This window comes from Halorhabdus sp. SVX81 (assembly GCF_029207715.1).
In the GTDB taxonomy this organism is placed as follows: domain Archaea; phylum Halobacteriota; class Halobacteria; order Halobacteriales; family Haloarculaceae; genus Halorhabdus.
The window spans coordinates 2,812,029-2,868,913 of the sequence record NZ_CP104322.1; the positions used below are offsets into that span (position 1 = coordinate 2,812,029).

Genomic DNA, 56,885 nt, shown 5'->3' on the forward strand with positions numbered 1-56,885 from the left:
CGTACACCGCGTCGCGGAGATCGTGTTCATCGAGTTGGTCTTTGAGTACCCTGTCGAGCCGGTTGACGCTCGTCTGATCGAGGCCGTGGGCCGAAAGCAGCCGCTGGTAGCGGTCGTCATCGGTGATCGAGTCGAGTCGATCGTACAGCGACGCCATCTCGTCGGGGCTCAGCGCGGCGATCCGGTCCGGATCGGTCAACCCTAGCTGGCGCTGGCGTTCCAGATCGACGACGTACTGGATGACGACCAGCGCCACCTTCGAAATGGCACGCTGGCTCCCGAAGGCCGTCAGGTCGATCTCGGTCATGATCCCCAGCGTGCGGTCGCGCTCCCAGGGCGTCACGTCCAGCGCACTGCACAGCGCGTGAGTGATCCGGGCTTTGTCCAGACGGTGCATCCGCTCGGCGTGGCCGGTCATCGCCGGGTGTTGCTCGTCGTGGAGTCGCCGGAGACGCTCGCTCAGATCCGAGTTCGGGTCCTCCGGCCGACCGATCGTCGTGGCGCTCGGCGAAACGATATCGAACTGTCTGATCGTCGCGTCCCGCTTGGCTTGCGCCCGCGAGAGCGTCCCGTCCCCCGGCTTCGTCGAGACTTCCCGCTGCTCGCGCCATTCCCGGCGCTCGCGATCGGCTGGCTCTCTGGCCCGGCCGACGTGGTTCTCTCCCCTGCTGTCCATCACATCTCAGTCGTCGCTACGCACAGTTGAATCCACTGGCTCCGGATGGCCCCGAGGGAGAACCGTCGAAATACAGCTACCAGAAACCCCGTCTATATCTCTACCTTGTAACCAGAGGTACTTAAAGAGACGAGGCAGTGGGTCGCCGGTCAAAAGTCACCCAGTTCGGCCTGGCCACCGTCGCCGACCAGGTCAGCGGCCTGCTGGATCGTGGTTTCGAAGGTTTCGCGCTGACTGCGGTCGTACAGCGTCGCAGCCGGATGGACGCAGACGAGGACGCGCCGGCGCGTGCCCCCGATCTCGATCTCCTCGATCGAACCCGCCTCGCTGGTGACGGCCAGGTCCCGGCCCAGGAGGTGCTCGCCAGGGACTTTGCCGAGCGTGACGATCACCGCGGGATCGACCAGGCCGATCTCCTGATCGAGGTACGGGCGACAGTTCGAGCGCTCCCCGGCAGTCGGATCGCGATTCTCGGGTGGTCGACATCGCACGCAGTTGGTGATCCGGACGTCCGCCCGCGAGAGGCCCGCGTCCCGGAGGGCGTCGTCGAGCACTGTCCCGCTACGGCCGACGAACGGTTCACCCCGGTCGTCCTCCCGCTCGCCCGGGGCTTCGCCGACGAAGAGGAGATCAGCGTCGTCTGGACCGACACCGTCAACGATCCGGGACCGGGAAGCGAGGAGTTCCGAACACCGCTCACAGCCCTCGACCGAGAGGCCGTCCATGTGCTCCATGCCCGAGCCTGCGGGCCGGGCCCGCAAAAACGTCGCTATCGATCGGCGGAATCGAACGCCCCATCGGCCGCCCGCGCTGCCAGCCGCGCGACCCGCAGCGGCTCGGGTCGCCCACCCTCAGGGGTGAACGCCCGGACCACCTCGCGGGCCTCACTCTGGCCACAGCCCACACTCCGGACGAAAACCGTTTCGTCGGTGACCGAAACGCGCTCACGGACCGGTTGGGAACGGTACGTATCGAGTCGCCAGGCGAGCGCCTCCCCGGAAAACTCCTCGCGGAGCGTCGGTTCCAGCCCCTCGCTCTCCTCGAAGGTAACCGAGAGCACCGGCAGTCCGGTCTCCTCGTGGAGACGGTGCAGGTCGAGCACGTTGAACCACGCCGGGGCGATCCCGGCGACGAGCAGGTAGCGAACGTCCGCGCGGTCGAGGCGTTCGACCATCCGGGCGATGGCATCGGTCGCGTCGCGTCCACCGACCGTGCAGGAGCCGAAGACGAAGCCGTCGGTGACGCGACTGGCGCGGACAACTGCGCCGGCAAGCGTACTCGACTCCCCGGTGAACGACTCGGCGATTCCGAGGGCGCGAACCCCCGATTTCACGTTAGGTGTTCTCCTTGATATCCGATAACTGATCGATCAGTTCGTCGTTCGAGGCCGTGAATTCGAACTCAACGTCGCCGTCGTGTGTGTTTTCCGCAGCGTTGACCCCGTCGTCATCATCAAAATCAGCGTCCAGGTCCTGATTCTCCTGTTCGGTTTCGTCGTAGCTCCCAAACCCCATGTCGTGTAAAGGTACGGGATTCGTGGTGAAAAATCACACGCTACTGCCTGGCATGATTACCGCCAGACTCAACCCGCTGCTGGACCCTATCTACGACTATGGATATTCACAACGTGACAGCCGACGCAGAGACGTTCACCGCCAACGTCTATCTGGCAACCGGCGACCGACCGACGCTCGTCGACGCCGGCGCGATGGACGGCGTCGTCGACGTGATCCGGGAGTATACCGACGACCTGGACGCAGTCGTCCTGACCCACCAGCACGGCGACCACGTCGCGCAACTCGATGCGGTCCTCGACGCCTTCGACGCCGAGCTGTACGCCAACGCCGATCACCCCCGGCGGACGAACGAACTCGACGACGGCGACACGATCCAAATGGGCGACGAAACTTTCGAGGTCGTCTACACGCCGGGCCACGCCGACGACCACGTCTCGCTCGTCAGCGAGACCACGCTCTTCTCCGGCGATACCGTGGTCCACGACGACGGGGCCTTCGAGGGCGGGAGTTTCGGCCGGACCGACAATCCTGGCCAATCGCGCGAGCGTCTCATCGAGTCGATCCGCGACATCCTCGATCGGATGCCCGAGACTGTCGAACACATGTACAGCGGCCACGGCGGCGTCTTCCACGGCGACGTTCGGGAGATCGTCGAGACAGCACTGGAACGGGCCGAGAAGCGGGAACCGAAGTACGACTGATCGGGTAGGAGACGAGAGCGGCAGAAAAGAGTTTGCAACCGAACGCTTTTACTGATTCAGTGTAATCTGTAAACAGATAGCTCACGCATGTCACGGACATCAAACCGGGCCGACGGAGCCGTCGTTCGGGATTTCCTCTCGGTCGCGGACCTGCTGGAGGACCCACAGCTGGCCCGGCTGTACGCCGCCCTGGCCCGTTCGGGCGAGGCGACCGTCCAGGAGCTGATGACCGAACTCGATCTGGCCCAGGGGACAGCATACGCCTACGTGAACCGGCTCGTCGACGCCGGCGTCATCGAGACGGTTCGTGACGAACAGCCACGGACGTACGCAGCCTGTGACATCGATCTGACGCTCACCAGCAGTGAGGACGCCCAGGAATACACCATCACGTCCGCGCTCGTCGACGCCGTCGGTCGCCGCGAGACCGACGACGACATCGATACGTACATCGATCGTCACGGGATCGACGGACTCGCGACGGCACTCACCTACGCGGTGGACAGAGAACGCGGGGAAGTGACCCACCGCACGATGGCCGACGATCTGGACATGTCACCGCTTGCGGCCGAGATCATTCTCCAGGCGCTTCGTCCCGTCGTTGTCGAACACTTCGACGGAATATAGCGGACTCATCAACGGGTTTCGGTTCGTCGAGGACCTGCTCGAATGAGTAGGATCGAAGAAGGCGACCAAATCACCGATCGGCCTTTAAGTATCTCTGGTTACAAGGTAGAGATATAGACGGAGTTTCTTCAGGACGCCGACTATCGAGTGACTGCTGTACCCGGCAGCCGGCCAGAGCGATACGGTTTTGAGACGGCACCGAGAAAGGGCGTCCATGTTATCACGCCAGTACGTCCGCGAGCACCCCGGGGAGGTTCGAGAGACCCTCGCCGCTCGCGGCGTCGACGATGTCGATCTCGACGCGATCCTGGAGATCGACGAGGAGTGGCGCGAACTGAAAGCCCGCGGCGACGACCTGCGACACGACCGCAACGAGGTCTCCTCGAAGATCGGCGAGCTCAAGCAGGAAGGTGACGAGGAAGCCGCCCAGGAAGCCATCGAGCGCTCCCAGCAGCTCAAAGACGAGCTCCAGGAGGTCGAGGAACGCGCCGACGAACTCGAGAGGGAGTTAGAAGAGCGGCTGCTGGAAATTCCCAATATCCCCCAGGAGGGCGTTCCCGAGGGCGAGGACGAAAGCGACAACGTCGAAACGCGACGGTGGGGGTTCGACGATCTGCGGGATCTGCCCGAGGACGTCACGCCCCACTACGATCTCGGCGAGGAACTCGACATCCTGGACTTCGAACGCGGCGCGAAAGTCTCGGGGGGCGGCTTCTACTTCCTGAAGGGCGACGCCGCACGCCTCGAACACGCGCTCATCCAGTTCATGCGGGACATCCACCGCGAGCAGGGCTACGAAGAGGTGTTCCCGCCGATCCCGGTCTCCAGTGAGTCGATGACCGGGACGGGCCAACTCCCGAAGTTCGCCGACGACGCCTACAAGCTCGAAGACGAGGATCTCTGGCTGTGCCCGACCGCGGAGGTCCCGGTGACGAACATGTACCGCGACGAAATCCTGCTCGACGACGACCTCCCGCTGAAGCATCAGGCGTACACGCCCAACTTTCGGCAGGAAGCCGGCGAACACGGTACCGAGACCCGCGGAATCGTCCGCGTCCACCAGTTCAACAAGGTCGAGTTGGTCAACTTCGTCGAGCCCGAGGAGAGTGACGACCGACTCGACGGCCTCCTCGACGAGGCCGAGGAGGTCCTCCGGCGGCTCGGTCTCCCGTATCGCGTGCTCGACCTCTGTACCGGCGATCTAACCTTCGCCTCGGCGAAGACCTACGACGTCGAGGTCTGGGCCCCTGGCGACGACATGGACGAGGGGCCGGCGGAAGGTGGGCGATGGCTCGAGGTCTCCTCGGCCTCGAACTTCAAGGACTTCCAGGCCCGGCGGGCTGGCATTCGATATCGGCCTGAGCGCCACGAATCCGCGGAGTACCTCCACACGCTCAACGCCTCTGGAGTCGCACTCCCGCGGGTGCTCGTGGCGATCCTGGAATACTACCAGAACGACGACGGGACGGTAACGGTACCGGAAGCACTCCGCCCGTATCTCGACGGCAAGGAACTGATCGAGGGGCAGGATCCGGTCGGCGAGAGCGCGCTGGGTGCCGGCGAGCGATAATTACCAGTCGACGCTGAGTCGCCCGTCGCCGTGTGGATCGGGCGCGATCTCCTCGTCGGTCCGGCGATCGATGACGTGGATCACGCCGCGGCCCTTCTTCGCCGGGCAACTCTCGGCGGCCCGGACGTGATGATCGAGGTCGTCCTCCCCGACGTAGTAGGTGCTGGGTTTGGCCAGGCCGGTTTCGAGATCCAGCTCCCAGTCCGGTGATTCAGCGGCACACTTCCCGGCACCGAAACACCGGTTGGCCTCGAAGATGATCTTGTACGGCTTGGCCTCGACCGGCGGGCCGTCATCCCCGCCGACGTCGCTTGGCTGGATGACGGCAGTATCGTCGTCCTCACTCATCTCAGAACCCCCGCAGATCCTCGAGGACGGCCGCGGCCGAGCCGTCGTCGATGGCTGTGCGGGCGGCCTCGAGACCCTCATCGAGGGTGTCGGCGTCACCGCCGGCGTAGATTCGGACCGCGGCGTTGAGCGCGACGGCGTCGTGCCAGTGGTCGGTCCGGTCGCCGGTGAGAACTTCGCGGGTGAGCCGCGCGCTGTCTCCAGCCACGTCATCGACGGCGAGATCGTCGGTCTCGAAGTCCATGCCGTAGGCAGCCGTTTCGATCTCGTCGCTTGCGAGGCCCTCGGCCTCGGTCCACTCGGCGAACTTCGTGTAGCCCGGTCGGATGTCGTCGTAGCCCTCCATCCCCTGGAACATGATGACGCGATCGAGGGAGTGGGCTTCGCTGCGCTCGAAGGTCTCGACGATCTTCTTCGCGAAGGAGAGGTGATAAAACGAACCGAGATGGACACTCGCACCGGCCGGGTTGGCGAGCGTCTCGACGGTGTTGATGAACGTCCGGACGCCCATCTGATCCCGGCGGTCGAAGAGATCGTCGATGGCGGGATTGAACGCCGGCTGGTAGTAAAACCCGAAACCAGTCTCCTCGACCATCGCGGCGGATTTGGCGGGCTGAAGTTCGGTCCGGATGCCGAGTTCGTCGAGGACGTGCTTGTACGCATCATTCTTCTGGGTGGGGACGCGGTCGCCCGAGTGGACGACGACGGGCGTCCCAGCGGCGGCAGCGACGACGCCCGCAGCGACACCTAAAATCGCCGTCCGCTCCTTCCCGTCGTAGTTCGCGCCGCAGTCGACCGGGTCGGCGTCGGGGACCCCCGTCTCGACGCGGTCGGCCATCACGTCGACGTACGCGGCGAGTTCCTCGCTCGTGTTGTGCTTCCAGCGGTTGGCGAGCCAGAACGCACCGAGCGTCGTCGGATCGGGGTCGCGATCGAGAATCCGTTCCATCGCCTCGGTCGCCTGCTCGTGGGTCATGTCCTCGGCGGACTTCGTCCCGGAGCCGACCACTTCGGTCATCAGCCGCTTCAGGGGCCACTCGCCGTAGTCGCTCATTGCCGGTTCACCTCCGCGAGTCCGTCGGTCGTGCCGGCCAAAGGGGCCTCGGCCACCGCATCGGCTTCCCCCAGGCAATGTGCGACCGCCTCGCGGACGTCGACGACGTCGCCGACGACGGTCACGGCGGGCGGTTCGATCCCCGCGGCCGCTGCACGCGTCTCGATCGTCTCGACCGTGCCCGTAACGACCCGCTCGTCTTCCAGGGTCGCCCGCTCGACCATCGCGACGGGCGTCTCGGCGTCGACAGCGCCCGCCCGGAGCGCGGCCACGTTGTCGGGCAGCCGACCCACGCCCATCAGGATCACGAGGGTGCCGCCGGCGGCGACGATCCGCGAGAGGGCATCCCAATCGAGCGAGGAGTCGGGCTTGGTCGGGTCCTCGTGGCCGGTGACGACGACCAGCGCCGAGGCGTGATCGCGGTGGGTCGCCGGGATGCCGACTACGCTCGGGCCGGCGATAGCGCTCGTGACACCGGGGACGACCTCGAAGGCGACGCCATGGGCCGCGAGGTGTTCGGCCTCCTCGCCGCCGCGGGCGAACAGCGTCGGATCGCCGCCCTTCAGGCGGACGACGTCCCGGCCGGCCGAGGCCTCACAGACGAGGCGTTCGTTGATCGCCGCCTGCGGTGTCCGCTCGCCGTCGGCGCGCTTGCCGACGTTCTCGACCCGGACCCCATCGGGGATCGAGTCGACGACGCCATCGCCCACGAGGGAATCATGGAGGACGACGTCGGCCTCGTCGAGTAGCCGGCGGGCCTTGACCGTCAGTAACTCGGGGTCGCCTGGGCCCGCGCCGACGAGGTAGACGGTTCCGTTCGTTGTCATGGGGACTCCTGTGAGGAGGGTGTGACTCCCCGTACTTCGCGGTACCGGATCCGGTAGCGATTGCTCGGCTGGCTCAGATCGCCCGGTGGAACGTCGGTTTCGGGCTGATCGAGTGGCTGTTCGTCAAATTCGTCTCCCGAACGCACTTCTCTGGCCGCGGCGATCAGGAACGAACACGGCTCCCGGCAGGGAAGTTCGCTCTCGCCACCGTCGGCTGGCGGCTCGCTCCCTTCCACAGCGTCGGCAGACAGGCGCTCCGCGCCACCCTCGCCGTCCTCGTCCCACGTCCGGCGCTTGGCACAGTTGCCACAGACCGCCGTCGTCAGGTCGTCGAGTTCAGTACTCGAAAGCTCCGAGACGCCGGCGTACATCCCGGTCTGGCGGGCGGCGACGTCCCGGAAGGCCACGGGGTCGGGATCGTCGGCCCACGTCTCGATGCCGGCGGGGTACACCGCCGCGACGGCCCGGAGCAGTCCAGTTGCGTCCAGGTCCGGAAGTACCCACCCCGTCGGGAGCGAGCGCTCGCCGGCGAACGGCCGGAAGCGACCCGCCCCGTCGGTGCGGGCGTACCACCGGAAGGTCTCGGGCTCTTGCTCGGTGAGCGCCGCCGGGGACGCGTCGCGATCGTCGCGATGGCGGAGTTCGTACGCGCCATCCGCGACACTCACAATAAGGTCACCCCACTCCCGCCGGCGGCGGTCGCCGTCGGCAGGGGCGGCGTCGAGCCACGACAGGAACGCCTCGGCCGCGTCTGGCCGCACGGGCTGGTCCTGCTCGACGTCTCGGTCCAGGTCGGCCCCGGCGTCGCCGGCTCGTTCCAGAATGACGTCCGGCACGAGTCGGTCAGTCCCGACGGCCGAGGTATACCAGATCCGACGGCCCGCAACCGTTCCCGGGACCGGATACCCGGACCGGGGGTCGTCGGTGATCCCCAGCAACTCGGGGATCTCGTCGCGTGTGTGAAAGCCGTCGGCGATGAACAGCGGGACGACGGCGATGTCGTCGGCTGTGAATTCATCGAGGATGTCTTCGACCGCCGGGGCCTCGTCCATGAACAGCGCGCCGACCTCGGCGAAGTCCGTCTGCTCGCGGAGCGCCTCGACGTGGTTGTAGACGGCCTTGGCGCTTTTCGGATTCCGCTCGGTGCCGTGGCCGACGACCGCGAGCGCGGCGTCCTCCTCGGGGACGTCGTCGAGGTACCGGCGGGCGCGGGCCGCGACGACGTCGGTCATGGCCGAGTGTGTTCCGACAGGGTCGGTGTAGACCATCTCGGGGGCGGTTGACTCGCCGGCCACGTCGTCGATCCCGAGGTCGAACTCCCGTGGGAGGACCTGATCGACGAAGTAGCCCTGGCTGACGAACAGCGGGACGACGTAGGCCGTCTCGGCATCGATCGTTCGCAGGACGTCACGGAAGCTCGGCGATTCCTTCCAGAAGGCTGTCCGGACCTGGTCGAAACACCCGCGGTCGCGGATGGTCTCGGCGTGGGACAGCGTCGGAAGCGCGGAGTCGGGGTTGCGGTGGGAGCCGTGTGCCGCAACGACGAGTGCCTGTTCGGTCATGGGTCGTCCTCCTCGGTCATGGATCGTCCTCCTCGGTGGCTTCGATACGTTTCGCCGCCCCCTCCAGCTCGGCCGCGAGTTCTCTGGCCTCCGCGGCCGAGAGCGTCACGCGGTCGGCGTGAGCCGGCACCGAGTCGAGTTCGACGTTGTCGAGTTCGAGTTCGAGGGTGACGTCCTCGGGGTCCTCCCGGGCCGTCCGGACGTTCAGCGTGGCGAAGGCCTCCTCCGTGAAGCCGTGTCCCTCCACGCGCCCTTCGAGGAGGTCGAACGTCGTGAAGGCGTTGACCTTCAGCACGCGATCAGCCATATCAATCGTCCGTGGGAATGGGTTCGCCGCTGGCGTTCGTCGGTGCGGGCGAGGCGCTCATCTCCTCGTCCTCGGCGTAGGGATACCACGTCATCTTCGTGTTGCCGAGGTACGGGTCCTCGTAACTCGTCTCTTCGGGCTCGGCGAGCCCCGAGAGTTCGTCCTCCTCGCGGTCGGCGACGAACTCCCGGAAGGACTCCTGACCGTCACGTTCGGCCTCGTAGATTTCCAGCAGGTTGGCGATGTAGCCCGGAATCTCGTCGGCTGGGACGCGCATCTCCACCCAGTCGGCGAACTGTGGGTTCTCGCCGAGGCCACCGCCCAGCCCGACGTCGAAGGCCTCGACGGCCCCGCCGTCCTTGCGGGTCTTCATCCCGCGGAGGCTGATGTCGGCGATCTGGGGCTGGGCACACGAGGCCGTACACCCCGAGAGGTGGATGTGGAAATCCGTGACGCCCTCAGGAACTGGAACGTTCTCTTTGAGCCACCGAGCGTACCGCACCATCCGGTTTTTCGTCTCGACGATCGACAGCGAGCAGTATTCGGTCCCCGTACACGCGATCGAGCCACGCATGAAGGGATGGGGGTCGGGCGAGTAGTTCTCGAGCACCGACTCCGCGAGGAAGTCGTCCAGGTCCTCGTCAGCGATGTCGCCCACGATGACGTTCTGGCGCTGGGTCAGGCCGATCATCTCCGAATCGTATTCCTCGGCGAGGTCGGCGAGTTCGATGACGTCTGCTGCGGCCATCCGGCCGACGAGCACCGAGAGCCCGACGAAATTTTGGCCGTCGGCCTGGTCGTGGACGCCGACGTAGTCGCCCGGCGCGTCCGACCGCCCGGCGTTGTAGTCGTACTCCTCCCGGAGGCCCTGGCCTGCGGTCGGCAACTCGTAATCGACGTACTCCTCCTGGAGCACGGATCGGACCTTCTCCGTTCCCCACTCGTCGACGAGGAACTTCATCCGGGCGTTGAACCGGTCCTCGCGGTCGCCGTAGTCCCGGAAGAGTCCGGAGAGGCCGGCGGCGACCGCGGCAGCGTTCTCGGGCCGGCAGAAGACGTCGATGCTGCGGGCCAGCCGGGGCTCCTTGCGAGCCAAGCCGCCGCCGACGTTGACGTTGAAGCCGGCGATGTCCTCGCCGTCTATCTCCTTGACCGCCGGTTCGAAGGCGAGGTCGTTGATATCGCCCTGGCCGGCACCGCGACGGTCGCCGGTGACGGCGACCTTCCACTTGCGGGGAAGATTCGTGTAAAGATCGTTGCCCTTGAAACGGTCGTGGAGCTCTTCGACGATGGGCCAAACATCGACGAGTTCGTCGGCATCCCGGCCAGCGACCGGCGAGCCGACGATGTTGCGCCAGGAGTCACCACACGCCTGGATCGTCGAGAGACCCGCAGATTCGAGTTCCGCAAAGATGTCAGGAATGTCTTCGATCTTGATCCAGTGGAGCTGGATCGATTGGCGCGTCGTGAAGTCGGCGTAGGCGTCGCCGAACTCGGGGTTCTCAACGGGGCCGGTGGCGTACTCGCGGGCCACCTCGCCGACGGTCCGGAGCTGTTCGGGCGTCATCCGGCCCATCGGCGTCCCGATGCGCATCATGAAGTAACTCTCCTGGCCCTTCCGCTGGTGGTACAGTCCCCACCATTTGAACCGCTCGAACCACGCGTCGTGTTCGTCCTCCGGGATGGCATCGAACCCCTCTTCGGCAAATCGTTCGAGGTGGTCGCGTATCTCCATCCCGTAGGTTTCGTCCTTCCATCGCTCGACCTTCGTGGGCATGTCCATCCAGATGCGACCCGGACGTATACCCACAGCCACCTCGTCAACCTTCCCCGCCTCTCCGGGAGTGCGACAATATTTGCAGGTATATCTGACCCCTCACGCCGTCGGCGAGCGTCGCCGGGACCGAGACGGCCGGTGAACGCTCTCGGGGACGACAGGCCTGAAATCGCCGGTTTCGGGGTCGACCCGGCCGAGCGTGAGCCAGCCGGTCACGCCGCTCGCCCCACACTGGATGCACTGGCCGGCGATGCGCGCCTCGACGTTCCCGCCGTCGACGCCGACCTCGACGAACCCCTCGGCGAGAAAATCCGTGAGTTGACACGAACAGAAATCCCCGCCAGCGAGTCGCCAGAGATCGCTGACGTTCACCTCACGAGTGTCGTTGACACTGACCCAGGCCCCGTCGTCAAGCTGGTGGACGTCCGTCGGCATAGTCCGAGTTATTCCCGGCGGGCGGTAAGCCCGTCGGCACCCGCGGCGATTGCCGCTCGTCACAGTCGTTCCCCGACGGCGAAGCAGCGTGATCGCCATACTCCGGTGCCTCCCGTCGGTAGCTGTCGTTCGACATAACCAGCAATTGTTGCCCCAAAGAAGAAGAACGGGTAGGGATTACGCCGGAACACGGCCTTATGCAGTCGGGCAGACTAGAGGGATTCGATGACCGAGACTTCCGAGACGGCGACAGCAACGACCCCAGGAGACGAACGATCGGAGCAGGACCACCTCGAAGACGTCGAGGTCGGGGCCGGTTGTACGGAGATCTGGGAGCACTTGAGTGAGAACCGTGGCGGCGCTGCCGGCGACTGATCTCGACCACTTCGGGCCGCGACTCGCAGCGTTCGACCGTTGAAACCCTCCATGTACCGGGCTTCGCCGAAACTAAACGCTTACCACACGAACGCTCACCAATGATTCCCCTTCTCCACGACTTCAGCGATTCCCGCGTGCTCGTCTTCGGCGGTGGGCCCGTCGGCGCACGGAAGGCCCGCCGGTTCGACCACGAGGCCGAGGTCGTCGTCGTGGCTCCCCAGTTCGCGGACGCCGACTTCGGCAACGCAACGCTCGAGCGTGCCAGTCCCGATCCGACGGAGGTGGCGGAGTGGCTCGACCGGATCGAGCCGGCGCTCGTCGTCGCAGCCACCGACGATGCGGCCGTCAACGCAGCCGTCGAGCGTGCTGCCGAAGATCGAGGGGTACTGGTCAACCGCGCGGATCACTCCGGGGAACGAGCACCGGGAGCGGTGGTGTTGCCGGCGATCGTCCGCGACGACCCGGTCGTCGTCGGCATCTCGACCCAAGGGGGAGCCCCGGCGGTGAGTGGCGTCCTGCGCGAGGAGATCGAACGGGAGATCGACGGCGCTGGCGCGCTTGCGGGATTCGTCGGCGATCTGCGCGAGGAGTTCGCCGACCAGGGCGTCGACGGCCCGCACCGACGCGACGCGCTCAGAGCGATTGCGAGGTCGGATCGGATCCGTACGCTCGTCGCCGACGGACAGACCGACCAGGCGCGCGAGGTCGCCGAGGAGCTGCTTGGAGAAGTCCGAAACGAGACAGAATCGTAGCCCGCGGCCCTACCGAAGTCGGCCGAGGATCCGGTAGTCCCGATCGGGCGTGTACCGCCGGAACAACAGACTGTTGGTCAGCACGGAGACGCTGGAGAAGGCCATCGCCGCGGCGGCCAGCACGGGCTGGAGCAGCCCGAGCGAGGCCAGCGGGATCATCGCCGTGTTGTATCCCAGCGCCCACAGCAGGTTCTGTTTGATCTTCTGCAGCGTCGCGTCGGAGATCCGGATCGCCTTCACGACGTCCTGTGGATCAGAGCGCATCAGCGTCACGTCCGCGGCTTCGATGGCGACATCTGTGCCGCTCCCGATCGCCGTCCCGACGTGGGCCACGGCGAGGGCCGGCGCGTCGTTGACCCCGTCGCCGACCATCATCGCCTTTCGGCCGTCCGCCTGGATCGTCTCGACGGCATCGGACTTCTCGTCGGGAAGCACCTCCGCGCGGACGTTGTCGGGGTCGATCCCGACGTCCTCGGCGACGGCGCGGGCGGTCCGCTCGTTGTCGCCCGTGATCATCATGACGTCGACGCCACGCTCGCGAAGTGCGGCGACGGCCTCCGTTGCGCCTTCCTTCACCGTATCGGCGTCGGCGACGACGCCCGCAAGTTCGCCGTCGATCGAAACCAGCATCGCCGTCTTGCCCTCGCGTTCGAGACGCTCCATCGTCTCTTCGGCGGGCGCAGGGTCAATCCCCTCGTCTTCGAGGAGTTTTCGGTTCCCAACCAGAACTTCGACTGCTCGCGGGTCGATTCGCTCCCCGCTCGCTCGTTCGGAGCCGCTCCGCGGCTCCCAGCCGTCCACAGTGGCCCGGATTCCGTGCCCGGGGACGTTCTCGAAGTTCTCGGGGTCGGGGACGTCCAGTCCCCGCTGCTCGGCACCGTCGACGATGGCGCGGGCGAGCGGGTGTTCGCTGCCGCTCTCGGCCGCAGCCGCGAACCTGAGAACGTCGTCCTCGGAGTGACGCTCGCGTTCGGTCAATGACCCGCCGTCTGCGGCGGCCTCGCTGTCACCGTTCCCGACCGGGCTCCCCTCCCCGTCGAGGGCGACCACGTCGGTCAGTTCCATCTCGCCCTCCGTGAGCGTGCCCGTCTTGTCGAAGACGACGGTGTCGACGTCTCGCGCGCGTTCGAGGATGTCGCCACCCTTGAACAGGACGCCGTTCTGTGCGCCGATGGTCGTCCCGACCATCGTGGCCGCGGGCGTCGCCAGCCCGAGTGCACAGGGACAGGCGATCAACACCGCCGAAGCGAAGACGATCACGGCGAACTCGAAGACCGAGACGGCCCCACCGGCAATCTCGGGGCCGCCGGCGACCAGCCCCCACAGCGGCAGCGCGTCGACGAACCCGGCCAGCACTTCGGGAAAGGCGAACCAGACGACGCCCCAGAAGACGGCATTCGCGATGACCGCCGGGACGAAGTACGCCGAGATCCGGTCGGCGAGGTTCTGGATCTCGGGCTGGCGGGACTGGGCCTCCTTGACGGTCTGGACGATCTGCTGGAGGGCGGTGTCAGCGCCCACCTTCGTCGCCTTCACCGTCAGCAATCCATTCTCGTTGATCGTCGACCCGACGACCTCGTCGCCCTCGCTCTTCTCGACTGGGACGGACTCCCCGGTCACCATCGACTCGTCGACGGCCGACTGGCCATCCACGACCACGCCGTCGGTCGGGATCTGCTCGCCCGGCCGGACTTTCATCAGATCGCCGGTCTGGACGTCCTCCAACGGGACTTCCCGTTCGGTCCCGTCCGGACCGATCAGCGTCGCCGTCTCGGCCTCCATCTCCAGGAGCTTGCGGAGTGCCTCGCCGGCCTGGCCCTTCGAACGGGCTTCGAGGTAGTTGCCAAGCGTGATGAACACCAAGATCAGCGCGGCGGTGTCGAAGTAAACCTCGCCCGCGACCAGGTTGGCCAGCACGGCGATCGAGTAGAAATACGCTGTCGAGGAGCCAAGCGCGATCAAGACGTCCATGTTGGCCCGGCGATTGTTCACCAACGCGTTGTACGAGTTCTTGTAGAACGGCCACCCAAGCAGCGCCTGGACGGGCGTCGCGAGTGCGAACTCCACCCAGCCCAGTCTGATGCCGACGAGGGACTCGACGCCGGCGACGATCCCGCCACCGAGGACGAGTTTGTCGGCCATGAAGACCAACATCGGGGCCGACAGTAGCGCGCCGAACAGCGTCAGTCGGAGTTGCTTGCGGATCTCCTCGTCCCGTGCCGCGTCGCGCGCGTCCGCCCCGGCGTCCCCGGCGTCGTCGTCCTCACGGACCGGCGAGTAGCCAGCGGCCTCGATGGCATCGTAGAGATCCGCTCGCGAGGCCCCGGCAGGGTTGTAGGTGACCTGGGCCTCGTCGGTCGCGTAGTTCACCTCCGCCTCGATGACGCCCGGCGTGTCCTCGAGGGCGGTCGCGTTGGCCTCCGCACAGTTCGCACACGACATATCGGAAATCGCGACGGTGACAGTCTCGGACACTGCGCCGTAGCCGGCCGATTCGACCGCCTCGTAGATCTCAGACAGCGTCACTACCTCCGGATCGTACTCGACCGTCCCCTCGTCAGTGGCGTAGTTGGCGTTGGCCGTCACCACACCGTCGAGGGACTCGAGGGTGTCTTGGATCGTCCCCGAGCAGTTCGCACAGGACATCCCCGTGATATCGAGATGGGTCGTTCGTGTAGCCATGATATGTATACGTACGGGTTCACGCTTTAGGCCACTTTTCGCTTCGAGAAGTCGGCTCCAGCCCTAGGGATACTTTCGATTCCAAAGCCCGTCTCACGCCCCCTCTTCGAGCCGCCGGTACCGGGTCTCGAAGCGATCCAGACAGGACGGACAACAGAAGTGATAGACATCGCCGTCGATCCGTGCCGTCTCTCCCTCGCTGTCGACCGTGTTCCCACACTCCGCACAGGTGAGTGCGAACTCCAGGCCCTCGATCGACGGTGTCCACTCGACATCGTCGACCAGGGTGACGGCGTAGCCCTCGACGTCGACGTCCGCAAGCAATCCAGCGACCCACGACCGGACGTTCTGGGCCTCGGCGCGCGCGTAAAACCAGACGTCACCCTCCGCAGTGACGAAAACGTGTTCGACCCCATCCGCGTCACGGACACGTTCCCGAACCGTCTCAACAGAGTTCCCGGAGAGTTCGACCTGCACCAATACGGGGACGCCAGCACGAAGTTGCGTCCGATCGACGTCGATCGTGAACCGCTGAATAACGCCCGCTTCCCGTAAGCGCGTGACGCGATCGGAGACTGCCGGTCCGGACAACTCGACTGCTTCACCGATATCGCTGAAGGGCCGACGAGCATCTTCGGCAAGCATCGAGAGGATCTCCAGATCGGTTTCATCGAGATCGTGCATACGCCCGCTTGTCCGCCCGCATACAAGACGGTTGCCCCAACAACTTCGAAATCCTCGGCCCGAAATCGATCTGAAGCAGGAATCCGAAACAGTATTCCACAAGCAGTATCGAATCCGAGGGAGCAACTGGATGTATTCTCTCCCCCTGAAAGTCGATTGATTCGGACAGTAAGGAGAGCCAAGGGCCGGATTTGAACCGGAGGGACTTTGCTTCGCTCGTCCCAGAATTCAAATCCTCGTCTGCCTTTCGTCGCTCACGTGTTTGTGAGCGACAGAAGAGCCAAGGGCCGGATTTGAACCGGCGATGGGCGGCTCTGCAGGCCGCTGCGTTAGGCCGGACTCTGCCACCTTGGCACAGTATTGTATCGGTGACCAGCCAAGTTATGGATTATGATCCGGCCGTTTCGCCCAAACGGGCGATGGGCGGCTGTCGCACGTGATGAAAGAACGTGCGACGCTGACAGACGAACGAAGTGAGTCTGTCTGAACTGCAGGCCGCTGCGTTAGGCCGGACTCTGCCACCTTGGCGCAACTTCGTCTAGTTCCAGCGATCCAATAAACATAGCGGTCTGGTCGCCACACAGTATGACGCCTCACGAATCCATTACGAATTATAATAAACCACAAGAATTGTTCAGAATATAAAAACATTCTTGGCCGTTTGTATCGTTGCTGCTCGTAATGACACGGCACAATCGACCGTTCGAACTGCTCGACGCGGGGGACTGGCGACTGATCACTCTCGGCACAGGACTCGTCGTCGCGAGTCTACTAGCGGCCGGCTGGTTCCTGACCAGTGGCGACCTCCCCGGCGGGCTCGCCACACTGTTGTTGACTGTCTCGGGCGCGCTGTTTGTCGCGATCGGCACGTCGGAATCCTCCCGACCGAGCGCCTGACCGTCGGCTGGATTCTCTCTGTATTGTACTGAAGCCCCGTGTAGCATTGCCACTCTCGGCAGCAGCTCCTTATAAAAATACAAAAAGCCCACCCGAGAGCGTTGTCACTCTCGGATGGGCTGAAGTATGAATGGAGGCGGCGAACCGGTTTTCCCAGAGACTCTCGTACTCCAGTACTCGCCGGAACGCAGGCGGGCTTAACTTCCGTGTTCGGAATGGGTACGGGTGTTGCCCCGCCGCTATGGCCGCCTTAACGCCGATCCGTGGAATCGAACCACGCGAGGCCAGCGATCGGTCGATGCAAAACCAGTGTACGTGCGATCCAGTTTGCGCCTGGACGCGACTACGTCGCGTTTACATGCGGTATGAATGGTGGCTTCGGTCAGTTAGTTCTCGCGGGCTAAACACCTCGTTACCTCGGTGCGTACACCCCGAGTCTATCGAACTCGTCTTCTACGAGCGACCTCAGCGGTACCTCTTTTCCAGGTGGGTTTCCGGCTTAGATGCGTTCAGCCGTTACCCCGTGTGGCGTGGCTGCCCGGCAATGCTCTCTCGAACAACCGGTACACCAGTGGCCACCAACCGTAGTTCCTCTCGTACTATACGGTCGTTCCCGTCAGGTACCAAACACCCCCAATAGATAGCAGCCGACCTGTCTCACGACGGTCTAAACCCAGCTCACGACCTCCTTTAATAGGCGAACAACCTCACCCTTGCCCGCTTCTGCACGGGCAGGATGGAGGGAACCGACATCGAGGTAGCAAGCCACTCGGTCGATATGTGCTCTTGCGAGTGACGACTCTGTTATCCCTAGGGTAGCTTTTCTGTCATTCATTGCCCGCATCAAGCGGGCAAATGAGTTCGCTAGACCACGCTTTCACGTCAGCGTTCCTCGTTGGGAAGAACACTGTCAAGCCATCTTTTGCTCTTGCGCTCTTCTCCGGATCTCTGACCCGGATGAGATGGCCTTAGGGCGCGCTCGATATTCTTTCGAGCGCGTACCGCCCCAGTCAAACTGCCTGGCTATCGGTGTCCTCCTCCCGGAGTGAGGGTCACAGTCACTAACGGGTAGTATTTCAATGCTGACTCGGTGGCGTGCTGGCGCACGTACCTGTGTAACGTCTCCTACCTATTCTGCACATTAGCGACCATGTCCCAGCGACAGCCTGCAGTAAAGCTCCATAGGGTCTTCGCTTCCCCTTGGGGGTCTCCAGACTCCGCACTGGAAAGTACGGTTCACCGGGCTCAACGTTGGGACAGCGAGGCTCTGGTTAATCCATTCATGCAAGCCGCTACTGAAGCGGCAAGGTACTACGCTACCTTAAGAGGGTCATAGTTACCCCCGCCGTTGACGGGTCCTTCGTCCTATTGTACTAGGTGTTCAGATACCCGCACTGGGCAGGATTCAGTGACCGTACGAGTCCTTGCGGATTTGCGGTCACCTGTGTTGTTACTAGACAGTCCGAGCCTCCAAGTCACTGCGACCTGCTCGTTTCCCGAGCAGGTACCCCTTATCGCGAACTTACGGGGCTAAATTGCCGAATTCCCTAACGTCGATTGATCCCGACAGGCCTTGGCTTTCTCCGCCAGAGCACCTGTGTCGGTGCTGGGTACGAGCACCGTACTTGTCTTTTCATGGGCCCCAGGTTGAACCAAATTGCTCTATCTCGCCGTTCGCCCGCTTCGTGCCATTACGGCTTCCACGAGTTTTGACGATTCGACCGGGCGAGTGCCCGGCTCGGTCTACCCCAAGGCGTCGACATTGAGTGTACGGTGGTACTGGAATATTAACCAGTTTCCCTTTTATCCGCTTCGAGTTACGGATAGACTTAGGATCGACTAACCCTCGGCTGACGAACAGTGCCGAGGAACCCTTGCTCTTCAGGCCGTCAGGATTCTAACCCGACTTTCGCTGCTACTACGGCCAGGATTTTCGTTTCTACGCGGTCCACACGAGTTCTCACCCGTGCTTCCACCCGCGCAGAACGCCAACCTACACAACCACCTTTTGACAGGTGTGGCCAGGTCTCGGTGGTGGATTTGAGCCCCGATCATTTTGGGCGCCTCAAACCTCGGCCGGTAAGCTGTTACGCTTTTCTTGGAGGGTAGCTGCTTCTAAGCTCACCTCCCGGCTGTCTAGGGCTTGAGACCACCTTCGATCGCACTTAATCCACACTTGGGGACCTTAACCCAGCTCTGGGTTGTCTCCCTCATGGTACACAGGCTTACCCCGCATACCGGACTCCCCGCGTCGACGGCGTCCGTAGGTTCGGAGTTTGACAGCCGCGCCGACTCCTCTCGGAGGCCGGACACGCAATCGGTCGCTCTACCCCACGGACTACCTCAGCGGAGGTCATGCTTCGACATGTTTCGGTTGGAACCAGCTGTTGCCGGACTCGATGGGCCTTTCACCCCTACACGAGAGTCACGGGAGGGTATTGTAAAACACCAACCCTAACAGACTTCCACGTAGCTTTCGCCACGCTTCATCTTGCCCACGCGTAGATCGTCCGGATTCGGGTCGTGCCCGTGTGACTCCCCGCCCTTGAAGACGGCGGCCCTCGTGCAAAGCACTGCGGCCATGTCGGTTTCCCTATGCCTTCCCCGATGATCGGGTTAGACTCGCCACACAAGCACACTCCCTGGCTCGTTTTTCAAAACGTACGACTGAACACCGGCTTCCCTCGAGTCCTACTGTATCCTCGCGGATAGGTCGTTTATCGAGGGACCTTCTATGCCCAGTCGCTCTATCACCAACTGATTTGAGGCCCTATTTCGCCTCCCTTCTGAGGGTACTTTTCAGCGTTCGCTCACGCTACTTGTTCACTATCGGTCTCGAGGAGTATTTAGTCTTAGCAGTAGATGCCTGCCAAATTCACGAGGGATTTCCAACCCCCGATACTCGGGAACTGGCGCACGTCATACTTGACTTCGTTACGGGGCTGTCACCCTGTATCGCGCTCCGTTCCAGGAGACTTCAAGAAGACGTTCTGACGATGAGTGCCAGTCCGAACACCACATTGGCCGAAGGCTTCGGTTTGGACTGTATCGCGTTCACTCGCGGTTACTAACGACATCACGGATTGTTTTCTCTTCCTGCCGGTACTGAGATGTTTCAGTTCCCGGCGTTCCCCATTGCGCAAGGCAATTGCGGTGAGGATTCCCATTCGGGAATCTCAGGTTCTACGCCTCCGTGCGGCTCCCCTGAGCTTATCGCAGCTTGGCACGCCCTTCGTCGGCGCCCGAGCCGAGCCATCCACCAGCTGGTACAGCAGCCACGTCGAGTGTAAACTCGACGTAAACGCGTCCAGTGGACGCCTGGATCGCACGTACACACGGTCTCATACACACGCCCGTCGGTGGCGGTGCGTGCATCAACCCTTCCCATCCACGTTCGCACGGGATGGTGCATCGGTCGTCCGTACCCAATCGAAGCGCCGTCCCACACTTAAGGGGATCGGATTCGATCGGATACGAGCTATGGACCCACTGGGATTCGAACCCAGGGCATCCTCCTTGCAAAGGAGGCACTCTACCGCTGAGCTATGGGCCCTTCCGCCGTACAATGTTAGCCCTGGTAGTTCATAGGTGCCCAACTGGGGTGGTGGCGAACGTGCAGGTGGGTCGGGGCAACGCCCCGATCCCGATCGTTAGGAGGTGATCCAGCCGCAGATTCCCCTACGGCTACCTTGTTACGACTTAAGCCCCCTTGCGGAGCCCAGATTCGACCGTCGCATGACGGCCTCATCCGGACCCCACTCGGGTGCTTTGACGGGCGGTGTGTGCAAGGAGCAGGGACGGATTCACCGCGCGCTTCTGACACGCGATTACTACCGAATCCAGCTTCATGAGGGCGGGTTTCAGCCCTCAATCCGAACTACGACCGGGTTTCGGGGATTAGCGCGTCCTCTCGGACTGGCGTCCCACTGTCCCGGCCATTGTAGCCCGCGTGTAGCCCAGCACATTCGGGGCATACTGACCTACCGTTGCCCGTTCCTTCCTCCGCTTTGGCAGCGGCAGTCCTCCTAGTGTACCCAGCCATCGCAAGATGCTGCTGGCAACTAAGAGTGCGGGTCTCGCTCGTTGCCTGACTTAACAGGACGCCTCACGGTACGAGCTGACGGCGGCCATGCACCTCCTCTCAATGGCTCCAGTAAGGTCATCAACCTGACTTTCACTGCACATTGTCGGTGCTGGTGAGATGTCCGGCGTTGAGTCCAATTAAACCGCAGGCTCCTCCGGTTGTAGTGCTCCCCCGCCAATTCCTTTAAGTTTCATCCTTGCAGACGTACTTCCCAGGCGGCTCGCTTCACGGCTTCCCTACGGCACAGCGCAGGCTCGTAGCCTGCGGCACACCTAGCGAGCATCGTTTACAGCTAGGACTACCCGGGTATCTAATCCGGTTCGAGACCCTAGCTTTCGTCCCTCACCGTCGGGTCCGTCTTTCTGAGGCGCTTTCGCCACCGGCGGTCCGTCCAGGATTACGGGATTTCACTCCTACCCCGGACGTACCCCTCAGATCTTCCGGCCCCAAGCCAGACAGTTTCCGCCGGACGTCCACGCGTTAAGCGCGTGGATTTCCCAACGGACTTGTCTGGCCGGCTACGGACGCTTTAGGCCCAATAATAGCGGCCATCACTCGGGCTGCCGGTATTACCGCGGCGGCTGGCACCGGTCTTGCCCAGCCCTTATTCCTGTACCACCTTACGGTACAGAAAAGCGAGGACTATATGCCCTCGCACTCGGAGTCCCCCTATCGCACTGTCGTGCAGTGTAAAGGTTTCGCGCCTGCTGCGCCCCGTAGGGCCCGGCATCTTGTCTCAGATACCGTCTCCAGGCTCTCACTCTCATGACCTGTACCGATTATGGGCACGGTGGGCCGTTACCCCACCGTCTACCTAATCGGCCGCAGCCACATCCTGTGGCGCCGCAACGTTTCCGACTCGCCGCACTCCAGCTGGCGAGTCGTATCGGATATTGGCCTCAGTTTCCCGAGGTTATCTCCGTCCACAGGGTAGTTTGGCCACGTGTTACTGAGCTATTTGCCACGGGTCTAAACCCGTGCGACTAGCATGGCTAAATCGGACTCCGATAGCAATGGCCTCCGGCAGGATCAACCGGAATGTCTCCCCGGAATGGGGAGGGTTAGGCGGGATGACACCCCAAAGGGGTGTCGTCGCTATCGTAAGCACGTTCGCTGACACCCCAGTCGGGTGTCACCGAACTACCAGGGCTAACATCAGATCCCATCTATACGGCGGACCGCAGGGGTGGAATCCTCATGTCTTCCGGACCAAATCGTAAGCCGAGAAGGGCTATAAACCCTTCGAACCGGCTCGGACTTGATCCGGGGTGCGACCGGGGCGATCCGTGCCCCGTCCGAACCACGTTCGTATTCAATCCGAAGTGCCCTGTTACACTTAAGGGCATCGGATCGAATCGCACCACGCGAGTGGCGCGACGCGGTCGGAGGGGCGCCGTTCGCCCTTCGTCGCTGCGTATCTATGCAGATGGGAGGTAATTACTTAAACCCGTCGAAGGAGACCCGCCACGTCATGCGATTACAAGCAGAGAGGGATGTCGTACCGTGACATGGTGGGCGTGGTATCGGCAGCGGGCCCACACACCCGCCAACACGTGAGGTCTGTGTGTGAGACAAGGGAAGATTGAGGCCATACGAGTCGACGACCGTTTGGCTGGAGGGCCAGCCCGGACACAGGAGTGGTTACTTCCGGAGCTGTAGTGACTCCCGGAGCAGGAAGAATGTCGCGCGGCCGGAGGTCGAGCGGTCATCCCGCGCGTCGTGCGTCAGGTCACCCCGAGTGAAAGCCGCGCACCGGGGGTTGGCTGTCGGGATAGTAGAGACTATCGACTCCGAGAAACCGCCGAAAAGTGATGTGCGGGTGGGGCGTACCTCAGATTTCCTCGAGATGCTCGACACCCTGCTTGGAGACGTTGCCCTTGGTGATCTCACCGGGCATCCAGTCGGGCTTGTCGTCGGGCGCGTCCTCTTCCCAGGCCCAGCCTTCGTAGACGTGGACCTTCTCCGTCCCCTTCTCACGGAGCCGGATCGTCTCGGGATCGGCCGCGTCCTCGCTTGGTGCCGGATCGAGCCGTCGTGCAGCCTTCAGCGCCGCCTGGCGAGGTGTCCCCCCCGAGAAGACACTCGACTCGTTCCCGTCCGATTCGCGCAGTGCAAAGTTCCGTTTGTCCGTATCACGTGCCATGGTTTTCGATACTCCATGTCAACCCAGAACATGACACACTATAAAAATACCCCCCGATTCGGGGGGCGATTGCCACAAAATATTTATGTGAAAAATTGACGGGTGGCGATATTCGCCCGATTTTCTGGCATTCGACCGACAGCGCGCGGTTCGCGCGCGCCCCATTGAGACCGATGTCCCAGAGTCCACAGTATGAGGCGCCTGAGACGGACGGCACGGTAGGCTTAAGTGTGTCCTCCGGCCAACCACAGGTTAAGATACCGCGATGGTGCGAAAGAAGAAGCTCAGCCCAAGTGGCGCGAAGGACGAGGACGGGGAATACCACAACGTCCACATCAACCTTCACGAGGACGAGTTGGCGGTCGCCGGGATGGAGATCGGCGACGAAGTGTTCGTCAGAGTCCGGGACAACAAGATCATCATCCAGAAAGCAAACCCGGAGGACGTCGAACACGACTTCTAGGCCCTTCGCGGGTTGGCCGCACCCGGGATCGACATACCATGAACCCCTATAACCTCACCAAGCCGCTGTTGTTCAAGCTATCACCCGAGACTGCACACGCGCTCGCGCACGAGGGACTGTCGCTCGTCGACGGGACGCCGATCGAATCGGCCCTCGTCCGCGCATTCGGTGTCGACGATGATCGGCTGCGGACGTCGGTCTTCGGGTGTGAATTCCCAAACCCGATCGGCGTCGCGGCCGGCTTCGACAAGACGGCCGAGGCACCTGGCACGCTGGGTGCGCTCGGCTTCGGTCACGTCGAGGTCGGCGGCGTCACTGCCGAGCCCCAGGATGGAAACCCGCGCCCGCGCGTGTTTAGACTCGTCGAGGACGAAGCAGTCATCAACCGGATGGGGCTCAACAACCCGGGCGCGGACGTCATCGGCGAGCGTCTCGATCACACCGACGTCTCGATCCCGGTCGGCGTGAATCTCGCCAAAAGCGAAGACGTGCCGATGGAGGGGGCGGCCGCGGACTACCGCTACACGTACGAGCAGGTTGCCGAGGGTGGCGATTTCTTCGTGATCAACGTCTCCTGTCCCAACTCGCCGGGGTTCAGAGACTTACAGAACCGCGAGTCGCTGGAAGACATCTTCGGCACGTTGAAAGACGCCGGCGCGAGTCCGCTCCTGGTGAAACTCTCGCCCGACCTGCCGGAGCCAGCCATCGAGGAGACGTTAGAGCTCGTCGAGGAGTACGATCTCGACGGTGTGATCGCGACCAACACCACGACGGACCGGCCGAAGACGCTCACCAGTCCGGACCGTGTCGAAGAAGGGGGGCTTTCGGGCAGACCCATCGAGGAACAGGCGACCGAGATGGTGAAGTTCGTCGCCCGCCGAACGGACGTCCCGGTCGTCGGTGTCGGCGGCGTCTTCACTGCAGCCGACGCCTACCGGAAGATCCGTGCCGGGGCGAGCCTGGTCCAGATCTACACCGGCTTCATCTTCCGCGGGCCGACGATCGCCCGGAACGTCAACCGCGGGCTCGCGACGCTACTCGAACGCGACGGCTTCGACAGCGTCGAGGACGCCGTCGGTGCGGACCTATAGGCAAAGAGCCGAGCAGAATACTCCGAGAAGAGTTCTTATCGCCAGTCGGCCGCTGACACCGCGTAGTCTACGTCAACGGAGATCCACGTTGTTCCGATTTCCGGCCATTCGGCGTCAGCCGGAAACACCGTCAGGATCGACGGATCGTCTTGGTCATCGTAGGCCCGGTCCAGTTCGCGATCCGTCTCGCGAGAACTGGCTGGCAATGCGGGCGTCGCGGTGTCGTCGGTGGTCGACATCGTTACTCAACTCCCTATAACAGTTGTTTCCTTATATATCGGATTGTACCGGAAATACTGGCGTCATCTCACAGAATTATCGGACAAAGTAATACAATCCAACCTAAATCCATACTGCAGAGTTAAATTATAATCCTAACACCCGTGGCAATGAGTATCCCACCACTGACTGCCGGCTTTTCCATCGACATCGACACTTCTCGCGCGCGTGGTCCACGTGAGCGAAGCGAGTGTGAGCTCGGGAGCGTATACTCCCGGTGGCGAAAAACCGCTTGCTTACTGTAACGCCGCCAGGTCGAACTCGAAGGCCACTACCGGCAGTTCCAGATCGTGTTCAACCACCTTTTTCCGCTCGAAGCAAAGCTTCTCGCGCAAAAACGTGGGCGAAAAACCGCTTGCTTACTGCAACGCCGCCAGGTCGAACTCGAAGGCCACTACCGGCAGTTCCAGATCGTGTTCCACGAGCACGGCGGGGTGAACTTCGCCGATCACGCCGACCGCGTCGCCATCGATCTCGACGGCAGCAGTCCGACCGTCGATGAACGAGGGATGCGCCGTGGGTGGCGTCTCCAGTTCGGCATCGAAGTCGGCCACCAGCGCCTGGAGGCGAGCCTTGGCGTCCTCGTAAGACACGTCGTGACGCGCGAGCGCGCCCGCGACGTGACGGGCTTCGGCGACGCCAGTGTTTGCGCCGTCGTCACGCTGGGCGACGAACCCGACCTCCGCGAGGTCCTGGGGGTAGCGTCGATGAGTGTTGTTCTCGAGGACCTGCATGATCGACGGGAGCAGCCACGTCCGGACGACCGTGTAATCCTCGCTGTAGGGATTGCGGATCTCGACAGGGTCGCCGTCACCCAGGGCGTCCACGCCTGGCGCTATCCCCATGCGGTCATGCAGTTCCTCGGCGCTCGTCAGATGGAAGTTCAGCAGGTCCTGAAAGCCGAGTCCGACCAGCGCGGTCCTGACGGCCTCCTCGAGTCGTGCGCGCTCGTGCCGCCCGCCGATCGTCCCGACCGCGGGGTAGCGCGGGTCGAGGTTGTTGAAGCCGTAGGCCCGCCCGATGTCGTCGATCACGTCGACGGGGTGGAGGACGTCGACGCGATACGGGGGGATCGTGACGTCGTAAGCTGGCGACCCGTCCGTCTCGGTAGACTCCCCGTCCAGTCCGGATCGTTCGAGGAGGTCGATCATGTCCTCGCCTTGCAGCTCGATCCCGAGTGTGCGCTCGATCCGGTCGTGGGCGACGGTCTTGGTTTTCGTCGAGAAATCGGGGCGGAGGAGCGACTCGCGGTACTCCTCGGGCGAGTCCTCGTACTCCACGCGAACTTCCTCGATCGTCCCGCCGCGGGCGTCCAGGGCGTAGCAGACAATCGACAGCATGTGGTCTATCGTCCACTGGTCGGTGCCGGTCATCTCGATGAAGAGGTCCCGCGAGTCGGTCGAGACCTCCGTCCGGCGGCCGTTGACCACTGGCGGGAACGAGAACAGCCCGATCGAATCGTAGATCGCCGGGACGGTGTCGTACTCAGCGACGAGGTCGGCGTACTCCTCGCCGATGTGGTGCTCGGAGAGGACCTCGCCGGGCGTCATCTCGGCGTCGCCCTCCAGCGGCACGAAGGTGTCGCCGTCGCGGTCGATCCCGGTATAGCGGACGGACTTGCCCTCGCCATCGTCGGCAGCCTCGCCGCCTTTCAACATTGTCAGGTCGTGCACCCCGATCGCGCCCTTCGCACGCTTGCGACCCATCGTCGCGTGGAGTTTTTCCTGAAGCTGGATCAGCGAGTCCAGCGATGCCTCGTCGAGATCCAGCCCGCGGACGACTGCCCCTGTGACATACGGGCGTTCCTCGGGCACGTCCTCGACGTGAATCGTCCAGTCGGCGTCGTTGGTCTTCGGGACGTAGACGCCCCGCGAATCCCCATACTGGTAGCGCAGCGACCGGGCGACACCTTCGACGGAGAGGCGATCGAGGCGGTCGGGCTCGAACTCGAAGCGCAACTCGCCGTCCTCGGTTTCGCCCTCGTATTCCAGGCCGAGTTCGAAGAGATCATCGCGCAGGTCGTCGTCGCTCTTCTCGCCGTGGCCGGTCAGTTCCCGCAGTTCGTCGGTATCGATGTCGACAGTAGGCATCAGTAACGCACCTCCTCGGTTCGCAGGTACTCAAGATCCGCCAGCGTCCCGTGAACGTCCCGGATGTCCTCGGCACCGGTAACGAGCATCATGAGTCGCTCCAGGGCCAGTCCCCAGGCCATCACGTCACACTCGACGCCGAGGGGATCGAGCATCTCGGGCCGGAAAATGCCGGAGTTGCCGATCTCGACGACCTCGCCCGTGACCGGGTGCTCGCCGAACAGCTCGAAACTCGGCTCCGTGTAGGGGTTGTACGTCGGCTTGAACTCCAGGTCGGTGATCCCGAACTGCTCGTAGAACTCCGTGAAGGTGCCCATCAGGTCACGCACCGAGAGGTCCTCGGCCATCACCCAGCCCTCGATCTGGAAAAACTCGAGGAGGTGAGTCGCATCGATCTCGTCGTTGCGGTAGGCCTTCTCGACGGAGAAGAATCGCTGTGGCGGTTCGAGATCACCCTGCGCGACGCCCGCGAGGTGACGGGCAGAGAGTGACGTGGTGTGGCCACGAAGGTCGACCTGGCGGGCCATCTCCTCGCCCCACGGCGAGTGATATCCCTCGCCATCGGGGCCAGCGCCCTCCCGGTGGGCTGCCTCGACATCCTGGCGGACCCCGTCCGGCAGGTCGTCCATCGGCGGCACGTCCAGCGCGAACTGGTCCCAGTGCGTGCGCGCGGGGTGATCCTGGGGCATGAACAGCGCGTCGTTGATCCAGAACTCCGCGTCGGCGTGGGGACCGTTCATCTCCTCGAAGCCCATGCCGACGAGGACTTCCTTGACGCGCTCGGCCATGCCGCGAAGCGGGTGCATCTTCCCGCCGTCGATGGCCTCGGCGTCGGCTTCGACGTTGTAGTCGGCGAATTCGACGTCTTCCCACTCGCCACTGGTGAGGAGATCGGGCGTCAGGCGATCGACTTCCTGGGCCTCCTCGATCCCAGCCATGAGTTCCGTTACGGCCGCGTCAGTGAGTTCGACCGACCGGACGGTCCGCTCGTCGCGCTCGATCAGTCCGCGGCGGTCGAGTTGATCGAGGACGTCGTCGTCCCCGACAGCGTCGCCTGCATCGATGGCCTTCAGGGCGGCGGCTTCCGCGTCGGCGTCGGGATCGACGTCTGCTTCGGCGGTGATCTCCCCGGCATCGATCTCGCCGTAGCCCTTCCGGGCGAAGTTCGACAGCGCGATGTCGACGGCCGCGCCATCGAGATCGGCGGCCCCGATGACCTGCCCCATCGAGACGCCCCCCTCGTCGGCACCGGCCTCGACGGCAGCGGAATAGAGACGGTGTTCGGGCAAGCCAACGTCGAGGTAAGACTCACCTTCCGCGGTCAGCGAGACCGATTCGTCGGTCGTTTCGGTGACGGCAACCAGCCCGTCGGCTTCGAGTTCGAAGGCCGCGCGGGTGACGGCCGCGGTGGCCAGGCCGGTTTCCTCGCTCAGCTGTTCGACGGTGCGTCGGTCGTCTGCGCTCGCGGCTTCGACCACCGCGAGTTGGTCGCTCGGGAGTTCCATCAGTTGTTGTCGGAATACACTGGGGTTGCTCAGTTAACGGTTCTTACTTCGAGAGCGTGGCCCGAACGGAGTGAGGGCCACGGTATTGCGAGCGGTGACCACGGAACCGCGAGTCGCGTTGACGGTCACCGTACCGTCAACGAGATCGGGTGACCGGTTTCGTCCCTGGCCTGGTCGTCCCGGGCCGAGAAGTCCACCGATCGTCAGAACGCGGCAAAAAAGCCGAACGCCCGACCGACTCGCGACTGGCTGGCGATCCACCGGTCCTGGGCGTTCGGTGCCATATCCCTGGGTTGGTAAGCCATCACACAAAAGCGTTGCGAGAGCACCCGATCCAGGCCCAGGCTGACTCACGGATGCCTTTAAGACAGTTCGAGTGGAATATTGAACAACAAGAGATGGCGTCGAAAGGTTCTCAGTTCCTGATGTCTGTGTTGGTCCTCGGATTAGTTGGGCACGCTACCGTTGCAATCATGACTCCACCCGACCCACTCACCCAGCTGTACACAGTGGGTGCACTGGTGCCAGTCGTCCTCGTGCTCTCGTATCATCTCAGCTATCAACGTGGCTACGAGTGGATCTGAGGGGCACGGATACGGCTGCGAACGAATTTAGTTCAGTCGTCCAGCGCCGTCTCCGGGCGGTACTCCCGGCTGATAGCTTTCCAGTTCCCAGTCGAAAGGGGTAAACCCCCCAAAAGACGAACGTCTCCGGATCAACTTCAGCAGCTACGGACGGATTATCGCGATGAGGCTTATCGCGACACCAACAGGAATGAGTGGCCAGAATGGATCGAAGGCCACACCAATGATCGTGAGTTGAATCGCGAAAAGGACATAGATGATCCGAGTTATTCTCACATCGTGTTCATTATCTTCGATCATATTTTCGTGGCTATTGTATTTTTCCGCTATAGTTTTTCCGTTGTGGTTTGCTCGGTCCCAGCAACGGAAGGAAGCGTCGGCAGCGATCAGTCGTCTAGCGCCGTCTCCGGGCGGTACTCCCGGCTGATGGCCTTCCACTTGCCCGTCGAGAAGCGGTAGTAGTTCCCGATGGCAGGTACGAGCGTCTCGCCGAGGAAGGCAACGTAGATGCCCCAGACGCCGATCGAGGTCTTCGCACCGAGATACGCGGCGGGAATAGAGACGGCGAAGACGCCGAGTGTCTGGTAGATGAACGGCCAGTTCGTGTCGCCGCTGGCGTCCAGAGCCCCGGCGATGGTGCTGTTGACGCCCTGGGGAATGATCGCGAGGCATCCGGCAAAGACCATGCCGACGGCGATCGGAATGACCTCGGCCTCGGCCCCGAGCAGAACGACACCTGGCCGAGCAACCAGGGCGACGACTGCGGCCGAGACGCCGTAGGTCGCGACCGCCATGAGGACGATCTCCCGGCCGTAGACCCCGGCTGTCTCCTCGTCGTCCTCGCCGAGATGCTGGCCGACCAGACTGGACGCCGCGAGGCCGAACCCCCATCCGGGAACGTTCATCAGTCCCCAGATGCGCCGGGCGACAGTGTACGCCGTCAGGACGGTCGTCCCGAACATCCCGACGATGAACAGCATGGGAAAGCGGGCGACCGTCCAGGTCATGTTCCGGCCGACGACGGGCGTGCCGATGGAGACCACATCGGTGATGTCGTCCCAATGGAAGTACGTCCCACGCGGTGAGACCGAGACCGGGAACTGGCCGATACCGGGGAGCCAGCCGGCGATAAGCCCGACTATGAACAGCGACGTGACGAGGACGTTGGCCGCGACGGTCCCCCAGGCCGCACCGGCCACGCCCATTCCCATCCCGAAGATGAACACGCCGTTGAGGACGATGTTGAGAACCGCACCGCCGCCACGGAGTATCATCGGGATCTGGGCGTCGTCGGCCCCGATGAGGACGCGACTGCCCACGAGGTTGAGCCCCGCGAACGGGACGCCGAGGCCGAGGATCTGGAGGTAGGTCGCGCCGTAGGTGATGACCGGTTGATCGCTGTTGAGCAGGCTGATGAGCCACTCGGGGAAGACCCAAAAGGCCGCGCCGACGGGGAGTGTCACCGCAACGACGACGACGAAACTCGAACGGACGGCCTGGCCGAGCTGGCCGAACTCCTCGGCCCCGAATCGCTGGGAGACGAGGGCGATCGTCCCGGCGGCAAAGCCGCCGCCCAAAGCAAACGCCAGCCCCCAGAACGGGCCGGCCAGCCCGACACCCGAAATCGCCGGCTTGGTGGCGATCCCCGAGGCCGCCCCGACCATCGCCACGTCGGCCGCGTTTTTCGACATCCGGGCGATCCCAGTGACCACACGCGGCCAGGAGAGATCCGTCGCTTTGCGTGCCCGCTCGGCGTCGATCAACCCGAGGCGGGCAAGCCCCAGGCCGATGAGAAGGATAACGCCTCGGACAGGGTTTGCGCGGGAGCCGGTACGCTTGATCGACTGGACGGCGCTGTCGATCGAGGACTCGGGACGAGACACGAAGTGATTGTTCGTTCAACGGCAGCGGAAAAAGGTCTTCCCATCTTCCGCGAATATCACTGCGAGGTACCCATTCGCGGACGGCAGTTCGGATTGTCCGGCCGGCTGCGGGTTCATGGGTGGTTCCGTCGTAGACACCACTGGCGAAGATCTGGAGAATCGAACGATTCAAGCACGCACTGTCCGACAGGGCCAATCGGATGATACCCTGGATGGTCCTCCTGGCCGCAGTCGTCGTGTTCTCGGGTGGCTACTGGTGGTTCGTCGGCGGTCGCGGGCGCTGGGAGTCTCTGACCCGGGATCGGTTCGTCCGGGGGGTCCCCTGGGCGACGTTCGCGACGGCGGCGCTGGTCGTCGGCTTCTACCTGTTCGTCCAGAGCGGCCTCGGACACTGGAGCCAGCCACTGACGATCCCCTTCCGTTCCTGGAGCCTCTTCGAACCGGTCGGACTCCTCACGTCGGGACTGGCACATGCCGGTCCCGCTCACCTGCTCGGGAACGTGACGGGGTTGCTTGTGTTCGGCGCGATCGTCGAGCACGCCGTCGGTCACTACCCACGGGACAGGGACGACACTGCCTCCCGACGGTGGAACAGACTGCGTCGCCCGGGAGTCCGGATCCTCCTGATTTCGCTCGGCATGATTGGCCTGGCCGTGGTCCCCTCGCCGTTCGTCCTCGGGTGGGTCCTTGGCTACTCGGGGGCGGTCTACGCCCTCGCTGGGTTCGCTCTGATGACGCGGCCGCTCGCTGCCGTCCTCGCCATCGTCGCCCACGACGCGCTGGGAGTCCTCGTCGACGCCGCCGAACAGCCGGTCGTCGAGGCGACGCGGTCGGTCGGCCCGCCGGCGCCACCCGCCTGGGCCGGGATCGCCTTCCAGGGCCATATGCTGGGCTTCCTCATCGGCATCCTGCTGGGAATCGGGCTCCTCCGTCGGTACGATTGGACGCCGGAACCGGTCAGGCTGTTCGGCGCGGTGATCGCCTTCGCCCTCACGAAGTCGCTGTGGTTGGTGGTCAGCTCCGGGGGCGAGGGCGTCTACGTGTTGTATCGCGGTGCGGGCGTCGTGATGGTACTGCTCGGGACGCTCCTGGTGACGCTTGCGGCGACCGGCGCGCGGCCGGAGATCTCGGCCCCACGCGCGCTTCAGTCGCTGTCCTGGCAACCGGATATCGACACCGGCGTGATTCCGGGAGCACTCCGCCGTCGGGTCGCTGCCGTTTCGATTCCGACGTGGGTCCGGGAGGGACTGATCGTCGGACTCACGTTCGTGGCGTACGTCCTCGTCGAGCCGATCTCGGAACTGGCCGCCAGAGCGTTAGCGCTCGGCGTCGTCGCCGGCAGTGGCTATCTGGTGCTCAAACTCCTGAAATGGGCCCTCGGCCACCTCATCGCCGCGGTGCCGACGGGCGGCTGGGTCGGACGCGTTCCAGTGCCGTCGATCCCCCGTCCAGGCAAGGCAACCGGGACGCTCCTTGGCGCACTCGCCGTGGTCGCACTGCTCGGCCTCCTGTTCAGCCCGGCCACCGTGAGCACGGCCTCGCTGGCGGACACCGGCGAGGTCGAGATACAGGACTACACGATCACCTACGCCGAGAACGTCAGCGAGGGGCGAGCACTCACCTGGGACAGCGAAATCTTCGACGGGACGTCGAGCGGCGTCATCGTCGCCAGCGAGCGCCGGGCGGTCTGGATCGAGGCGGTCAGCCCGGATCGACTGGCCCACGACGGGTCGGCGACCGTCCGCGTCGGTGGCCTCGACTGGGAGCAGACAGTCGATGTTGAACAGCAGGCGGTCAGCGTCGTGGGGAACGACAGCGTCTACGCCGTCGACCTGCGCACGGAGGGCACGACGACGCGGTCGTTCAGATCGGCCCCCGCGACTGCCGACGCCCGCATCGACGGTCGCCGGGTCGCGGTTGCACCGACGGCGGACGGCTTCGAACTCCGGGTGCGCCGGAACGGAACACTCGTCGGGTCGCGCCCGCTCCCGGCTGCCAACGCGTCCACGTCGGTCGGGTCGCTCCGGTTCGTCGCGTCCGAGGAGAACGAAACCCGGTCGATCAGGGCCGTTTCGGGGACGACAAGCGTTCGGATCGCCAGCGTCGAGGGTAACGCGACCAACTGATGCCGAAGCGAATTGCTGGCGAATGAGGTGAAGGGGGAAACCGAGACGAGGGGTTCGGATCGGCAGGTGAGGCGGACTCACCCGGTGGCAGAAGTAGCGAATCGAGGGCGGTCGATCAAGTTCGTTTACGGCTCGAATCGAAGTCGATATCGAGTTCGTCGAGTCTCTCAGTCCACTCCTCGCGTTTTTCCTGGTGATCTTCGAGGAAAGACTCCATCAGTTCGGCAGCCTGTTCCTTACAGCCACCACACAATCGCTCGCCGCCGGCACACTCCTCATAGACCTCGGTGGCGAACTCGTCGTCGTCATCCGCGAGCAAGTAGGCGTAGAGTTCGTAGACCGGGCACTCGTCGGGCTTGCCCCCGAGTTCGCGCTGTTCCTCGGCCGTCTCACGGCCGCCGGTCGTCGCCGCACGAACCTTGTCGTAGCCGTCTTCGGGATCGTCGAGCAGACTGATGTGACTCTCCGGAACGGACGAGGACATCTTCCCGCCGGTGAGGCCGGTCATGAAGCGGTGATAGACCGACGACGGCGGCTGGAAACCGTACCCGCCGTTGGCGAGTTCGACCTCGCGGGCGAGTGCCGCGGCGGCCTCGTGATCCAGTTCGAAGGCGTCGATGTGCTCGTCGTAGACGCGCTTCTCGCCGTCGATGGCCTCGATCAGGGCCTCGAAGGCCTCCTCGGTGGCGTTGCGGTCGAGGAACCGGACGCGGGGGCGGAGCGGTTCCTTGCCGGCCTCCCGGAGCATCGTGATGAGGCGATCTTTGGTCATCGCACCACCGTCAGTCGCGTCGCGATCACGCTCGTTGTCGAGGTAGGTCGCGGCGTCGCCACACCGGATCGTCTCTCCCGGATGGTCGCCGGCAAGCGTCTCGTAGGCCTCCGCAAGCAGGGCTCGCTCCTCGTCGTCGGTCTCGAAGGAGGCGTAGGCCTTCGTGACGCCGAAATAGCGCATCCGGGCCGCGACGTCTCTCGCCAGGCGCATGTGCGGATCCTGGTCCGGGCCGACGGGGATGACGGTCGGCTTGGGTTCCTTGAGTTGCGGGTAGAGGATGTCCGCGATCTGCGTCACGACGCTCTGCATGTGACTGACATCGGTCTCGCCGTCGAAGCCGTAGATCCCCTCGAACTCGGCGAAGCGGGCCTCCGCGCCGAGTTCGAACGCCAGATCCTGCAACTCGCGGTTCTCGGACTGTCGATAGAGCGTCCCTTCCTCCGGGTCGAAGCCCAGCGCGAGCAGCGAGAGGATGTAATCCCGGGCGTGCTCGTCGATCTCGTCCCACGTGAGTCCGCGGGCGGCGTGGGCCTCCAGATCAGCGATGAGGCCGTAGGCGTCCCCGCCCTGGCGTTGATGCCAGATAATCTCGTCGAAGACGAGTTTGTGGCCGATGTGGGGGTCGCCGGTGGGCATGAATCCCGAGAGGACGGCGAATGGGTCGTCGTCGCGCATGGCGCGGGCGACCGGCCGGTAGTCGCGGTGGCCGAAGATGACCCCGCGGCGCATCAGATAGTGGGGCGCAGGGACATCGGGCAGGATTTCGTCGAACTCCTCGATGCCGAACTCCTCGAAGAGGTTGCGGTAGTCGGCGACCGTCGAGGAGCCCCACGGATCCAGGGTCGTGTCGTCGGCACCGGCGGCTGCGCCGCCGTCAGTGCGGAGTCGGGGGGAAGCCTGTTCACGCCGTCGGTCGTCTGTCGGTTCGTCGTTGGTGTGTGAATCTCGCGTCATTGGTGTCGTGTCTCGTGTGGTTGGTCCTCGAAGCCACCGGGCCGAGAAAGCGGAGGGAGCATCGCCCGCCGGGCGACGAGTTACGCCCGCCGACCGGCGACGGCGACACTGTCCACTTCCCGGGGGTGCCAGCGACGGACGTCGGGGGAAGTGGACGCCATGTGCGTACGTCTCCACCAGCAGGGGTTTAACTGTTGTGAGACGACACGCCCGAGAGTGGATCACAACACGCCTGAACGATCCAACAGGCAGGACATCGCCACAAAGACAATATATCCGGTCGTGGAAACATATATAACTCGTTACGCCGTATCAATCGTATGATCGATACGAGCCCGGGCAGCCGGTGGCGAGAGGAGCGGACGACGTTTCAGCGAGTCTACGACGTGATCGTCGGCACCCAATCACCGGGCACCGCCGGCGAGATCGCCGAGCGAGCCGATTGCTCGGAGACGGGTGCCCGAGAATCCCTGGAGCAACTCGTCGAGATGGGAGTCGCCGAGCGACGTGACGGGCGGCCCGCGACGTACCGGCGCAACGACGCCTACCTGACCTGGAAGCGCGTCGAGCGCCTCGCCCGGGAGCACCGGCCGGCCGAGCTCCGCGAGCGCGTGGACTCGTTGCTCGAGGAGGACGAGGCCTTCCAGGAGCGCTACGGCGTCCCGGAGCCCGACGCCGTCACGAGCGAGGATGTCGAAACCGAGGATCACGACGCACTCCACGACCACTGGGAAGGATTGAGCGAGTGGCGGACGGTTCGTCGGGATATCCGTGTCCTGCGTCGGGCCGTCCAGCGCGCCGAGACACGACTCGACGGCGAGGCGCGGGCGTGAACGACGACGAGACGGCGGGTGGATCCCGCCACGATCAGGCGAGTGGAGCGCTCGACGTGGCGACGCTCTCTTTGCTTGCCCGACGCGCCGAGACACACCCGCTCGTCACGGCGTGGGCGTTCGATCCGGATTCGATGTCGCCTCGGCTGCTCGAAGTCCATCTCGACGCCAGCCAGTACCCTCGATCAGTCACTGACGTCCGACTGGACGTTCGCTGGTTCGAGGGTGGGGACTACACGTTCCACTATCTCGAAACCCACGAACGAGACGACTGGCAATGCCGATGGGACCGCCACCCGAAGCCCGAGGCACCACGAGCACACGTCCATCCACCGCCGGACGCCGCGGGTATCGAGGAATCCGGGATCGACGAATCACACCATCTCGGCGTCCTCTTTACTGTCCTGGAGTGGATCGAATCACGTCTCGAAGCACTTCATGAAGACGACTGATCGACGAGAGAGGGACGGCCAATACCGTCACGGCGTCAGTCGCCCGACTTCGAGCCACTCGATTCGGGGGTCGCCGTCCGCGTCAGCCTCCGCCACCAGCGCGAACACCATCCGCTTGCGAACGCCGTGGGCCAGTCGGACGTCAAGCGCGAGATCGCGCGGCGTGAAAGCGTGATCCGCCGGTAACACCCGCACGAGCAACTCGGAGTGGCCCAGCGAGTCGACGGTCTCGACGTCGGCGTACGTCCGGAAATCAGCGCCGAACTTGTAGCCCGTCTTGGGCACGACGCCACGCTCGCGGAGTGCCCGATAGACCGCGAGTCGACGGTCGAAGCGCTCGCCCTCGACCTCGCGACCGCACTCGATGATCGCGTCCGCACCGCCCTCAACGTCGAGCACGCCTTGGCGGGCCAACGCGGCGGCCTCGATCAGCGAGAGCTGGAGGGGCTCGCCCGTCTCGTCGTCGAGCGGTTGGCCGTAGAACCCCTCGTGGTAGAGTGCTTCTGGCGGGTCCCAGACCAGGACTCGGTCGCCCAGCAGGTCGGCCGCGACCCCGGTCGACAGGTCGACCGTCGTCGAGCCGCCGATCTCGGGGTGGCCCGTTTCGAGATAGGTGATCGCCGACTCCTCGTCGACGACTGCCAGGACGCTATCCCCCAGCGTGGCCGCGGAGACGGCCGTCCGCTCACTTATTGCCCGGATCCGATAGGCGACATCGTCGTCCCAGGGCCCCTGCCCACGGGGGTAGACCACGAAGTCGGCCCCTGCCGGATCGTCGACCCAGCCCTCGCGGGCGGGCGAGAGGTAGAACCCCCGATCCCGGAGGTCCTTGTAGACGAGAACGTCGATCTCCGAGACGGCGGCCGAGGAAACGAGCGTCCGGAAGTCCAACGCGTCGCCGGTTGTGGCATCCCGGACGTGTTCGACGTCACCCCGGTAGAGAAGATGGGCGGCCTCGACCGGTGCCAACACCAGCCCGCCAGCCTCGACATGACCGTACCCATGGGAGTCATAGAAGCGCTCGCGAGCCTCGCTACCCCCGCGGACCACGTCTCCCTCACGGACCAGTTCCATGGTCTGACCTGCCGGCGGGCGGGCAAAGGCGCTACGGTCCAAGCCCACAGCGGCCGGTCGAAGGGAAACGGCCCATCGCCGTGTCAGGGTTCCGCCGGAACGCCGCCCGAACCGTCCCGCCAGGCCTCACAGGTCGCGTCCAGACACCGCCGCCCGCCGGCGGTCTCGAACAGCGGAAGGCCACAGGTACACTCGCCGACCACGACGCCGGCGGGGAACGCAAAGCCGGTGTCACACTCGGGATAATGCTCACAACCTGCGAGCAAGCCGCCGCGACGGAGAACCCGGAGATCGCCCTCACAGTTCGGACAGTCCCACTCGCGGTCGAAGACCTCGGCGACGGCGTCGTCCATCGATTCGCAGTCGCGGTCGACACAGACTTCGAATGCTCGACCGCGTTCGACTCGCATTTTCGGAAGGCCACACTCGCAGTGATCGTCGATGACTTCGGCGTCGCCGGGGAGTCCATGGCGGGCGTCACAACCCGTGCAGGCGACGGCGTCGGTAACCCGGACGAGGGCCGCTCCGCAGTCAGGACACTCGCCGACGGGGGAGCCCGCGGCGCTGGCAGGGTAGCGACCGCTCGCCGTCTCGTCGTGGATCTCGACGGTGAGGCGCTGGTCGCCGTCGGTCGCCGCGAGGTGGGTGCCGTCGATGGTCACCGTCTCGGCGCGCGTGAGCCACGCGACCGGCTGGTAGCCCTCGGCGTCGTGGACCAGAACGGTGTTGTCGGGCTTGACGACGACCAGGACCTGCCCGCGCTGTTCGTGCTCGCGGACGCGAGAACCGTCGAACGTAGTCGTACACTCCCCGGCGACGACGTGAATGCCATCGTGCATACGCCAGTTGGCCGCCCCCTCCGGTATAAACGCGCGGCCGGACTGACGGGCGACGGCGAACGGAACGACAGACGGCTGATCGACGGTGTTGCAGAAGTGCAGCGGTCGATCCCGGCGTGAGCACGGGCACGGCCCAGCGAGAGGGTCACCGCGAAGCACGCTCTGCAGTCCAATCAGCCCTCGGCTCGACAGCGTTTCGAATCGTCAGCCTGGCGACTTCCGGCCGGGCGTTGTTCTCGCCGCCGGCCGGGAGGAATTCGAAGGGGTATGGGCCCCCACTGTCGCCGAGGCGTGCCGCAAGCGTAACGAGGTCCCCGGCCTCGGCAGCAACGAATTCGCGCCGGACCCGGGTCTCGCCGGCGGGAACGATCGTTTCGAGGGACGCTTCGTATCGGTCTTCGACGGCCGTTACCGAGACCGGAAGTGAACGCGCGGCCGTGTTCTCGATCACCACCGTGCCGCCCGGATAGATCGGATCGGCACTGTCGGTCATCACTAGCCCGAAGCAGCCTGATATGGACGTGATGCCAAGCAAACTCCCGACTGTTCCGAGAAACTGTCGTCTGTCAGACATCGTCTCTCGTTTCGCGGATGGTGGTGTCTCGGGTCATCGGTGACGGGAACTGTCTGTCAGTTCCGGGGCCGTTACAGCAACGGCGGGAGTATCCCCACCACCCCGGACGGAGTGATACCTGAAGGGGACGGACGATGACGACGGCGGCGATCACGACGAGGGCGAAGGGAGGGCGCATGGATTGAATGTCTGATGTGGCTCGACTGGGTCGCACTGATCGACGGGCTTGCTGGACGGTCGTCGACAGGACGTCCGTTCCGGCGTTTGCCGCCAAGAGATATACGGATTGTTCGGCGTTTCGGATTCGGAAACCGTGCAAGCTATGCTATCGGTGTGACGCGGAAACGCAAGTATGGGGTACGCAACCGGCTCGGTGAGATCGACGGCCTCGTCGCATTGCGGTAGTCGCTACTCAGTGTGTCTGCAGCGATTGAATCGGCGGTGCTCCCCGAGCAATCCGACCATCACATTTATCCCCCTGTGTAAAACATGCTTTACTGTAAAGAGTTGTTTACACCCATGACGGACGACTCCGCCCCAACACGGTCCCCACAGCACGCATCGCCATGTGGTCGACGAACGCCCGGTGTCCCATGTTCGAGGAGGGAGCCACAATGACGGAACCAGCTGTCGTCGCCGACGGCCTCACGAAGCGCTACGGCGAGGACCCCGTGGTCGATGACCTCTCGCTGTCGGTCCCGCGAGGAAGCGTCTACGGATTTCTCGGGCCGAACGGAGCCGGGAAGACCACGACCATGCGAATGCTGGTTTCCCTCTCGGAACCGACAGCCGGGTCCGGGACGGTTGCGGGCGTGCCGATCTCGAACCGGCCGGCACTGACCCAACGGATCGGCTATCTCCCGGCCGACCCGCCAATCTTCGAGGAACTCACCGCCTGGGAGCACCTGCGTCACGTCGCCCGTCTCCACGGAATCGACGACGAGCGAGCCGACGAGCGGATCGAGACGCTCCTCGGTCGATTTGGCCTGCTCGAAGACGCCGATAGCCGGATCGAAGCCTACTCGACAGGGATGACCAAGAAGGTCGGGATCATCGCGGCGCTGTTTCACGACCCCGACGTGGTCTTTCTCGACGAACCGACCGCCGGCCTCGATCCGCGCGCCGCCCGCACCGTCAGAAACACGATCGCCGATCTCGTCACCCGGGAGATGACCGTTTTCCTCTCGACGCACATCCTGCCCGTCGTCGAGGAACTGGCCGACACCGTCGGCGTCATCGACGAGGGGACGCTCGTCGCGGAGGCCCCGCCCGCGGAATTGAAGCGACGGGCCGAAGCGTCGCCCGATCTCGAGACGGCCTTCCTCGAGATCACTGCCGAACGGGACGGATCGCCCGCCGATCAACCGGCATCGTCGGCAACCACCCAGGCAGCCGCCGGCGGAGGTGGGGCGGATGGCTGAGGAGTCGTCTGTGCTGTCGCGGTCCTCGACGAGTGCGTCGAGCGACCGCGGCGTCCGGTCGGTGGGAGGGTGGCTGTACTCGTTCCTGCCGGTCCCGGCCCGGAGCCTGGAGGTCGCCCGGATCGACCTGTTGCGGGGGTATCGCTGGGTCAGACACCAGGATCTCTGGCTCGCCTTTAGCGCAGTCGTTGGCGTGATGGGCGCGTTCTTCCTCGTCCAGACGTACGCGATCGCGAGTGACGTCGGCGCGGCGATCGCCGCCGGGGAGGGACTCCCGACGTGGCTCGTCTTGGCGACGAGCGTGGTCTGGGTCTTCCTGGCGGTCTTCCTCGCGGGGGACGCCTTTGGGACGAACGGCGATCTCGATCACGGCGGACAGTACCTCACGATCCGACCCGCCCCGGACCTTGTGGGCGGACTCCTGCTGTCGGCCGCCGCGAAGTTCTCGGTGTACACGATCGGTCTCGGCCTGGCCGGCGGTGCGGGACTTGTCGTCGGGACTGGCTCACCACTCCCGCTGGTCGGAGTCGCCGGCGCGGCCGTGCTCATACCGACGACTGCGACGGCGGTCGGCTACCCGGTCGGGTTGGCGCTGAAGGGTGTGGTCCGCCGCTCGGCGAACCTCAAGCGGCTGACGACGGTGCTCGGCGTCGGGATCGGCCTCGCGTACGTCACGCTCTCGGTGACCGGCGAGTTGGTCACCCTGGTCGTCTCCCTCCACCCAGTTCTGACCTCGCCCCCGCTAACGTGGTTCGGGCATCTCACCGTTGTGACGACGCCCGGTGCCGGCGTACCCGTCGCCGGCGTTCTCTGGCTCCTCGCCGTCGCCCCGCTGGTCGTCGTCGGTGGAACGATCCTTTCGGTCCCGATCGCTCGCTACGCGTGGCTCGCAGATCCAGCCCGCAGGACTGACGACGAGGACCCGGATCTGCCGGCGGCCCCCGACTCCCGGCTTGACGACGTGCTCGACGTGCTCTGTCGAACGCCCGCGACGCGTGGCGTCGCAAGTACGACGCTCAGGCGGGCGGTCCGGTCGCCGTTCCAGTTCGTCTTCGTCGCTCCGCCGCTTTTGGCCGGGATCCTCTTCGTCGAGAGTGCGGTGACCACCGGCACCGTCCCGTGGTACGTTCCCTGGTTCGTCGTCTGGTACGGGGCGTGGGCGGCCGGCGCGGTCGTGCCGCTGAATCCACTGGGGAACCAGGGCGGGACGCTGCCCAGGCTGCTGACGTCCCCGGCACGGGGCCGACACGTCGTCCACGGCACCGTTGTCGCCGCCACGCTCGTCGCCGCTCCGCCGACCGTCGGCATCGCGCTCGGGGCTGGCTACCTGGCCGACAGTTCCCTGGCCGTGCTGGCCTCCCTCGCCCTCGCCGGCGTCGGTGCTGTCGCGGGAAGCGCCGTCCTCGCGACCGGAATCGGGTCCATCTTCCCGCGCTTCGAGGGGATCAGTCTGGACGGGGCTCGACAGGCAGTCCCGCCGAGCAAGCGTGCCTACACCCTCTTCTCGATCGTGCTGAGTACGGTCGTCCTCGCTGTCGCATTCGTCGCCGACGGGACCGCTCGGGTTCTGGGGTCTGCCCTGGTGTCGCAGTGGCTGCCGTTCGGACTCGATATCGGTGCAGGGATGCTTGAGACGGTCGCGTGGCTCGCCCTTGCGAGTGCAGCCCTCGCGCTCCCGCTCGCGTACCGACTCGCCGTCCATCGGCTCGAAACCTATCGTCTCCCGTAACGGTGTCCGATCGACGCCATCCGTCGGTACCGATCGTGCGGTCCGCTCCCGACGGCGGATGACACCAACTTTATGATCGCGGTGTAAAACAGCCTTGACGACAACGAGGCTCAACCGTGACTACTGGAAACGTACTGAACCTGACCCGTCAACGCTACCGGGGGCTCGTTTACGGTATCGCCGCCGTCGCCATCCTTGCACTCCTCGCCGGGTTGGCGGTTGGGCAGCACCTCGCCGGTACCGTCGTCTACATGGTCGGTGCATGGTTCGCCGGCGGCATTGCCGTGGTTGGGCCCGTCTGGAGCGACAGGACACTGCAGGACGAGCGCGATTACGAACTCCACAACCGGGCCAGCGGGCTACTCATCGGGATCACGATGGTCGTCGGGTTGAGTGTGTTGCCGGCAGTCTACGTTCTCGACGCCGGCGACGTCCTCGAGATCCCGGGCGTCGTCTCGGGCATCGTCCTCACGCTCTCGGCGCTGTTCCTGCTGTACGGCGTCTGTTTCGGGATCGTCAAACGACAGTACTGACCCATGCGTAATGACCTCTCCGAACGACGGGAAGCCCAAGGCGTGAGCCAGGGCGACCTCGCGCAGGCGGTCGGCGTGACGCGTCAGACGATCAACGCGATCGAACGTGATCGCTACAACCCGTCGCTCGAACTCGCCTTTGCCCTTGCGGAGCACTTCGACTGCGCTATCGAGGACATCTTCGATCCAGTCGAGATCGACCCATGAGAGTCGGTCTTTCCACCGCCGTCGACCCGTTGGACCGACAAACCGAAGAGGATCGCCACCTGTGACCCCGACACGTGCGCGTCCCGCCCTCCACCATCGATTCGTTGCCCGCTCCCGCGTGGCTCCGTGACCTCCCCGTCGTCGTCGGGAACCTCCTTCCGATCGCCGGCGTCCTCTGTTTCGGGTGGTCGCCGACGGCCCTGTTGCTCGTCTACCAGGCCGAGCTGGCGGCGATCTGCGTCTGGACCGTAGTCAAGATCCCCTTCGCCCACAAGCGACCCAACAACGCCATCGACGACCGCTTCAGGCTGCTCGGGCCACTCCAGGAGAAACGCGGTGCGGTCGGAGTGCCGGGGCGGCTCCCGCCGGTGTACCCGCGGAACGTCCCGACGCTCGTCTTCGCGGTCGTCATCGCACCCGTCGTCGTCGGACTGGCGTTCGTCGCTTTCGCACTGACGCGGCCGACGGTCACCGAGGCCGACGCGGCTGCGTTCCTCCTCGGGGGGGCCGCGGTGTTTCTCACCCGCGGGATCGACACCTACCGCGAGTACTTCCGTGGAAACGGGTATCGCGAGCACTCCCCTCGCTCGTTGCTGCTCGTTCCCTTCAAGTACCTCTTCGTCGTCGGCCTCCTGTTCATGGCCTTTCTCTCGCTTGAATCGACCGTGGAGACGACTGCAATCCTCGATCCCCGGCGGTCGGTGCTGGTCCTCGCCGTCGGGAAACTCGCCTACGACATCCGGGCGAGCCGACTCGAACGTGACGACGACCGCCGGAGCCTGTTCTCCCGGCTCTACGGGAGCAAACGCACCGAGATCGAACCCGAACCCGTCGAGACGCCGGACGCGGAACCGGGTCTCCGGACATCGATGAGTCGGACGGCGGCAATCGTCGATGCCCTGCTTCACGGGCTCGCCTATCTGGCTGGCGCGATCGGGTTCGTCACCGCTTTGATCGTCGGCTTTGGCGTGCTCGCGTCGAGCGTCGGGATCGTCGTCGTCGGCCTCGGCCTGGGCGGGTTCTTCGTGGCAGTGCGAGCAACCACGCGCTATCTCCGGTACGGGACGCTCGAATACCACTGCTACGACGACGTGCTCGTGGCCTACGACCGTCTCCTCGGGGAACCACAGGCGAAAGTAGAGAAGCATGCGATCACTGATATCACGCGCTCGGAAGGACTGATCGATCGCCTGCTCGGAACTGAGACTCTCGATTTCGACGTGTATTTGACGGACGACACGACGATGGAGCTGTTCGTCCCGGGTCCCGAAATGGTCGATACCGACGACGACGCCAACGAGAGCGTTGCGATGGTCGTCCCGCATCTCTCGGATCCCCGGTCGATCACGGAGACGCTCGGACTCTCGTGGCATCTCGACGACAGCGCAGGTGAGTGAACGGGTGCGTTGGGCCCCCGGACAACACCGCCGCCGAACGCGGTTCAAACGCCCCTTTGACCTTCTGTCAGGTATATGAGCGTGGGTCGAATACGGTGAAACGTGGAGGTGTCACGATGCCGCTCCTGAAATGTTCCCACTGTCCCCGACGGTTCGACTCGCTCTCCGACGTGCGCGAGCACGTCTCCCGTGACCACGAACAGAACACGCACGGACACACGGGACGCTGATTTCGTCCCGGAACCCGTAGACCGGCCCCGAAACGACCCGTCAGAGACTGTTTCACGTCCGGAAACGCTGGCCACTGTTTGACGGCCCATCACCGCGTAGCCGCCTGTGCCCGCCCAGGTCGGAGGCGGGGGGCCAGTATCCGGCCCCGGCTTGCCCGCCGGTTGTCGCTTCCCACCCTAACCCGCCCTGTTTTCCGTTCTGTTTCCGACGGCGATCACCCACTTTCGCGCGCAATGTCGTCGAAGGCGTCGAGTAGTTCCGTCGCTTCCCCCAGGAGTCGGCGCACGCGTCGTTCAAGCCGCCGTGACCGTTCCTGCCTGCGCTGGTAGGCCTCGTGGGACTCGCGCTGATCGGCCGGGAGTTCGGCCGCGATGACCTGTCGCTTCGCTTCGACGCTGAAGTACTCCCCCAGCGTCGCGTACCCGAGGATGGTACACTGCTGAGTCACGGCCGCCCGGACGTCCTCGCGATCGACCGGCTTACAGAGGTAGTCGTCAAACGGCATGTCGAGGACGTCGAAGTCGGGATCGATCGCCGTGACCATGATGACCCGCCCGGTGAACGTCATCGCCGCGAGTTCTTCAAGCACGTCGTCGCCGGATATGCCGGGCATGTGCCGATCGAGGAGGATGACGTCAATCTCGCGATCGCGGACGGTCTCCAGCGCTGTCTCGCCGTCGTAGGCAGTCTCGACGTCACAGAGCCCGCGCAGGCGGAGCGCGTAGGCGTCCGCGACCTCCCGTTCGTCGTCGACCACCAGCGCGTTCGGGAGTTCGTCGGTGGCACCCATCGGGCACAGTTCCGCGGCGACCGCTCTTGAATGTTCCCCGCGCACGGTGGCGCGGGGAATCCTGCTCTCACGAGGGCAGGCTTCCTGTTTCCACGACGTGACTTGCAGACACAGATTCAAACTGAATCGTGTCCGTAGCGGTCACAGTCTCAACAGGCGTGTCTTCGGGCCATCCCAGCCCTAACTCCTGAAAGCCTCTCTGCAACACGTTCATCGCCGCATTCGCGTCCCTATCCGTCTCGAATCCACAGGAGGGGCAGGAGTGTTCCCTGATCCAGATGGGTTTCGCCGTTTCCACGCCACACCGAGCACACTCTTTGGTTGTTCCCTCGGGTTCGACCTGCACGACGTGCGTGCCGTGCAGGTCGGCCTTGTATTCGAGGAGCGTGATGAATTGTCGCCACGCCGCGTTCTGCTTGTTCCGGGCGTTTCCATCGCCCTGAAGCATCCCCTTCACATTGAGATCTTCCACGAACACCGCATCATACTCACGGACGAGATACTTCGTTATCTTGTGCTGGTAGTCCAGCACTTTGCGACGAATCCGACGCTTCACCGTAGCGACCTGCTTCCGTTGCTTCTCGTAGTTGTTCGACCCCTTCTCCTTTCGTGAGAGGGTGCGTTGCTCGCGGCGCAGACGCTCGTATTCGTCTTCGAGATCAAGCCACTCCACTGTCGTTCCGTCCGACGTGTGGATGTAGTTGAGAATGCCGAGGTCGATACCCACGCTGTTGCTCGCGTCCAACGAGTCCACGTCAGGCTTCTCGGGGAGGGCAGCATCGTCGATTTCCAGCCCGAAAGAGACGAACCACTCGCCAGTTGTCTCCTGTTTGACCGTGACTTCTTTAATCGTGGCGTGGTCAGGGATTGGACGTGAGTAGCGGATTTTCACCCACCCAATCTTACTGAAGCGGACGTACGCGTCTTTGTCGTGGCCCCTCTTTTCATCGAGGTCGAAACCACTTTGGTTGTACGTCACACTCCGGTAATCACTGGGCGCTTGGCGTGTGAGCCGACCGACGTTGTACCCCCTCTCCTTGAGTTTGCTCAAGACAGTGAGATTGTGGTGGAAGCGTGCGACGGTGGCTTGGGCGGCTTTCGAGTGTAGATCACTGAATAGCGGCCACTTGCGCTTCCACTCGGGGAGTTTGTTGTTCTGTTCGTACTCGCTCGGCTTGTCGTCCGCGGGGCTATTCTCGTAATCCCAGCGGACGTGGTTGTAGAGTTGGCGATGAACATCGAGATGGTGCTCCAGCCGCTCCGCTACCGCTTGTGTCGGGTAAGCTTGGTAGCGGTAGCTGTATTCCATCGCTATCTATTGGTTAGAGATATGTCGACTTAATGGTTTGTGTCCTGGTGTGACGGCTTCATCCCCGACCACGGTGGGTCAGGGTATTCGCCTCGCTCTTTATATAAATGCCGGCCCTTCCGGCGACGGACAGCGGCGTTCCTCGCCCCCATGCCGAAATCGAGGGGTGCCGACCGGCGTTGATCGCTCGTGTCTGTATAGCTAGAGGGTGTCGAAGACCGCCGCCTCGATAACTAGCTGCCATCGATACGGCCCCGGGACACCTCTCCCGATGTACAGATGTCGAGCGAACCACTCCGACCCCGAGTTGGTCCCGACGCACCGGCAGCCACCCCCTCCGCCACGGATCGAAACGACGAACGGCACCACGACGACCCGACGGCGCTGCTCGAAGCCCTTGGCGACGAGTACACGCGAGCGGCCGTCGAGGCCGTCCTCGATCAACCCCGGAGCGGGCGGGAGGTCGCGGCGGCAACCGACATGTCCCGGCCGACAGCGTTCCGACGGCTCAACGCGCTCGTTGATCTCGGGATGCTCGAAACCGAGCACCGGATCGACGCGGCCGAGGGCCACCACCACAAAGTGTATCGCCCCGTCGTCGACTCGGTTGCGGTGACCTTCGACGACGGCGAGATAACGGTGGTCCTCGAATCAGCCCGCCCGTCCGGCCCCCACGTCGAGCAGTCGACGCCCGTCCCGGCGAACGACTGAGCAGTCGCGTCTCAGCCGGATCTCGCGACCCCCGGTATCCAAGTGGCGCGGGCCGCCAGTCGAACCCACACGCCAGCGATCACGGGCAGATATAGTCGGCCCCTGCTCTCGGCCGGGGCCGCCACGTCGATGGCTTCGGACCGACGCGACAGTCGATAGACCACGGACACATGGCGCCCCTCACTGTACTCCGCCTCGGTATCACCGCGTTCGCGGCGCTGGTAGCTGTTGGGCTGGTCGTAACCCTGCTGGGCGATCGCAAACGGGGCAGTGCCCGGGCACTCCTGGGCGTCGGCCTGGCCACGGCCGTGGGCACCGTCCTGCACCTGCTGGTCGCCGATCTCACGCCGCCGAACGCGACGCTCGCGGTGACCGGCTGGGACCTCGATGCGACGGCGTGGGTCGTGGTCGGGACGACTACCGCGGTGATCGTCGGCGGGCTGTGGGTACTGTTCGCGTTTCGATACACCGGTCGGTCGCGACGCGTAACGCAGGTGACTGCGGGGATCGTCGCGGGAGTGTCGCTCGGTGCCGTCGCGATCGCGGGGGTCGCACTCGGTGACCCGTCGACGATCGCCTTTCAGCTGTTGACGGTGGCGTACCTCCTGGTGGGATTTCTGGTGACAATCGGCGTGTTCTTGCTCCTGTGGACGTCGATCGGACAGCAGGCAGTCCCGCTCCGGGAACCGGTGTTGCTGTCCGCCGGTGCGATCGTGTTGCTCGCCGGGAGTTTCGTCGCGCAGCTATTCGAACGGCCGATCCTCCTGCCCGCGCTCACGTCGGTTGGGTGTGGGCTGGTGGTGGTTGCCGTCGTTCGTTACCCAGTCTTCGAGACGCCACCGGCCGCACGGGTTCTGGGCCGCGATCGGGTTGTCGACGAACTGGCCGACGGCGTGCTCATCGCCGACCGGCGGGGGCAGCTGCACGACCTCAATCCTGCCGCGGAACGGCTGTTCGACGTCTCGCGGGCGTCGGCCCTGGACGAGCCGATCGAGTCGCTCTTCCCGACGCCCGTCGCTCCGGGGGAGCTAGCGGGGGACGGGGAACCGCTTCGAGTCGAACTCGCGGACGGGACGACGCTATCCGTGACGGCCGATCCTGTCACCGACGGGAGAGACCGTTCGTTCGGCTATCTGGTTCGCTGTACGGACGTGACCGACAGACGACAGCGGGAGGAACAGCTAACCCTGCTCAGTCAGTTCCTCGTCGAGGTGGTCCGGGGACGCATGGCCGCGGTGGCCGACGAGACGGCGTCGTGGACCGCCGAGCCGGGGGATGGCGACGCCGCGGCGCTCGCGGATCGGATCTGGGAGCGGACGACCGAACTCACGACGCTCGTCGCGGGGACGCGCTCGATCGAGCGTGCCATCGCCGAGGGGGCGGTCACCCCGGAGCAGCGACTCGACATTCGGCCCGTCGTTCGTGAACTCCGTGACTCGATCGCCACCGAGCCGGGTCCACAGATCGCGATCGACGTGCCCGGAGAGCCGATCGATACCACAGTGACCCCGACCTTGCTATCGTCGCTCCTCGAACCAGTGCTCGAAGACGCCTGTGGCAACGCAGTGACGCGGGTCGAGATCGCCCTCGACACTGACGGGCCGGCAATCCGGATCACCGACGATCGCCCGGTTGGGGCCGAGTGTGGGGAGCAGGAACGCGACGCCGACCTCCCGCTTGCGGTCACACGCCTGGCGCTCGAACAACTCGGTGGACAGCTCTCGGCGGAGCGGACCGACGACGGGCGATGGGCGGTCGTCGTTGGGCTCCCGACGGCTGACGCACGCGGAGCGGCCCCACCGGCACCGGGCGGGGGTGACGGAAAGTGATCCGCCCCGTCTGGACCGTTCTCGGTGTCATCGTGCTGGGGGCTGGGGTCCTGATCGCGGGGCGAACCGCACGGCGCGAGCATCCGGGGGCCGTCCCGTACGCGCTGGTCGCCATGCTGCTGGCCGGCCTCGGCGCGACGATCGCGTTGGGCCGCTCCGGGGCAGTGCCGATCGAACTCGACGCGGTCAGCGAGTTGCTCCTCATCGGGGGGTACGCCTTCGTGTCGCTGTTGTGGATCGCGTTCGTCTTCGAGTACACCGGCCGCGGGCCGGCGATCACGCCGTGGCGCTGGGTGGTGATCGTGGTCCTGGGCGGCCTGACGGTCGCGAGCACGGCGGTCACGTGGGGCCAGCAGACGGGCAGGATACGGCTGGGCCTGCTCGGGCAACTGTCGTATCTCACGACGTTCGGCCTGCAGGTGACCGTGTTCTCGCTGGGCTTGCTCGGCGTGATCTTGCTCGTCAGGTCGGCGGTGGCGTATGACGACCTGCCACTTGGCTCCGCGGTGGCGTTCGTCTTCGCAGGGGTCGGGATCTCGTTTCTCCCGCTCTCGATCGGGTACGGCGGCCGAGTGGGCGGCGCATCGATCTATGGCGTCGTCTTCCTCCAGTTGATCGCTATCATCGCAGTCTTCGCCTGGATCTCGTTCGGTACCGACGCCTTCGAGCGCGCGGCTGCGGCGGGGCATCTCGCACGCGAGACTGCCCTCGACGCGATGTCCGCGCCCGTGATCGTCGTCGATCGAACCGGCCGACTGCTGGACGTGAACCGGGCCGCCGCGGACACCTTCGGCGTCGGGACCACCCGACTCCGGGACCAGTCGCTCGCGGACGTGGTAGACATCCCTGAGGATCCGTCTGTCGAGCAGCCGATCACGCTCAAGACAACCGCCGGGCGACGGGAGTTCGTCGTCGACCGGACCGCGATCGACGAGGGCCGCGGCCGTGCCTACCGGTTCGAGGACGTGACGGATCGTCGGACCCGGGAACAGCGGATTCAGGTCCTCAACAGGGTGATCCGACACAACCTCCGGAACGACCTCGACGCGATCCGCGGGTTCGCGGAACCGATCCGCGACGGGGAACTCCCGGCGGCGGAGGCCAGTCAGTACGTCGACCGGATCGGAACGCTCGCGAGCGGGCTGGTCGAGCTCGCCGACGCCGTCGAGCGATCCGAGCGCGTCCTGACGGAGGCACGCCTCGATCGCGAAGCGTGTGACCTCGTCGCGATCGTGCGGTCGGTCGCCGACGGGGGCGTGGACGGCGACATCACGCTCGACACGCCGGCGAGCGTCAAGCTTCGATCCGATCGCGACGCCATCGAACTCGTGGTCGTGGAACTGCTCGAGAACGCCGTGACCCACACCGACCGGGAGACACCGTCAGTGACGATCCGCGTCCGCTCGACGGCCGCCGGTGGGCGGATCGAGGTCGCAGACGACGGCCCGGGGATCCCACCCGAGGAGCGGGCCGTCCTCCTCGACGGTGAGGAGACGCCAGTCAGACACGGCAGTGGGATCGGCCTCTGGCTGGTCTACTGGACCGTAACGCGGCTGGGTGGGGACCTATCGTTCGGAGACCGGGAGCCACGCGGGAGCGTCGTGGTCGTCGACCTGCCGGACTTTGCCACGTCGAGCCGCCCCGAGCGGACGGCGGAGGGAGCGTAACTATGGTCACGACGAGGTGTGTAAAGACATCGTTTATGGCGCTGGTCGCCAAACGCTTCCGTCAAGCTGGCCGGTCACCGGCCCAGCCCTCGCTATACCCATGACAGCCCTCCACCGACGTCGGTTTCTGGAACTCGGCGCGGCCGCGACTGTCGTCGCACTCGGCGGCTGCCTCGCGGACGACGATACGCCGTCCTACGCGGAGTGGATCCCGGCGACAGCTGGCGGCGTCCGCGTCGGCTATTTGGACTTCAGTATCGCAAGAGAGACGACGGCGGGCGAGGAACTGTTGCCGCTGATCCTTCCCGCGGACGCGACCGGCGGCCCCGGCGAAGTCCTGACCGAGATTTCTGGCGCCGACAGTGTCGATGATCCGTTGCTCACCTGGCCGCTTGAGATCGGCGGGCGGCTGGTCGCCGGAGCCTCCATTGCCATTGCCGTGTCCGGTCTCGACTATCTCATCGATCCGGCACAGCCCGACCGCGGTATCGACGAGCTGTTCATGGCGGATACCGTGGCCGTCGGACGGGGCGAGATCGACCTCGACGAAGCCACAGAGCGGTTGCGTGCCGGATCCGACGACCCCACTGGTGGCATACAACTCGAAGAAAGCGGGTCGATCGGGGAGTTCACCCTGTACGAACCGAGCGACGACGAGACACTGGACGGCGTCACGGCGATCAGTGAGACCGCCGTCCTCGTCGCCGATACGAGCGAAGCGATCCGAGGCGTCGTCGAGGCCACGGCGGACGACCGCGCCAGGGAAATCGAGGAGACCGAACCGTTCAGGTGGCTACTGAAGACGGCTGGCGACGGCCACGTCGCGGGCGGGTGGCTGGGACCGATCGACCTCGGGGACGCGTATTTCGGCGATCCGGCCGAGCGTCCCGTAGCCGACCTCCTCAGGGAAGACGACGACGTTCTCGCGTCGGTGCGTTTCGACGCCGACAGCGGCGAGGTCACGGCTGCCCTCGCCGCCCGGCGTCCGCTCGAGGACGCGACCGCCGAGCAGTTCGAATCCCGGTTCGGGTCCGAGAGCGAAGACCACTCGGTGACGGTCAAAGACGAACGCGTGACCGCAAGCGGGACCTACAGCGAGGACGTGCTCGACTTCGAGTTCACCCGGCCCGACCGGACGGCGACCGGGGAGCCAGACGCGAGCGAGGCCGTCGATCCGCCCGACGCGGTCGCGAAAGCAGTTCCCGAGGGGGCCTTCGAGTTTACCTACGTGGAAGGCGACAATCGCGTCCGGGTCGGGATCGTCAAAGAACTCCAGGCCGACGAAGTCACGTTTTCAGCCGTCCAAACGGACTCCGAGGCCTCGACGACGACACCCCGATCTGGCCTGTACATGTACCTCTACGTCGATCCTACTGGCGATACGGTCATTGTGACGGCCACCGTCGACGGCACGTCCGGCGTCGTCGCTCGGAAGGAATTCCCCTGATACTGGTAATCCAGCCGCCGCTCAGGTTCGTATCACGATGGTGTTTCCCACCCGGTCACCGAGCCGTCTGTCCGATTTCGAGACCGCGATCGTGACGATCCCGACCAGGTAAACGAAGGGCAACCAGTCGATGAGCCGGAAGAGGTTCCGAAGGAGCGAGCCCAGAAACGACGGCGGTGAGCCGTCCGGTCGCGTCACCGTGATGCTGACGAGGTACTTCCCGACGGTCTTGCCCCACCGCCATTCCAGCACCGTGTGATAGCAGATCGAGACGGCGAGCCACAGCGCCAGTCCGACGACTGCAGGGCCACCTTCGAGATTCGTCTCGATCCCCTCGCTCGTCGTCTGTAAGTCGCCGCTCACGAAGCCGACCGCGGAGACGACGACCATGAACAGGGCGATCCAGACGATCGAGTCTATCGCCATCGCGACGCCGCGAATGCCGACGCCACACCGCCGATCAGTATTCGACGTCATTATCGTCCGAGACGTGATCGCCAGGACCTAAAGAGCAGTATCGTTCGTTTCTCCCGGTGAAACATACCACTCCTGATTTGTCCCTTGACCCCGTTGGGACCAATATGGGAACGTTCGAATTATCTACACAAGAAGTGGACACGAGTCCCGAGACTGCACCGAACCCTGCCTTCGACCGGCCACTCGACTGGGTGATCGGCGGGGCACTAGGCGTGTTGGGCCTCCTGGCTGCCCTCGGGGGCGCGGTGTTTTACTTCGGGATCGATCGGTCGGAGATAGCGAGGCTCATCCGGGAGCGCGGGTTTCAGTCCGACATGCTCACCGAAGCGGAGGCGATCTCCGCGACGGTCTCGCTCGGTGAATGGGGCGGCCTGGGCCTGGTCGCTGCCGGCATCTATACCGTGCTGCTGGGCGTTGCCGTCGTCGTGGCACACGGCCGGGCACGGCGTAGTGGCCGAAGGACGCCGCGATGGATCGTCGGCGTGGCCGGCGCAGTCGTCAACGTCGTTCTCAGCGTCATCCCGCTCTCACCGCTCCTCGGTGGCGGGACCGCGGGGTACCTCTCGGCTGACCGCGAGACAAGCGGCATCGCGGCTGGCACGTTCGCCGGCCTGTTCACGATCATTCCGGCTCTCATCGGCCTCGTGTTCGTGAGCGTCGGGGTGTTCACGGGGTTTCCCGAATCGATGAAAGCGACCGGTGTCGTCGTCCTCGCGATCGTGGCTGCCCTCACCACGACGTACTTCGTCGGGCTGAGCGCTCTCGGCGGCTACATTGGACGCCAGCTCCAGTCCTGAGAGCCGAATGGGGGAACACCCTTAACAGCCCGCCACACGGTGATGCAACACGATGGACACCGGGTTCGAGCACGCACCGATCGGAATCCTCGAAGTGAGTCCGGACGGCGTCGTTCGGGACGGCAACGACGCTGCGGCGTCCATGCTCGCGGTGGACGCGGCCGCCAGTGCCGGCGAGCCGATCGATACCGTCTTTCCGGCATCCGTCGAGGGGCGCGTCCCTCAGGCGTTCGAGACGCCACCGGACGCGGAGCTGTCCTTCGTGGAATACTACCCGGAACTGGATCGGTGGCTCGCGGTCGATCTCGTCCCCGGTGACGACGCCGTCTACGTCTACCTCCGGGACGAGACCGACGGCCGCCGACGCGAGCAGCGACTCGACTCGCTACGATCGGACCTCCGCCGGCTGACGATCGGAAACGAACTCATCGCGGACGTGCTGGGCGACCTCGTCGGGGCCTCGACGCGCGAGGAGATCGCCGAGACCATCTGCCGGCGGCTGGGCGGGACCGACATCTACGCGTTCGCCTGGGTCGGCGAGCGCGCGGTCGGATCCGGGGAAATCGTGCTGCAGGCCGCCGCTGGGACGACCGGCCGCACGCTCGAACAGCTCAAGACGGCACTCGACGGCGACGCGGATATCCCCGAACTGCGTACGATCGAACGGGGCGCACCGACGATCGTCGGGTCACTCGGCGAGGACAAGTCCGTCCCTGAAGACATTCGTCGAGCGGCGTTCGCCGACGGGTTGGGATCGCTGCTCGCGGTGCCGCTGACGTACGGATCGAGCGTCTACGGCGTCGTCGGTATCTACGCGGCCGAACGCAACGCCTTCTCCGAACGCGAACGCGAGAGTTTCGGGACCGTCGGGGAGATGGCCGGGTTCGCCATCAACGCGACCCGCAACCGGTCGTTGCTCTCGTCCGAACGGGTCGTCGAGCTCACGTTCCGGTTGGCAGATCCCGCCGCGCCACTCGTCGCCACGGCCGCCGAGACCGACGCCCGGATCGACGTGACAGGCGTGCTCGCGCAGGGCGAGGAGCTTCGCTGTTACGTCGACGCCGATACCGAGCGGTCCCCGGACGAAATCGGCGCGGTGCTGGCGGACCACGAGTCGGTGATCGAGACGCGAACCGTCGCCGAGTACGACGGCGGGGGCTCGATCGAAGTCGTTCAGCGCGCCGAGACGCCGCTCGGGCAACTCCTCAGTCAGGGCGGCACAGTCCAGTCGGCCACGTTCGGCCCGGACGGCGATCGGGTCGTCGTCGACCTCCCACCGTCGGAAGACGTCCGCCGGATCGCCGACGCGATCACCCGCCGCTACGATGCCGCCGTGATCGCAAAACGGGAACGCCGACGGGACGAACGGACGACCGGGGAAGTCCGGGACAGCGTGACCGACAGGCTGACTGACCGGCAGGAAGAGGCCCTTCGGACGGCGTTCTTTGCGAATTACTTCGAATCACCACGCGGCAGTTCCGCCGAGGAAGTCGCCGATGCCCTCGGGATCACCGGGCCGACGCTGTTGCATCACCTCCGGGCCGGACAGCGCAAGCTCCTGGCGGACGTGTTCGAGGCGACCGATCGACGGCCCGACGTGGACCGGTCAGCGACTGACGGCTGACGGCCGAGCGACTCGGACGGAAGTTCAGGCGTGTTCTTCGTAGGGCTGGACGACGACGAACCCGCCGGGATCGGTGAACTCCATCTGGAAGCGTTCGCCGGACTCCTGGCCGATCATGTCCGAGAGGTTGGTGTTGACCTCGACCTCGGGCGCGGTCGCGCTCCAGGCAACTGTCGCGCCCGGATCGGTCGTGACGGGCGGTTCCATCACGACCGGATCGCCGTGGGTGGTCAGCGCGACGTGACCGGGGCCTTCGAGTGCGACGTTGGTGAACCCGCCGGCAAAGGCTCCGGCGAGGCTGTCGATCTCGGTAATCTCGTAGGACAGTCCCGACTCGAAGGCGAGGATGTCCTCGCCGTTGACGGTGAGTGATTCGCCGTCGTCCAGTCGGAGGATCTGGATTTCCTTCCGCTGATCGGCGAGATAGAGGTGGCCCGATCCCTCGACGCGCATGATCGGCGTCCCCTCGCCGGTCGCGGCTTCCTTGATGAAGCCGGTGATCCCGCCTTCCGGAGTCGCCTGGCCGGTGAAGGTGAGGTCGCCGGTATACGCGACCATCGAGCCGGCCTTCGCCAGCAGCGACCCTGAAACGGCCACGTCGAGCGTGTATTTGTTCTCCAGGTCGAACGTCTCCTCGGTCTCTGTCGGTGCGTGTTCGGCGGTAAATTCGTCTACGTTCATCGTTTCACAGAGCCGTGTGAACAGACTCCGGGTTCGAATCAGTTCGCCGAACAAAAGAACCGGTAGACCGTGTTTCCGAGCGGGAAACCCGACTCGGCGATCAACCGGTGTCGAGACCCGTGATCTCGAAGCGAGCGCCCCCGCTCGCGGAATCGGTGGCCGCGACCGACCAGCCGTGGTGGTCGGCGATCCGGGCGACGATCGACAGCCCGAGTCCGGTCCCGTGATCGTCGGTGCTGAATCCAGGCGCGAAAACGCGCTCGCGTCGCCCCGGCGGAATGCCGCGACCGTCGTCGGCGACGTAGAACCCGGGAGCGTCAGCGAGCGGCCCGACAGTGACCGTCACGTCGGTCCCGCCGTGCTCGATCGAATTTCGGAAGAGGTTCTCGAAGAGCCGTCCCAGGCGGTCGGGATCGGCGACGACCGTGGGCAGCGATTTCTCGACGACGATGTCGGCGTCGTCGGTCTCGACAGTCGCCCACGCCCGCTCGGCGGCGGCCGAGATATCGACTCGTCCATCCGGCTGGACGACGTCGGCCCCCCTGGCCAGCGTCAGCACGTCCCCGACGATCCGTTCCATCCGGTCGTGGGCGTCAGCGACGTGTTCGAAGTGCTCGACCTCGCCGGTTTCCCGAGCCGCGCGCAAGCGGGCTTTGGCGACATCCAGCGGGTTGCGAAGGTCGTGGCTGATCACACTTGCCACGTGGTCCAGCCCGATCTCGTCGGCCGCCCGGGCGATCCCCGTCGGCACAGGAGTAAAGAGGAGGACCCCGCCGGCGTTTCCGTCCGTGGGGACGACCCGCAGGAGATATCGGTCATGCGACGCCGCCCCCGACTCGGACGGCTGCGTGCCCGTTTCGACGGTGAACTGATCGGCGGCCGTCCCGACGACAGCCGGCTCGTCAGGCCCCTGGACGATCGACAGCCCGACCGTCTCGAACAGCGAGGCCACCGGTTCGCCCGCATCCACGGGCCCGAAGGTCGTCTCGAAGGCTTCGTTGACCGTTTCGACGACCGGGGTTCCGTCTTCGATCCCGTAGTGACAGACCGGGTCGGGCCATTGCTCGGCGTCGACGATGCTCGTGGGGTTGTCGGTCATGTCTCGCGTGGTGCTGTGTCCGGCCCCTGTAGCGCTCCGATCGAGAACGGTCTTGCGGACGTCATTTGTGCGATGGCGGTGATCACCGTTCGTCCCGGTCGCCTAAAGCCCTGGAGGCTAGTTATACAGACGCCACCGACGGGGACGGCCACGGTACCGACTCAGTATCCCTAGCCTGGGAACTCAGGGGAGTACAGCACGACTATCCGGCCATGAAGGGATGCCGCTCAACGCCGAACGGAACTCCCTCACCCAACGGCGCTGTCGATCATGGAGACGAACCCCGACCGGACACAGTCCCAAGCGGGACGATACTCGCCCTGCTCGGGGATACGTACGCTCGCCGGCTTCTGTCACTGGTAGTCGAGCAACCCCGGACGGGCCGGGAGCTCA

General features: G+C 64.6%; 49 protein-coding genes, 2 tRNA genes and 3 rRNA genes (1 of these 54 only partly in view). 22 read left to right on the plus strand and 32 right to left on the minus strand.

All coding sequences use genetic code 11. From position 1 onward, the window contains the following. The 4 genes from SVXhr_RS14070 to SVXhr_RS14085 all read right to left on the minus strand — a co-directional run. Window positions 1–676, minus strand: the 5' portion of a protein-coding gene (locus SVXhr_RS14070) for a DNA-directed RNA polymerase subunit epsilon (RefSeq protein WP_275738116.1). It extends 116 nt beyond the left edge of the window; only the first 676 of its 792 coding nucleotides appear in the window; its start codon is at window positions 674–676; its stop codon lies off the left edge, out of view. A gap of 149 nt (window positions 677–825) precedes the next feature. Continuing rightward, a complete protein-coding gene (locus SVXhr_RS14075) occupies window positions 826–1,410 on the minus strand; it encodes a uracil-DNA glycosylase (RefSeq protein ID WP_275738118.1) in 585 nt (194 codons plus the stop codon). 35 nt (window positions 1,411–1,445) lie between these two features. After that, on the minus strand, window positions 1,446–2,009 hold the full coding sequence (locus SVXhr_RS14080) for a DUF99 family protein (RefSeq protein WP_275738121.1): 564 nt from the start codon (window positions 2,007–2,009) through the stop codon (window positions 1,446–1,448). A gap of 1 nt (window position 2,010) precedes the next feature. Then, window positions 2,011–2,190, minus strand: a complete 180-nt coding sequence (locus SVXhr_RS14085) for a DUF5786 family protein (RefSeq protein WP_275738123.1) — start codon at window positions 2,188–2,190, stop codon at window positions 2,011–2,013. A gap of 98 nt (window positions 2,191–2,288) precedes the next feature. Here SVXhr_RS14085 and SVXhr_RS14090 point away from each other — a divergent pair, with 98 nt between their 5' ends. From SVXhr_RS14090 to serS, 3 genes are all read left to right on the plus strand, one after another. Continuing rightward, window positions 2,289–2,894: an MBL fold metallo-hydrolase gene (locus SVXhr_RS14090; RefSeq protein ID WP_275738125.1), complete on the plus strand. Its 606-nt coding sequence runs from the start codon at window positions 2,289–2,291 to the stop codon at window positions 2,892–2,894. Between the two features lie 87 nt (window positions 2,895–2,981). After that, window positions 2,982–3,521, plus strand: coding sequence for a helix-turn-helix domain-containing protein (locus SVXhr_RS14095; RefSeq protein WP_275738127.1), 540 nt, complete (start codon window positions 2,982–2,984; stop codon window positions 3,519–3,521). 214 nt (window positions 3,522–3,735) lie between these two features. After that, complete coding sequence (gene serS / locus SVXhr_RS14100) at window positions 3,736–5,091, plus strand: serine--tRNA ligase (protein WP_275738129.1); 1,356 nt, start codon at window positions 3,736–3,738, stop codon at window positions 5,089–5,091. Here serS and SVXhr_RS14105 read toward each other — a convergent pair whose 3' ends face one another. From SVXhr_RS14105 to SVXhr_RS14135, 7 genes are all read right to left on the minus strand, one after another. Next, window positions 5,092–5,439: a ferredoxin gene (locus tag SVXhr_RS14105; protein WP_275738131.1), complete on the minus strand. Its 348-nt coding sequence runs from the start codon at window positions 5,437–5,439 to the stop codon at window positions 5,092–5,094. A 1-nt stretch (window position 5,440) separates the two neighbouring features. Next, window positions 5,441–6,493 carry an anthranilate phosphoribosyltransferase gene (locus tag SVXhr_RS14110; RefSeq protein WP_275738133.1) on the minus strand — a complete coding sequence of 351 codons (1,053 nt, stop codon included), beginning with the start codon at window positions 6,491–6,493 and terminating at the stop codon, window positions 5,441–5,443. Continuing rightward, a complete protein-coding gene (gene cobA / locus SVXhr_RS14115; protein ID WP_275738135.1) occupies window positions 6,490–7,320 on the minus strand; it encodes a uroporphyrinogen-III C-methyltransferase in 831 nt (276 codons plus the stop codon). Before cobA ends, SVXhr_RS14110 begins: the two co-directional genes overlap by 4 nt. Then, window positions 7,317–8,882 (minus strand): CbiX/SirB N-terminal domain-containing protein, encoded by a 1,566-nt coding sequence (locus SVXhr_RS14120; protein ID WP_275738137.1) that lies wholly within the window; start codon window positions 8,880–8,882, stop codon window positions 7,317–7,319. The genes cobA and SVXhr_RS14120 overlap by 4 nt, the downstream gene beginning before the upstream one ends. A gap of 16 nt (window positions 8,883–8,898) precedes the next feature. Beyond that, on the minus strand, window positions 8,899–9,189 hold the full coding sequence (locus tag SVXhr_RS14125) for a DUF6360 family protein (protein ID WP_275738139.1): 291 nt from the start codon (window positions 9,187–9,189) through the stop codon (window positions 8,899–8,901). A gap of 1 nt (window position 9,190) precedes the next feature. After that, entirely contained in the window at window positions 9,191–10,966 is a 1,776-nt protein-coding gene (locus SVXhr_RS14130; protein ID WP_275740958.1) for a ferredoxin--nitrite reductase, read from the minus strand. A gap of 99 nt (window positions 10,967–11,065) precedes the next feature. Continuing rightward, entirely contained in the window at window positions 11,066–11,401 is a 336-nt protein-coding gene (locus tag SVXhr_RS14135) for a hypothetical protein (protein WP_275738141.1), read from the minus strand. A 225-nt stretch (window positions 11,402–11,626) separates the two neighbouring features. Here SVXhr_RS14135 and SVXhr_RS14140 point away from each other — a divergent pair, with 225 nt between their 5' ends. Further along, on the plus strand, window positions 11,627–11,776 hold the full coding sequence (locus SVXhr_RS14140; RefSeq protein ID WP_275738143.1) for a hypothetical protein: 150 nt from the start codon (window positions 11,627–11,629) through the stop codon (window positions 11,774–11,776). A gap of 101 nt (window positions 11,777–11,877) precedes the next feature. Then, a complete protein-coding gene (locus tag SVXhr_RS14145; RefSeq protein ID WP_275738144.1) occupies window positions 11,878–12,531 on the plus strand; it encodes a bifunctional precorrin-2 dehydrogenase/sirohydrochlorin ferrochelatase in 654 nt (217 codons plus the stop codon). Between the two features lie 9 nt (window positions 12,532–12,540). Here SVXhr_RS14145 and SVXhr_RS14150 read toward each other — a convergent pair whose 3' ends face one another. From SVXhr_RS14150 to SVXhr_RS14160, 3 genes are all read right to left on the minus strand, one after another. Beyond that, complete coding sequence (locus SVXhr_RS14150; RefSeq protein ID WP_275738146.1) at window positions 12,541–15,213, minus strand: heavy metal translocating P-type ATPase; 2,673 nt, start codon at window positions 15,211–15,213, stop codon at window positions 12,541–12,543. 93 nt (window positions 15,214–15,306) lie between these two features. Next, entirely contained in the window at window positions 15,307–15,897 is a 591-nt protein-coding gene (locus SVXhr_RS14155; protein ID WP_275738147.1) for an AsnC family transcriptional regulator, read from the minus strand. 278 nt (window positions 15,898–16,175) lie between these two features. Continuing rightward, window positions 16,176–16,251: transfer RNA gene (locus SVXhr_RS14160), tRNA-Cys, on the minus strand. A 327-nt stretch (window positions 16,252–16,578) separates the two neighbouring features. Here SVXhr_RS14160 and SVXhr_RS14165 point away from each other — a divergent pair. After that, complete coding sequence (locus tag SVXhr_RS14165; RefSeq protein WP_015789427.1) at window positions 16,579–16,794, plus strand: hypothetical protein; 216 nt, start codon at window positions 16,579–16,581, stop codon at window positions 16,792–16,794. A 131-nt stretch (window positions 16,795–16,925) separates the two neighbouring features. On the opposite strand, the gene rrf is transcribed toward SVXhr_RS14165, so the two are convergent. The 5 genes from rrf to SVXhr_RS14190 all read right to left on the minus strand — a co-directional run bounded on the left by rrf (window position 16,926) and on the right by SVXhr_RS14190 (window position 23,021). Then, window positions 16,926–17,047, minus strand: a 5S ribosomal RNA gene (gene rrf, locus SVXhr_RS14170). Window positions 17,048–17,161: 114 nt separating this feature from the next. After that, window positions 17,162–20,078 (minus strand): 23S ribosomal RNA (locus tag SVXhr_RS14175). 197 nt (window positions 20,079–20,275) lie between these two features. Further along, window positions 20,276–20,347, minus strand: a tRNA-Ala gene (locus SVXhr_RS14180). 99 nt (window positions 20,348–20,446) lie between these two features. Continuing rightward, a 16S ribosomal RNA gene (locus tag SVXhr_RS14185) occupies window positions 20,447–21,918 on the minus strand. The 16S, 23S and 5S rRNA genes sit together here with 1 tRNA gene alongside, the layout of an rRNA operon. Window positions 21,919–22,709: 791 nt before the next feature. Continuing rightward, a complete protein-coding gene (locus SVXhr_RS14190; RefSeq protein ID WP_015789426.1) occupies window positions 22,710–23,021 on the minus strand; it encodes a non-histone chromosomal MC1 family protein in 312 nt (103 codons plus the stop codon). A 265-nt stretch (window positions 23,022–23,286) separates the two neighbouring features. On the opposite strand from SVXhr_RS14190, the gene SVXhr_RS14195 reads away from it, so the two are divergent. Together SVXhr_RS14195 and SVXhr_RS14200 are read left to right on the plus strand one after the other, a co-directional pair. Further along, on the plus strand, window positions 23,287–23,484 hold the full coding sequence (locus SVXhr_RS14195) for a hypothetical protein (protein ID WP_015789425.1): 198 nt from the start codon (window positions 23,287–23,289) through the stop codon (window positions 23,482–23,484). Between the two features lie 38 nt (window positions 23,485–23,522). Continuing rightward, window positions 23,523–24,575, plus strand: coding sequence for a quinone-dependent dihydroorotate dehydrogenase (locus SVXhr_RS14200; RefSeq protein WP_275738153.1), 1,053 nt, complete (start codon window positions 23,523–23,525; stop codon window positions 24,573–24,575). A 35-nt stretch (window positions 24,576–24,610) separates the two neighbouring features. On the opposite strand, the gene SVXhr_RS14205 is transcribed toward SVXhr_RS14200, so the two are convergent. The 4 genes from SVXhr_RS14205 to SVXhr_RS14220 all read right to left on the minus strand — a co-directional run bounded on the left by SVXhr_RS14205 (window position 24,611) and on the right by SVXhr_RS14220 (window position 30,874). Further along, on the minus strand, window positions 24,611–24,814 hold the full coding sequence (locus SVXhr_RS14205; RefSeq protein WP_275738155.1) for a hypothetical protein: 204 nt from the start codon (window positions 24,812–24,814) through the stop codon (window positions 24,611–24,613). A 399-nt stretch (window positions 24,815–25,213) separates the two neighbouring features. Continuing rightward, window positions 25,214–26,944: a phenylalanine--tRNA ligase subunit beta gene (gene pheT / locus SVXhr_RS14210; protein WP_275738157.1), complete on the minus strand. Its 1,731-nt coding sequence runs from the start codon at window positions 26,942–26,944 to the stop codon at window positions 25,214–25,216. Next, window positions 26,944–28,449 (minus strand): phenylalanine--tRNA ligase subunit alpha, encoded by a 1,506-nt coding sequence (locus SVXhr_RS14215; protein WP_275738159.1) that lies wholly within the window; start codon window positions 28,447–28,449, stop codon window positions 26,944–26,946. The genes pheT and SVXhr_RS14215 overlap by 1 nt, the downstream gene beginning before the upstream one ends. 970 nt (window positions 28,450–29,419) lie before the next feature. Next, a complete protein-coding gene (locus SVXhr_RS14220) occupies window positions 29,420–30,874 on the minus strand; it encodes an MATE family efflux transporter (RefSeq protein WP_345799517.1) in 1,455 nt (484 codons plus the stop codon). A 242-nt stretch (window positions 30,875–31,116) separates the two neighbouring features. On the opposite strand from SVXhr_RS14220, the gene SVXhr_RS14225 reads away from it, so the two are divergent. Next, entirely contained in the window at window positions 31,117–33,042 is a 1,926-nt protein-coding gene (locus tag SVXhr_RS14225) for a rhomboid family intramembrane serine protease (RefSeq protein ID WP_275738163.1), read from the plus strand. A gap of 115 nt (window positions 33,043–33,157) precedes the next feature. Here the strand turns inward: SVXhr_RS14225 and SVXhr_RS14230 are convergent, their stop codons facing one another. Further along, the gene (locus SVXhr_RS14230; RefSeq protein WP_275738165.1) at window positions 33,158–34,771 is read right to left on the minus strand and encodes a tryptophan--tRNA ligase; all 1,614 of its coding nucleotides are present in this window, start codon (window positions 34,769–34,771) and stop codon (window positions 33,158–33,160) included. A 320-nt stretch (window positions 34,772–35,091) separates the two neighbouring features. On the opposite strand from SVXhr_RS14230, the gene SVXhr_RS14235 reads away from it, so the two are divergent. Beyond that, entirely contained in the window at window positions 35,092–35,604 is a 513-nt protein-coding gene (locus SVXhr_RS14235; RefSeq protein WP_275738167.1) for a helix-turn-helix domain-containing protein, read from the plus strand. After that, window positions 35,601–36,056 (plus strand): hypothetical protein, encoded by a 456-nt coding sequence (locus tag SVXhr_RS14240; protein WP_275738169.1) that lies wholly within the window; start codon window positions 35,601–35,603, stop codon window positions 36,054–36,056. Before SVXhr_RS14235 ends, SVXhr_RS14240 begins: the two co-directional genes overlap by 4 nt. Window positions 36,057–36,083: 27 nt before the next feature. On the opposite strand, the gene endA is transcribed toward SVXhr_RS14240, so the two are convergent. The 3 genes from endA to SVXhr_RS14255 form a co-directional block, all read right to left on the minus strand. Then, window positions 36,084–37,130 (minus strand): tRNA-intron lyase, encoded by a 1,047-nt coding sequence (gene endA, locus SVXhr_RS14245; RefSeq protein ID WP_275738171.1) that lies wholly within the window; start codon window positions 37,128–37,130, stop codon window positions 36,084–36,086. Window positions 37,131–37,213: 83 nt separating this feature from the next. After that, complete coding sequence (locus SVXhr_RS14250; protein WP_275738173.1) at window positions 37,214–37,969, minus strand: endonuclease NucS domain-containing protein; 756 nt, start codon at window positions 37,967–37,969, stop codon at window positions 37,214–37,216. Window positions 37,970–38,114: 145 nt separating this feature from the next. Next, entirely contained in the window at window positions 38,115–38,543 is a 429-nt protein-coding gene (locus SVXhr_RS14255) for a hypothetical protein (RefSeq protein ID WP_275738175.1), read from the minus strand. Between the two features lie 614 nt (window positions 38,544–39,157). Here SVXhr_RS14255 and SVXhr_RS14260 point away from each other — a divergent pair. From SVXhr_RS14260 to SVXhr_RS14280, 5 genes are all read left to right on the plus strand, one after another. Continuing rightward, the gene (locus SVXhr_RS14260) at window positions 39,158–39,964 is read left to right on the plus strand and encodes an ABC transporter ATP-binding protein (RefSeq protein ID WP_275738177.1); all 807 of its coding nucleotides are present in this window, start codon (window positions 39,158–39,160) and stop codon (window positions 39,962–39,964) included. Next, window positions 39,957–41,693: a hypothetical protein gene (locus SVXhr_RS14265; protein WP_275738179.1), complete on the plus strand. Its 1,737-nt coding sequence runs from the start codon at window positions 39,957–39,959 to the stop codon at window positions 41,691–41,693. Before SVXhr_RS14260 ends, SVXhr_RS14265 begins: the two co-directional genes overlap by 8 nt. 116 nt (window positions 41,694–41,809) lie before the next feature. Then, a complete protein-coding gene (locus SVXhr_RS14270) occupies window positions 41,810–42,226 on the plus strand; it encodes a DUF2178 domain-containing protein (RefSeq protein ID WP_275738181.1) in 417 nt (138 codons plus the stop codon). 3 nt (window positions 42,227–42,229) lie between these two features. Then, entirely contained in the window at window positions 42,230–42,433 is a 204-nt protein-coding gene (locus tag SVXhr_RS14275) for a helix-turn-helix transcriptional regulator (RefSeq protein WP_275738183.1), read from the plus strand. Between the two features lie 74 nt (window positions 42,434–42,507). Further along, complete coding sequence (locus SVXhr_RS14280; protein WP_275738184.1) at window positions 42,508–43,830, plus strand: DUF6498-containing protein; 1,323 nt, start codon at window positions 42,508–42,510, stop codon at window positions 43,828–43,830. A 445-nt stretch (window positions 43,831–44,275) separates the two neighbouring features. Here SVXhr_RS14280 and SVXhr_RS14285 read toward each other — a convergent pair whose 3' ends face one another. Then, the gene (locus tag SVXhr_RS14285) at window positions 44,276–44,851 is read right to left on the minus strand and encodes a response regulator (protein ID WP_275738186.1); all 576 of its coding nucleotides are present in this window, start codon (window positions 44,849–44,851) and stop codon (window positions 44,276–44,278) included. A 67-nt stretch (window positions 44,852–44,918) separates the two neighbouring features. Then, window positions 44,919–46,160 (minus strand): transposase, encoded by a 1,242-nt coding sequence (locus tag SVXhr_RS14290; RefSeq protein ID WP_275738188.1) that lies wholly within the window; start codon window positions 46,158–46,160, stop codon window positions 44,919–44,921. A gap of 279 nt (window positions 46,161–46,439) precedes the next feature. On the opposite strand from SVXhr_RS14290, the gene SVXhr_RS14295 reads away from it, so the two are divergent. From SVXhr_RS14295 to SVXhr_RS14310, 4 genes are all read left to right on the plus strand, one after another. Further along, entirely contained in the window at window positions 46,440–46,871 is a 432-nt protein-coding gene (locus SVXhr_RS14295; RefSeq protein WP_275738190.1) for a winged helix-turn-helix domain-containing protein, read from the plus strand. Between the two features lie 170 nt (window positions 46,872–47,041). Next, window positions 47,042–48,700 carry a PAS domain-containing protein gene (locus SVXhr_RS14300; RefSeq protein WP_275738192.1) on the plus strand — a complete coding sequence of 553 codons (1,659 nt, stop codon included), beginning with the start codon at window positions 47,042–47,044 and terminating at the stop codon, window positions 48,698–48,700. After that, window positions 48,697–50,367: an ATP-binding protein gene (locus tag SVXhr_RS14305; protein WP_275738194.1), complete on the plus strand. Its 1,671-nt coding sequence runs from the start codon at window positions 48,697–48,699 to the stop codon at window positions 50,365–50,367. The genes SVXhr_RS14300 and SVXhr_RS14305 overlap by 4 nt, the downstream gene beginning before the upstream one ends. Window positions 50,368–50,467: 100 nt before the next feature. After that, window positions 50,468–51,814, plus strand: coding sequence for a hypothetical protein (locus tag SVXhr_RS14310; RefSeq protein ID WP_275738196.1), 1,347 nt, complete (start codon window positions 50,468–50,470; stop codon window positions 51,812–51,814). Between the two features lie 21 nt (window positions 51,815–51,835). Here SVXhr_RS14310 and SVXhr_RS14315 read toward each other — a convergent pair whose 3' ends face one another. Beyond that, window positions 51,836–52,291, minus strand: a complete 456-nt coding sequence (locus tag SVXhr_RS14315) for an RDD family protein (RefSeq protein WP_275738198.1) — start codon at window positions 52,289–52,291, stop codon at window positions 51,836–51,838. 134 nt (window positions 52,292–52,425) lie between these two features. Here SVXhr_RS14315 and SVXhr_RS14320 point away from each other — a divergent pair, with 134 nt between their 5' ends. Beyond that, complete coding sequence (locus SVXhr_RS14320; protein ID WP_275738200.1) at window positions 52,426–53,088, plus strand: DUF5518 domain-containing protein; 663 nt, start codon at window positions 52,426–52,428, stop codon at window positions 53,086–53,088. Window positions 53,089–53,140: 52 nt separating this feature from the next. After that, window positions 53,141–54,712 carry a bacterio-opsin activator domain-containing protein gene (locus tag SVXhr_RS14325; protein ID WP_275738202.1) on the plus strand — a complete coding sequence of 524 codons (1,572 nt, stop codon included), beginning with the start codon at window positions 53,141–53,143 and terminating at the stop codon, window positions 54,710–54,712. A 24-nt stretch (window positions 54,713–54,736) separates the two neighbouring features. On the opposite strand, the gene SVXhr_RS14330 is transcribed toward SVXhr_RS14325, so the two are convergent. Both SVXhr_RS14330 and SVXhr_RS14335 read right to left on the minus strand, forming a co-directional pair. Beyond that, window positions 54,737–55,393 carry an AIM24 family protein gene (locus SVXhr_RS14330; protein WP_275738204.1) on the minus strand — a complete coding sequence of 219 codons (657 nt, stop codon included), beginning with the start codon at window positions 55,391–55,393 and terminating at the stop codon, window positions 54,737–54,739. Between the two features lie 100 nt (window positions 55,394–55,493). Further along, window positions 55,494–56,492 (minus strand): HAMP domain-containing sensor histidine kinase, encoded by a 999-nt coding sequence (locus SVXhr_RS14335; protein ID WP_275738206.1) that lies wholly within the window; start codon window positions 56,490–56,492, stop codon window positions 55,494–55,496. Window positions 56,493–56,885: the final 393 nt, after the last annotated feature.

Coding starts and splice junctions, on each gene's coding strand:
- SVXhr_RS14140 (WP_275738143.1), top strand. CDS start 11,627: ATGACCGAGACTTCCGAGACGGCGACAGCAACGACCCCAGGAGACGAA.
- SVXhr_RS14075 (WP_275738118.1), bottom strand. CDS start 1,410: ATGGAGCACATGGACGGCCTCTCGGTCGAGGGCTGTGAGCGGTGTTCG.
- SVXhr_RS14125 (WP_275738139.1), bottom strand. CDS start 9,189: ATGGCTGATCGCGTGCTGAAGGTCAACGCCTTCACGACGTTCGACCTC.
- SVXhr_RS14110 (WP_275738133.1), bottom strand. CDS start 6,493: ATGAGCGACTACGGCGAGTGGCCCCTGAAGCGGCTGATGACCGAAGTG.
- SVXhr_RS14325 (WP_275738202.1), top strand. CDS start 53,141: ATGGACACCGGGTTCGAGCACGCACCGATCGGAATCCTCGAAGTGAGT.
- SVXhr_RS14105 (WP_275738131.1), bottom strand. CDS start 5,439: ATGAGTGAGGACGACGATACTGCCGTCATCCAGCCAAGCGACGTCGGC.
- SVXhr_RS14255 (WP_275738175.1), bottom strand. CDS start 38,543: ATGTCTGACAGACGACAGTTTCTCGGAACAGTCGGGAGTTTGCTTGGC.
- SVXhr_RS14130 (WP_275740958.1), bottom strand. CDS start 10,966: ATGCCCACGAAGGTCGAGCGATGGAAGGACGAAACCTACGGGATGGAG.
- SVXhr_RS14330 (WP_275738204.1), bottom strand. CDS start 55,393: ATGAACGTAGACGAATTTACCGCCGAACACGCACCGACAGAGACCGAG.
- SVXhr_RS14190 (WP_015789426.1), bottom strand. CDS start 23,021: ATGGCACGTGATACGGACAAACGGAACTTTGCACTGCGCGAATCGGAC.
- endA (WP_275738171.1), bottom strand. CDS start 37,130: ATGGAACTGGTCCGTGAGGGAGACGTGGTCCGCGGGGGTAGCGAGGCT.
- SVXhr_RS14120 (WP_275738137.1), bottom strand. CDS start 8,882: ATGACCGAACAGGCACTCGTCGTTGCGGCACACGGCTCCCACCGCAAC.
- SVXhr_RS14260 (WP_275738177.1), top strand. CDS start 39,158: ATGACGGAACCAGCTGTCGTCGCCGACGGCCTCACGAAGCGCTACGGC.
- SVXhr_RS14265 (WP_275738179.1), top strand. CDS start 39,957: ATGGCTGAGGAGTCGTCTGTGCTGTCGCGGTCCTCGACGAGTGCGTCG.
- SVXhr_RS14095 (WP_275738127.1), top strand. CDS start 2,982: ATGTCACGGACATCAAACCGGGCCGACGGAGCCGTCGTTCGGGATTTC.
- SVXhr_RS14200 (WP_275738153.1), top strand. CDS start 23,523: ATGAACCCCTATAACCTCACCAAGCCGCTGTTGTTCAAGCTATCACCC.
- SVXhr_RS14195 (WP_015789425.1), top strand. CDS start 23,287: ATGGTGCGAAAGAAGAAGCTCAGCCCAAGTGGCGCGAAGGACGAGGAC.
- SVXhr_RS14145 (WP_275738144.1), top strand. CDS start 11,878: ATGATTCCCCTTCTCCACGACTTCAGCGATTCCCGCGTGCTCGTCTTC.
- SVXhr_RS14335 (WP_275738206.1), bottom strand. CDS start 56,492: ATGACCGACAACCCCACGAGCATCGTCGACGCCGAGCAATGGCCCGAC.
- SVXhr_RS14290 (WP_275738188.1), bottom strand. CDS start 46,160: ATGGAATACAGCTACCGCTACCAAGCTTACCCGACACAAGCGGTAGCG.
- SVXhr_RS14090 (WP_275738125.1), top strand. CDS start 2,289: ATGGATATTCACAACGTGACAGCCGACGCAGAGACGTTCACCGCCAAC.
- serS (WP_275738129.1), top strand. CDS start 3,736: ATGTTATCACGCCAGTACGTCCGCGAGCACCCCGGGGAGGTTCGAGAG.
- SVXhr_RS14205 (WP_275738155.1), bottom strand. CDS start 24,814: ATGTCGACCACCGACGACACCGCGACGCCCGCATTGCCAGCCAGTTCT.
- SVXhr_RS14315 (WP_275738198.1), bottom strand. CDS start 52,291: ATGACGTCGAATACTGATCGGCGGTGTGGCGTCGGCATTCGCGGCGTC.
- SVXhr_RS14085 (WP_275738123.1), bottom strand. CDS start 2,190: ATGGGGTTTGGGAGCTACGACGAAACCGAACAGGAGAATCAGGACCTG.
- SVXhr_RS14310 (WP_275738196.1), top strand. CDS start 50,468: ATGACAGCCCTCCACCGACGTCGGTTTCTGGAACTCGGCGCGGCCGCG.
- SVXhr_RS14165 (WP_015789427.1), top strand. CDS start 16,579: ATGACACGGCACAATCGACCGTTCGAACTGCTCGACGCGGGGGACTGG.
- SVXhr_RS14300 (WP_275738192.1), top strand. CDS start 47,042: ATGGCGCCCCTCACTGTACTCCGCCTCGGTATCACCGCGTTCGCGGCG.
- cobA (WP_275738135.1), bottom strand. CDS start 7,320: ATGACAACGAACGGAACCGTCTACCTCGTCGGCGCGGGCCCAGGCGAC.
- SVXhr_RS14225 (WP_275738163.1), top strand. CDS start 31,117: ATGATACCCTGGATGGTCCTCCTGGCCGCAGTCGTCGTGTTCTCGGGT.
- pheT (WP_275738157.1), bottom strand. CDS start 26,944: ATGCCTACTGTCGACATCGATACCGACGAACTGCGGGAACTGACCGGC.
- SVXhr_RS14135 (WP_275738141.1), bottom strand. CDS start 11,401: ATGCCGACGGACGTCCACCAGCTTGACGACGGGGCCTGGGTCAGTGTC.
- SVXhr_RS14295 (WP_275738190.1), top strand. CDS start 46,440: ATGTCGAGCGAACCACTCCGACCCCGAGTTGGTCCCGACGCACCGGCA.
- SVXhr_RS14275 (WP_275738183.1), top strand. CDS start 42,230: ATGCGTAATGACCTCTCCGAACGACGGGAAGCCCAAGGCGTGAGCCAG.
- SVXhr_RS14150 (WP_275738146.1), bottom strand. CDS start 15,213: ATGGCTACACGAACGACCCATCTCGATATCACGGGGATGTCCTGTGCG.
- SVXhr_RS14235 (WP_275738167.1), top strand. CDS start 35,092: ATGATCGATACGAGCCCGGGCAGCCGGTGGCGAGAGGAGCGGACGACG.
- SVXhr_RS14285 (WP_275738186.1), bottom strand. CDS start 44,851: ATGGGTGCCACCGACGAACTCCCGAACGCGCTGGTGGTCGACGACGAA.
- SVXhr_RS14155 (WP_275738147.1), bottom strand. CDS start 15,897: ATGCACGATCTCGATGAAACCGATCTGGAGATCCTCTCGATGCTTGCC.
- SVXhr_RS14250 (WP_275738173.1), bottom strand. CDS start 37,969: ATGCACGATGGCATTCACGTCGTCGCCGGGGAGTGTACGACTACGTTC.
- SVXhr_RS14230 (WP_275738165.1), bottom strand. CDS start 34,771: ATGACGCGAGATTCACACACCAACGACGAACCGACAGACGACCGACGG.
- SVXhr_RS14215 (WP_275738159.1), bottom strand. CDS start 28,449: ATGGAACTCCCGAGCGACCAACTCGCGGTGGTCGAAGCCGCGAGCGCA.